Annotated in this window: 61 protein-coding genes (2 of these 61 only partly in view); 30 read left to right on the forward strand and 31 right to left on the reverse strand. The window is 66.6% G+C overall.

From position 1 onward, the window contains the following. The 3 genes from SROT_RS14770 to SROT_RS14780 all read right to left on the reverse strand — a co-directional run. Window positions 1-30, reverse strand: partial view of a hypothetical protein gene (locus tag SROT_RS14770; RefSeq protein WP_013139820.1) — the start only. It extends 1152 nt beyond the left edge of the window; 30 of the gene's 1182 nt are visible here — the first part of the coding sequence; it begins with the start codon at window positions 28-30; the stop codon falls past the left edge of the window. Next, window positions 27-668, reverse strand: coding sequence for a DUF6474 family protein (locus tag SROT_RS14775; RefSeq protein ID WP_013139821.1), 642 nt, complete (start codon window positions 666-668; stop codon window positions 27-29). Before SROT_RS14775 ends, SROT_RS14770 begins: the two co-directional genes overlap by 4 nt. A 103-nt stretch (window positions 669-771) precedes the next feature. Beyond that, window positions 772-2349: a sulfatase-like hydrolase/transferase gene (locus tag SROT_RS14780; RefSeq protein ID WP_425358188.1), complete on the reverse strand. Its 1578-nt coding sequence runs from the start codon at window positions 2347-2349 to the stop codon at window positions 772-774. A 229-nt stretch (window positions 2350-2578) separates the two neighbouring features. Here SROT_RS14780 and SROT_RS14785 point away from each other — a divergent pair, with 229 nt between their 5' ends. The 6 genes from SROT_RS14785 to SROT_RS14810 are packed head-to-tail and all read left to right on the forward strand — an operon-like array spanning window position 2579 to window position 5403. Next, window positions 2579-2878: a WXG100 family type VII secretion target gene (locus SROT_RS14785; protein WP_013139824.1), complete on the forward strand. Its 300-nt coding sequence runs from the start codon at window positions 2579-2581 to the stop codon at window positions 2876-2878. Window positions 2879-2887: 9 nt separating this feature from the next. Further along, the gene (locus SROT_RS14790; RefSeq protein WP_013139825.1) at window positions 2888-3175 is read left to right on the forward strand and encodes a WXG100 family type VII secretion target; all 288 of its coding nucleotides are present in this window, start codon (window positions 2888-2890) and stop codon (window positions 3173-3175) included. Continuing rightward, window positions 3175-4476, forward strand: coding sequence for a colicin E3/pyocin S6 family cytotoxin (locus tag SROT_RS16895; protein ID WP_013139826.1), 1302 nt, complete (start codon window positions 3175-3177; stop codon window positions 4474-4476). The genes SROT_RS14790 and SROT_RS16895 overlap by 1 nt, the downstream gene beginning before the upstream one ends. Then, the gene (locus SROT_RS14800; RefSeq protein ID WP_013139827.1) at window positions 4477-4716 is read left to right on the forward strand and encodes a DUF7683 domain-containing protein; all 240 of its coding nucleotides are present in this window, start codon (window positions 4477-4479) and stop codon (window positions 4714-4716) included. Between the two features lie 41 nt (window positions 4717-4757). Next, window positions 4758-5000: a DUF7683 domain-containing protein gene (locus SROT_RS14805; protein ID WP_013139828.1), complete on the forward strand. Its 243-nt coding sequence runs from the start codon at window positions 4758-4760 to the stop codon at window positions 4998-5000. Window positions 5001-5052: 52 nt separating this feature from the next. Then, window positions 5053-5403, forward strand: coding sequence for a YbaB/EbfC family nucleoid-associated protein (locus SROT_RS14810; protein WP_013139829.1), 351 nt, complete (start codon window positions 5053-5055; stop codon window positions 5401-5403). Between the two features lie 87 nt (window positions 5404-5490). Here SROT_RS14810 and SROT_RS14815 read toward each other — a convergent pair whose 3' ends face one another. The 5 genes from SROT_RS14815 to SROT_RS14835 all read right to left on the reverse strand — a co-directional run bounded on the left by SROT_RS14815 (window position 5491) and on the right by SROT_RS14835 (window position 8964). Beyond that, window positions 5491-6252 carry an SDR family NAD(P)-dependent oxidoreductase gene (locus SROT_RS14815; protein WP_013139830.1) on the reverse strand — a complete coding sequence of 254 codons (762 nt, stop codon included), beginning with the start codon at window positions 6250-6252 and terminating at the stop codon, window positions 5491-5493. Window positions 6253-6282: 30 nt separating this feature from the next. Then, window positions 6283-7005, reverse strand: coding sequence for a TMEM165/GDT1 family protein (locus SROT_RS14820; protein WP_013139831.1), 723 nt, complete (start codon window positions 7003-7005; stop codon window positions 6283-6285). 195 nt (window positions 7006-7200) lie between these two features. Continuing rightward, window positions 7201-7671 (reverse strand): hypothetical protein, encoded by a 471-nt coding sequence (locus tag SROT_RS14825; RefSeq protein ID WP_013139832.1) that lies wholly within the window; start codon window positions 7669-7671, stop codon window positions 7201-7203. A 25-nt stretch (window positions 7672-7696) separates the two neighbouring features. Further along, complete coding sequence (locus SROT_RS14830; protein WP_013139833.1) at window positions 7697-8248, reverse strand: hypothetical protein; 552 nt, start codon at window positions 8246-8248, stop codon at window positions 7697-7699. A gap of 104 nt (window positions 8249-8352) precedes the next feature. Next, window positions 8353-8964: a superoxide dismutase gene (locus tag SROT_RS14835; RefSeq protein ID WP_013139834.1), complete on the reverse strand. Its 612-nt coding sequence runs from the start codon at window positions 8962-8964 to the stop codon at window positions 8353-8355. A gap of 160 nt (window positions 8965-9124) precedes the next feature. Between SROT_RS14835 and msrA the strand changes: the two genes are divergently transcribed. From msrA to SROT_RS14855, 4 genes are all read left to right on the forward strand, one after another. After that, window positions 9125-9889, forward strand: a complete 765-nt coding sequence (msrA, locus tag SROT_RS14840) for a peptide-methionine (S)-S-oxide reductase MsrA (protein WP_425358189.1) — start codon at window positions 9125-9127, stop codon at window positions 9887-9889. A 109-nt stretch (window positions 9890-9998) separates the two neighbouring features. Beyond that, window positions 9999-10928 (forward strand): S49 family peptidase, encoded by a 930-nt coding sequence (locus SROT_RS14845; RefSeq protein ID WP_148223468.1) that lies wholly within the window; start codon window positions 9999-10001, stop codon window positions 10926-10928. Beyond that, the gene (locus tag SROT_RS14850) at window positions 10925-11917 is read left to right on the forward strand and encodes a DUF4328 domain-containing protein (protein WP_013139837.1); all 993 of its coding nucleotides are present in this window, start codon (window positions 10925-10927) and stop codon (window positions 11915-11917) included. Before SROT_RS14845 ends, SROT_RS14850 begins: the two co-directional genes overlap by 4 nt. A 10-nt stretch (window positions 11918-11927) precedes the next feature. Further along, window positions 11928-12689, forward strand: a complete 762-nt coding sequence (locus SROT_RS14855) for a glycerophosphodiester phosphodiesterase (protein ID WP_013139838.1) — start codon at window positions 11928-11930, stop codon at window positions 12687-12689. A gap of 141 nt (window positions 12690-12830) precedes the next feature. On the opposite strand, the gene SROT_RS14860 is transcribed toward SROT_RS14855, so the two are convergent. The 5 genes from SROT_RS14860 to SROT_RS14880 form a co-directional block, all read right to left on the reverse strand. After that, window positions 12831-13376, reverse strand: a complete 546-nt coding sequence (locus SROT_RS14860; RefSeq protein ID WP_041408132.1) for a ferritin — start codon at window positions 13374-13376, stop codon at window positions 12831-12833. A gap of 255 nt (window positions 13377-13631) precedes the next feature. Further along, complete coding sequence (locus tag SROT_RS14865) at window positions 13632-13817, reverse strand: hypothetical protein (RefSeq protein ID WP_041407407.1); 186 nt, start codon at window positions 13815-13817, stop codon at window positions 13632-13634. A gap of 15 nt (window positions 13818-13832) precedes the next feature. Then, window positions 13833-14324 carry a TIGR04338 family metallohydrolase gene (locus tag SROT_RS14870; RefSeq protein WP_013139840.1) on the reverse strand — a complete coding sequence of 164 codons (492 nt, stop codon included), beginning with the start codon at window positions 14322-14324 and terminating at the stop codon, window positions 13833-13835. Between the two features lie 10 nt (window positions 14325-14334). Then, a complete protein-coding gene (locus tag SROT_RS14875) occupies window positions 14335-15126 on the reverse strand; it encodes a DUF2786 domain-containing protein (RefSeq protein ID WP_013139841.1) in 792 nt (263 codons plus the stop codon). 39 nt (window positions 15127-15165) lie between these two features. Continuing rightward, window positions 15166-16611: a M1 family metallopeptidase gene (locus SROT_RS14880; protein WP_049773469.1), complete on the reverse strand. Its 1446-nt coding sequence runs from the start codon at window positions 16609-16611 to the stop codon at window positions 15166-15168. 73 nt (window positions 16612-16684) lie between these two features. On the opposite strand from SROT_RS14880, the gene SROT_RS14885 reads away from it, so the two are divergent. Continuing rightward, the gene (locus SROT_RS14885) at window positions 16685-17236 is read left to right on the forward strand and encodes a SixA phosphatase family protein (RefSeq protein ID WP_013139843.1); all 552 of its coding nucleotides are present in this window, start codon (window positions 16685-16687) and stop codon (window positions 17234-17236) included. Between the two features lie 12 nt (window positions 17237-17248). Here the strand turns inward: SROT_RS14885 and SROT_RS14890 are convergent, their stop codons facing one another. Beyond that, window positions 17249-18640, reverse strand: a complete 1392-nt coding sequence (locus SROT_RS14890) for an amino acid permease (RefSeq protein WP_013139844.1) — start codon at window positions 18638-18640, stop codon at window positions 17249-17251. A 7-nt stretch (window positions 18641-18647) separates the two neighbouring features. Then, window positions 18648-19808, reverse strand: a complete 1161-nt coding sequence (locus tag SROT_RS14895) for an acyl-CoA dehydrogenase family protein (RefSeq protein WP_013139845.1) — start codon at window positions 19806-19808, stop codon at window positions 18648-18650. A 119-nt stretch (window positions 19809-19927) separates the two neighbouring features. Here SROT_RS14895 and upp point away from each other — a divergent pair, with 119 nt between their 5' ends. Together upp and SROT_RS14905 are read left to right on the forward strand one after the other, a co-directional pair. Further along, window positions 19928-20551: a uracil phosphoribosyltransferase gene (gene upp / locus SROT_RS14900; protein ID WP_013139846.1), complete on the forward strand. Its 624-nt coding sequence runs from the start codon at window positions 19928-19930 to the stop codon at window positions 20549-20551. A 259-nt stretch (window positions 20552-20810) separates the two neighbouring features. Continuing rightward, entirely contained in the window at window positions 20811-22076 is a 1266-nt protein-coding gene (locus SROT_RS14905) for an NADH:flavin oxidoreductase/NADH oxidase family protein (protein ID WP_013139847.1), read from the forward strand. Here SROT_RS14905 and purE read toward each other — a convergent pair whose 3' ends face one another. Next, complete coding sequence (purE, locus tag SROT_RS14910; protein WP_013139848.1) at window positions 22077-22622, reverse strand: 5-(carboxyamino)imidazole ribonucleotide mutase; 546 nt, start codon at window positions 22620-22622, stop codon at window positions 22077-22079. Window positions 22623-22631: 9 nt separating this feature from the next. Then, entirely contained in the window at window positions 22632-23786 is a 1155-nt protein-coding gene (locus SROT_RS14915) for a 5-(carboxyamino)imidazole ribonucleotide synthase (protein ID WP_013139849.1), read from the reverse strand. Window positions 23787-23818: 32 nt separating this feature from the next. On the opposite strand from SROT_RS14915, the gene SROT_RS14920 reads away from it, so the two are divergent. Further along, window positions 23819-24397, forward strand: a complete 579-nt coding sequence (locus SROT_RS14920) for a GtrA family protein (protein WP_013139850.1) — start codon at window positions 23819-23821, stop codon at window positions 24395-24397. 57 nt (window positions 24398-24454) lie between these two features. On the opposite strand, the gene SROT_RS14925 is transcribed toward SROT_RS14920, so the two are convergent. The 4 genes from SROT_RS14925 to SROT_RS14940 are packed head-to-tail and all read right to left on the reverse strand — an operon-like array spanning window position 24455 to window position 27959. Further along, on the reverse strand, window positions 24455-25840 hold the full coding sequence (locus tag SROT_RS14925; protein ID WP_013139851.1) for a mycothione reductase: 1386 nt from the start codon (window positions 25838-25840) through the stop codon (window positions 24455-24457). A gap of 16 nt (window positions 25841-25856) precedes the next feature. Further along, complete coding sequence (locus tag SROT_RS14930) at window positions 25857-26564, reverse strand: PH domain-containing protein (RefSeq protein ID WP_013139852.1); 708 nt, start codon at window positions 26562-26564, stop codon at window positions 25857-25859. A 10-nt stretch (window positions 26565-26574) separates the two neighbouring features. After that, complete coding sequence (locus SROT_RS14935; RefSeq protein ID WP_013139853.1) at window positions 26575-27111, reverse strand: PH domain-containing protein; 537 nt, start codon at window positions 27109-27111, stop codon at window positions 26575-26577. Beyond that, entirely contained in the window at window positions 27108-27959 is an 852-nt protein-coding gene (locus SROT_RS14940) for a biotin--[acetyl-CoA-carboxylase] ligase (RefSeq protein WP_013139854.1), read from the reverse strand. The genes SROT_RS14935 and SROT_RS14940 overlap by 4 nt, the downstream gene beginning before the upstream one ends. A 29-nt stretch (window positions 27960-27988) precedes the next feature. Between SROT_RS14940 and SROT_RS14945 the strand changes: the two genes are divergently transcribed. Together SROT_RS14945 and SROT_RS14950 are read left to right on the forward strand one after the other, a co-directional pair. After that, window positions 27989-29611, forward strand: a complete 1623-nt coding sequence (locus tag SROT_RS14945) for an acyl-CoA carboxylase subunit beta (RefSeq protein ID WP_013139855.1) — start codon at window positions 27989-27991, stop codon at window positions 29609-29611. Further along, window positions 29592-30953, forward strand: coding sequence for a family 1 glycosylhydrolase (locus tag SROT_RS14950; protein WP_013139856.1), 1362 nt, complete (start codon window positions 29592-29594; stop codon window positions 30951-30953). The genes SROT_RS14945 and SROT_RS14950 overlap by 20 nt, the downstream gene beginning before the upstream one ends. Window positions 30954-30979: 26 nt before the next feature. On the opposite strand, the gene SROT_RS14955 is transcribed toward SROT_RS14950, so the two are convergent. After that, window positions 30980-32377, reverse strand: a complete 1398-nt coding sequence (locus SROT_RS14955; protein ID WP_013139857.1) for a guanine deaminase — start codon at window positions 32375-32377, stop codon at window positions 30980-30982. A 70-nt stretch (window positions 32378-32447) separates the two neighbouring features. Here SROT_RS14955 and SROT_RS14960 point away from each other — a divergent pair, with 70 nt between their 5' ends. Next, on the forward strand, window positions 32448-33710 hold the full coding sequence (locus tag SROT_RS14960; RefSeq protein ID WP_148223469.1) for an MFS transporter: 1263 nt from the start codon (window positions 32448-32450) through the stop codon (window positions 33708-33710). 30 nt (window positions 33711-33740) lie between these two features. On the opposite strand, the gene SROT_RS14965 is transcribed toward SROT_RS14960, so the two are convergent. Continuing rightward, on the reverse strand, window positions 33741-34718 hold the full coding sequence (locus SROT_RS14965; RefSeq protein ID WP_013139859.1) for a carbohydrate kinase family protein: 978 nt from the start codon (window positions 34716-34718) through the stop codon (window positions 33741-33743). Between the two features lie 100 nt (window positions 34719-34818). Here SROT_RS14965 and SROT_RS14970 point away from each other — a divergent pair, with 100 nt between their 5' ends. From SROT_RS14970 to glpK, 4 genes are all read left to right on the forward strand, one after another. Continuing rightward, window positions 34819-35790 carry an alpha/beta fold hydrolase gene (locus SROT_RS14970; RefSeq protein WP_013139860.1) on the forward strand — a complete coding sequence of 324 codons (972 nt, stop codon included), beginning with the start codon at window positions 34819-34821 and terminating at the stop codon, window positions 35788-35790. A 36-nt stretch (window positions 35791-35826) separates the two neighbouring features. Beyond that, a complete protein-coding gene (locus SROT_RS14975; protein WP_013139861.1) occupies window positions 35827-36444 on the forward strand; it encodes a hypothetical protein in 618 nt (205 codons plus the stop codon). 106 nt (window positions 36445-36550) lie between these two features. Beyond that, on the forward strand, window positions 36551-37291 hold the full coding sequence (locus SROT_RS14980; RefSeq protein ID WP_013139862.1) for an MIP/aquaporin family protein: 741 nt from the start codon (window positions 36551-36553) through the stop codon (window positions 37289-37291). A 62-nt stretch (window positions 37292-37353) separates the two neighbouring features. Further along, complete coding sequence (gene glpK, locus SROT_RS14985; RefSeq protein ID WP_013139863.1) at window positions 37354-38871, forward strand: glycerol kinase GlpK; 1518 nt, start codon at window positions 37354-37356, stop codon at window positions 38869-38871. A gap of 120 nt (window positions 38872-38991) precedes the next feature. On the opposite strand, the gene SROT_RS14990 is transcribed toward glpK, so the two are convergent. From SROT_RS14990 to SROT_RS16900, 4 genes are all read right to left on the reverse strand, one after another. Continuing rightward, window positions 38992-39357 carry a hypothetical protein gene (locus SROT_RS14990; protein ID WP_041407410.1) on the reverse strand — a complete coding sequence of 122 codons (366 nt, stop codon included), beginning with the start codon at window positions 39355-39357 and terminating at the stop codon, window positions 38992-38994. Between the two features lie 155 nt (window positions 39358-39512). Continuing rightward, complete coding sequence (locus SROT_RS16625) at window positions 39513-40094, reverse strand: hypothetical protein (protein WP_013139865.1); 582 nt, start codon at window positions 40092-40094, stop codon at window positions 39513-39515. A gap of 129 nt (window positions 40095-40223) precedes the next feature. Next, the gene (locus tag SROT_RS14995) at window positions 40224-40643 is read right to left on the reverse strand and encodes a DUF4279 domain-containing protein (RefSeq protein WP_083777894.1); all 420 of its coding nucleotides are present in this window, start codon (window positions 40641-40643) and stop codon (window positions 40224-40226) included. Further along, entirely contained in the window at window positions 40633-41763 is a 1131-nt protein-coding gene (locus SROT_RS16900; protein WP_245535319.1) for a polymorphic toxin type 33 domain-containing protein, read from the reverse strand. Before SROT_RS16900 ends, SROT_RS14995 begins: the two co-directional genes overlap by 11 nt. Window positions 41764-43048: 1285 nt before the next feature. On the opposite strand from SROT_RS16900, the gene purS reads away from it, so the two are divergent. From purS to SROT_RS15035, 8 genes are all read left to right on the forward strand, one after another. Continuing rightward, on the forward strand, window positions 43049-43291 hold the full coding sequence (gene purS, locus SROT_RS15005) for a phosphoribosylformylglycinamidine synthase subunit PurS (protein WP_013139869.1): 243 nt from the start codon (window positions 43049-43051) through the stop codon (window positions 43289-43291). Then, complete coding sequence (purQ, locus tag SROT_RS15010; protein WP_013139870.1) at window positions 43288-43965, forward strand: phosphoribosylformylglycinamidine synthase subunit PurQ; 678 nt, start codon at window positions 43288-43290, stop codon at window positions 43963-43965. The genes purS and purQ overlap by 4 nt, the downstream gene beginning before the upstream one ends. A gap of 27 nt (window positions 43966-43992) precedes the next feature. Next, complete coding sequence (locus tag SROT_RS17325) at window positions 43993-44121, forward strand: hypothetical protein (RefSeq protein ID WP_281042107.1); 129 nt, start codon at window positions 43993-43995, stop codon at window positions 44119-44121. A 17-nt stretch (window positions 44122-44138) separates the two neighbouring features. Beyond that, window positions 44139-45473, forward strand: coding sequence for a M18 family aminopeptidase (locus tag SROT_RS15015; RefSeq protein ID WP_013139871.1), 1335 nt, complete (start codon window positions 44139-44141; stop codon window positions 45471-45473). A 55-nt stretch (window positions 45474-45528) separates the two neighbouring features. Next, complete coding sequence (locus tag SROT_RS15020) at window positions 45529-46227, forward strand: LppX_LprAFG lipoprotein (RefSeq protein ID WP_013139872.1); 699 nt, start codon at window positions 45529-45531, stop codon at window positions 46225-46227. Next, window positions 46191-47846, forward strand: a complete 1656-nt coding sequence (locus SROT_RS15025; RefSeq protein ID WP_041407412.1) for an MFS transporter — start codon at window positions 46191-46193, stop codon at window positions 47844-47846. Before SROT_RS15020 ends, SROT_RS15025 begins: the two co-directional genes overlap by 37 nt. Window positions 47847-47995: 149 nt before the next feature. Further along, window positions 47996-48844: a PASTA domain-containing protein gene (locus SROT_RS15030; RefSeq protein WP_013139874.1), complete on the forward strand. Its 849-nt coding sequence runs from the start codon at window positions 47996-47998 to the stop codon at window positions 48842-48844. Window positions 48845-48857: 13 nt separating this feature from the next. After that, window positions 48858-49805 carry a phosphodiesterase gene (locus tag SROT_RS15035; protein ID WP_013139875.1) on the forward strand — a complete coding sequence of 316 codons (948 nt, stop codon included), beginning with the start codon at window positions 48858-48860 and terminating at the stop codon, window positions 49803-49805. On the opposite strand, the gene SROT_RS15040 is transcribed toward SROT_RS15035, so the two are convergent. Both SROT_RS15040 and SROT_RS15045 read right to left on the reverse strand, forming a co-directional pair. Next, entirely contained in the window at window positions 49802-51265 is a 1464-nt protein-coding gene (locus tag SROT_RS15040; protein WP_148223641.1) for a stealth conserved region 3 domain-containing protein, read from the reverse strand. The genes SROT_RS15035 and SROT_RS15040 overlap by 4 nt on opposite strands. 209 nt (window positions 51266-51474) lie before the next feature. Continuing rightward, window positions 51475-52089: a TetR/AcrR family transcriptional regulator gene (locus SROT_RS15045; protein WP_013139877.1), complete on the reverse strand. Its 615-nt coding sequence runs from the start codon at window positions 52087-52089 to the stop codon at window positions 51475-51477. A 178-nt stretch (window positions 52090-52267) separates the two neighbouring features. Between SROT_RS15045 and SROT_RS15050 the strand changes: the two genes are divergently transcribed. Beyond that, the gene (locus SROT_RS15050; protein ID WP_013139878.1) at window positions 52268-53206 is read left to right on the forward strand and encodes an oxidoreductase; all 939 of its coding nucleotides are present in this window, start codon (window positions 52268-52270) and stop codon (window positions 53204-53206) included. A gap of 325 nt (window positions 53207-53531) precedes the next feature. Here SROT_RS15050 and SROT_RS15055 read toward each other — a convergent pair whose 3' ends face one another. Beyond that, window positions 53532-54923, reverse strand: coding sequence for a purine-cytosine permease family protein (locus SROT_RS15055; protein ID WP_013139879.1), 1392 nt, complete (start codon window positions 54921-54923; stop codon window positions 53532-53534). Next, on the reverse strand, window positions 54920-55169 hold the 3' portion of the coding sequence (locus tag SROT_RS15060; protein ID WP_013139880.1) for a hypothetical protein. The gene runs 791 nt beyond the window's last position; 250 of the gene's 1041 nt are visible here — the last part of the coding sequence; its start codon lies off the right edge, out of view; the stop codon is at window positions 54920-54922. The genes SROT_RS15055 and SROT_RS15060 overlap by 4 nt, the downstream gene beginning before the upstream one ends.

Below are 55169 nucleotides of genomic sequence, written 5' to 3' on the forward strand. Positions count from 1 at the left end.
TTTTCTGCGCCGCGACACAGACGCCGTCACAACGGTACGTTCCGAAACTCCAACAGCTTCGTGTCGAGCTCGTCCAGTTCACGGACGATGTTGCGTTGCGCGCTGACCCGGCGGGGCGCGGAGAGACGACGAGCCGTCGCCACCGCCTCGGCGAGCTCCTTGAGCCGCCTTTCGGCGTGCGCTTGGAACTGCGCGAGCGCCGTGTCGTCGGAAGCCCGCGCGACGAGCGCGGCCGTGTCGGAGCGGGTCAGTTCGATGCGCTCCGAGAGCGCCGCGAGCCGGTCGGCGCGCGAGGGCTGCGGGGACGCGAGCCGGTTCGCCTTGGCCGATTGGTAATTGTCGTACAGCGACCGGGCTCCCGTCGCCGCGCGATACGCGAGCGGCACAGCGACCGGCGCGAGCAAACGCGCCACAGACAAAGCCCGTTTGACCTTTTTCGTGGACAAGAGCCTGCCTTCTCGGGCTTTGGCGAGCTCGAGCTCGGCGAGCCGGACTGCCGCCTGGTCGTGGCGCTTGGAGGTCTTCGCGCGCAACTTCGCGAGCTTCTTGCTCGCCTCCGCGTCCTCGCCCACGGCCGAAAGCGCCGAAGCGAGGAGCCGCTCCACCCGCTCCGCGCGTGATTTGGCGCGGTTCGCGGCCCGTTTGCGTTTGTCGCCGAATACCGCCACTTGGGCCGACCTCCGTTGCTTTCTTCCAGCTTGCAAACTTTCGCTGACGTGCTCAGCATAGCGCGGGAGCGGATGGCGCCGCCCATGCGGGACCGATCTTCGGTCAATAAAGCCGCGAGCCTTTCGCGGTCTGCGCCATGAGGTCGGCCATGCCTTCTTCTTGGGCCGCCTTCAGGAAAGCGGGCAGGGGTTGGCTGATCTCTTCGGCGAGGACTTTCTGCAAAAGGTCGTGATGCTGCTGCTCTTTCGGGCCCTGACCGGTTTGGGCGGTGAGCTCCAGGCGGCCGTCTTCTGTGGTGTAGTCGTAAAACTCTCGGTCCTGGGGGCCGTTCGGGTCGATCTGCGCGGCGCCGTCCTTCCAGGACGAGTACAGCCCCGCTTTTGCGTCTGGCGTGCGCACGCCGACAATGTGGCCGGGCGCGTCGCCGCTGTGGTTGCCGCCGATCTCGTCGGTCGTGTGGGCGATCCACTCCCGGCCTGGGCCGCGTCGGTCGCGGCAGATCCCTGCGAGGTCCGCGCGCCGGGCGAGGTGCTGGTAGCGGGGTTCAGAGCGCCATTCGTCGCCGCCGGTGGCGACTGTGAGCAGGAACGCTGCGACATCCACGCTCGACGTGAGCTGGCCCCTGGTGCCGCCGGGGTCCGGGGTGAGCGCCTTGCGCGGGTCGCGGACGTACAACGGGATTCGGATGTTCTCCTCGTACAGCCCGGAGCCTTTGGCGCGCATGCCGTGCGAGCCCGCGTACTCGCCGTGGTCGGCGGTGAACAATACGACCGTGTTCGCGTCGACGTCCGGGCGGGACGCGAGCGTGTCGAGGATTTTGCCGATCTGGGCGTCCACTTGTTGTTGCAGCCAGAGATACAGGTCGCGGTACTGCGCCCAGCGCGCCGCCACGTCGTCGCCCGAGTACGGCAACTCGCCGCTGTGCCGCTGCATCGCCTCGATCTGGTTCAGCTGGGCGCGGGGCTTGTTGCGCGCGCGCAACTGCTCGGGGGTCTCGAAATTCCCCGGCAGGCCGCTGAAGCGCCGGGGAGCCTGCGCCGGGGGCTGCCATTTCGGCCAGAACATGATGTCGTGCGGGTTGACGAGCGAGACCGTGGTGCACCAGGGCCCTTTGCCGGCGTTGTCGTGGAACCAGACCGCGAATTGGTCGGCGATCGCCCCGTCGTGGGCAAGGCCGTCCCCCGGGGCTCCGTCGGGCGACGGGAAGGTGCCGCCCGCGAAGCCGTAGGCGGCCAGCGCCGCCGGGTCGGTGTCGGGCGCGTGCCCGAGGTGCCATTTGCCGTACCACCATGACTCGTAGCCATGCTCGCGGAGCATGGAACCCCAGGTCGGGAACTTTGGCGACAGCGTGGACATGCCGACGAGCTGGCAACCCGTCTGATGAGAGTAGAGCCCGGTCACCAGCGCGCCCCGCGCCGCGGTGCACACGTTCGCGGCGGTGTAATGCCGCTCGAACGCGACCGCGCTCTTGCGGATTCTTGTCAGGGACGGCAGGAGCGTGTCGAGCTGGTCCTGCGTGGGAAACCACATCGGGAAACGCATCTCGTCCACAAGGACCACCAAGATGTTCGGCCTCGCAGCAACGCTCGTCGGCCTGGGGGAAGGAGCGCACGCCGCCACGCCCAAGGACGCGGCGCCGCCGACCAGGAATGTCCGTCTGTCTACTGCCACATAGGGCAACCTACACAAGAAACCTGAGCCATTGCGGGGGCGTGCCGCACGCGCGGAATTTCCCCGCCCGGAAAGCTTCTCAGCGCGGCGCCATGCGGATGGCGCCGTCCATGCGGCTCCGAGCACACTAGGCTTGACGCATAGCTCTTGACTGTTCGAATTTTCGGCACCGCTGGATATACAGTATCTTCACATATTCAAATTCAGGGCAGCTATAGATTGAAGGCGAGGAGACTCAATGGTATTGCAAGCCGAACCTGAACGGATTCGTGCGGTCGCGGGCCAGGAATCTTCCTGGGCCGATGAGCTGTGGAACGAGGTGGAGAAACTGTCCAAGAAGATGTCCGAGTTGACAGACTCGGGCTGGCTGGGGACAGCGTCACGCTCCCACGCGAGCGCCTGGGAGGAATGGACCGAAGCCGCGAAGCGGGTGGCGTCGGCGTTGAGCGAGGACTCCGCGCTGCTGCACGAAGCCGCGAATAGCTACACGAGCGAGGACCAAGACCAGGCCGACCAGCTCAGCTCGTTCAATTTCTAGGAGGAGGACATGACAAGCTACAAGGCGGATCTGCAACAGATCCTCGAGCTGGTCGAAGAGGCGGAGGCGACGGGAAAGCGGGTCGACGAGCACCTCGCGGCGGTGGATCGCGAGGTCGCCTCGCTCGACGTCCACTGGCACGGGAACGCGAAGGCCCAGCACGAGGCCAAGCACCAAGCCTGGATGAAAGCCGCGCGCGAGATGCGCGAGGCGCTGACGGAGCTGAAGACGAACGTGAACCACGCGCACCAGGTTTACTCGGACAACATCGCCCACAACGTCGGAATGTGGCCGTAATGGCGCCGATCACCGTCGACTGGACCGTGCTCTCCCGCGCCGCCGGGACATACAGCACCGCGCATGACTCCGCCGGCAAAGCGATCAGCGCCCTCGTCAGCACTTTGAACGAGAACTGGGGATGCGCGGGGAAGTGCGACATCGCCAAAAAGTTCACGAAGGATTACGACCCCGCCGCGTCGGAAGCCGTCAAAGCGGGCGCGAACATCGCCAACGCCTACGGGAAGATGCACGACCTGCTCGCGCACACCGCTGTGAACCATCAGAACGCGGAGAGCGCAGCCAAGACGCCGCCCGGCGCGAACGTCTCCGCGCCAGCGAACGTCGGCCATTACACGCCGCCAGCGTTCCGGGGCGCCTACGGGCAGGGGATCGACGCCCCGACCGGATGGTCTGTCGTCGCGCCCTTGTTGACCGGGCACGACTGGCCCGACGGCGATCCCGCCAAGCTCCGCGCTCTCGGAACGGCGTGGCGGGCCGCAGCGAGCAGCCTGCGCGCCACCAGCACAGCCACCTGCACGGCGGGCACCGAGATCACCGAACAAGAATCACCCGAGATCGACCAAGCAGCAGCGCAGGTCGAGCTGGTCTCCAACACCGTCGAAGACACCGCCTCGCTGTACGAGAAGCTCGCGAGCGGCTGCGACCGCTTCGCGCAGGATGTCGAGGACACTCAGAACAAAATCCGCAGCGCCCTCAAGACCGTCGCCATCTGCGCAGGCGTCGGCTTAGTCGTCGGCGGCATCCTCGGCGGCCTCGCAGGAACAGTCGTCGAGCCGGGAGGAGGAACCATCGCCGGAGGAGTCGGAGGCGGCGCGGAAGGAGCCTCTATAGGAGGCGGGGCGCTCGCCGCCTCAGCAGCGGCCGAGATCCTCCCGTTCCTCATCACGCTCGACACAGCCGTCATCGCGGACAGCGCAATCATCGGCAGTGTTGTCGGCGGCGCCATCGGCGGCGTCGGCCACGCGCTCGACGACCTCCTCAACTCCACCGCGACTGTCTACATGGCCACAGCCGCCGGGAGCAACCCGCGCAGCGGCCTGCATGAGCCGATACCAGCACCGAAAACACTCGAAGGCTTCCCCGATGCGAAGCCCGATAAGAAAAAAACACCCGTTCGGGGGGGCGGTTCGCTTCGCCCGCGATGGAAGGACAAGAAAGGGAAAATCTACGAATGGGACTCAAAGAAAGGCACAGTCGAGAAATACAGCAAGGACGGAAAAACTCACGAGGGCGAGTTCGATCCCAAAACTGGAGAGCAAGTGGGCAAGCCTGTTCCCGGCAGGACTGTGGAGAAATAGATGTGGTACCTCGAGGCATTTGACAAAACAACTGAGTCCCTAGCCTACGAATTCGCGCTGCCCTCCATCACTGACGAGACGGTGCGGCGGATCCTCGGACTCCCCGAAGACGATCCAGACATCTACTACGGCTACGACATTCCGAACAAGACCGCCCTTGAAGAACTCGCCTCTTATATCGACGGAGAGTTCGAGTTCGACGACTCCGTCGATTATCAGATCACATTCTACACCGAGTGAGTCAGACCCTCGACTCCTCAATCAGGAAGGTAGAGCCGTCAATGTGGCGGATAGAAGCCTACAGCAAGGCTGATGAGTTCCTCGCGTACGAACTCATGATGCCGACCATCGACGACGAGACGGTGCGGCGTGTCCTCGGAATCACAGAGGAGGGCGACGAGTTCCGCTACTACGTCTACAGAATTCCGAGCAACACCGCCACCGAAGTCTTCGCCTCCTACATAGAAGGAGAGTTCGAGTTCGACGACTCCGTCAAATACAAAATAGCGTTCGAAGACGACTAAACCACCCGTGCCCGTCCCGCCCGCGCGAAGCCTCTCGAAACTAGGAGCAGCCATGACCGACCCCGACAACTGGAACCGTCAGCAGCTGGAGCACTTAGCCGATCTGCGCCGCAAAGCCGACAAACTGCAAGCCGAGATCGCTGCCATCGATGTGCGCGCGTCCTCCGCGAAAGGCGAGGTTGGAGTCAACGTGGACGCACAAGGCCGGGTGACGGACATTCGCCTGTCGCCGCAAGCTCTCTCACTCGGCGAAGCGAGCCTCGCGTCGCTCCTGCTCCAAACGATTCGTGAGGCACGCGACACCGCCTCACGACGCGCCCAAGAGATCGCGAAGCCCTTCACCTCTGACCCCGGCATCGCCGCAGCTCTCAACGCAGTCCGAGAATTCACTCACAACGCATAAGCGCCGGGGCGAAGAAACGTCGCGCCCCAACCGGCTCCGGGGCAGACTAAACAAGCGACCCGCCCGGAGCACAGGTTTCGAGATGCCTCAGCGCGGCGCCATGCGGATGGCCCCGTCCATGCGGATCGTCTCGCCGTTGATGTAGTCGTGGGCGACGATGAACGCGGCGAGATCGGCGTACTCGCTAGGCCGGCCGAGACGCTGCGGGAAGACAACCGCGTCGGCCAGGGTCTTGCGGAACTCCTCGGTCACTCCGGCGAGCATGGGGGTCTCGATGGTGCCCGGCGCGATGGTGGCCACACGGATGCCGCTGCGCGCGAGGTCGCGGGCGGCGCTGATGGTCAGCGCGTGCACCCCGCCCTTCGAGGCGGCGTAGGCGGCCTGGCCGATCTGCCCTTCGAACGCGGCGACGGAGGCGGTGTTAATGACCACGCCGCGCTGGCCTTCCGCGTCCACCGGGTCGTTCTTCGCGATGGACTGGGCGGCGAGGCGCAGCACGTTGAAGGTGCCGACCAGGTTGATATCGATGATTTTGCGGAACAGGTCGAGCGAGTGCGGGCCCTCTTTGCCCAGAATGCGCTGCGCCCAGCCGACGCCCGCGCAGTTCACCACAGCGCGCAGCGGCGGGGCCGAGCTTTCAATCGTGGAGATCACCGCGTGGACGCCCGCCTCGTCGGTCACGTCGGCCTCCATGAGGCTGACGCCGTCGACCGGCTCGGCCTTGTCGATGGAAGCCTGGAGGTCAACGCCGAAGACTTTCGCCCCTGCCTGCGCGAATTTGCGGGCAGTTGCCGCCCCGAGGCCAGAGGCCCCGCCCGTCACCAGCACTGAAGCTCCAGCGATGTCCATGTGTCTGCTCCTTCTCGGCTCACATTCGAGTTACCGCTGCGAGCCTAGCAGTTGCCGGTTCTTGCGGTTGCGGTTCCTGGACCGCGCGATCAGGGCCGCCCCGCCGAGCAGCGCCGCCGCCGCAGCAGCCATGCCCGCCGCGGGGGCGAAGCGCCAGAAACCTTCCACCAGGAACCAGCCGCCGAGGGCGAGGAACATCGTGTTCGCCCAGGCTGTGAGCTTGCTCTGGGGGACGCGTTTGGCCAGGCCCAAGCCCAGGAGGATCGCGAGGGCGTCGGCGAGCACCATGCCCGCCGTGGAGCCGGACCACACGCCGAAGAACGAATGCCCGGCCCCCAGCGCGACGGTGGCGAACATGGTCTTGTCGCCGAGTTCGGCGAGGAGGAACGCGGAAACGACTGTGGCGACCGAGGACAGCCAACCGGCCGGGACAGCGACCGGGCCCGCGTTCTCGTGGTCCGCCGCCCGCTCCCGCAACCCCCAGAGCCCGCAGCCGACCAGGGCGGCGCCAGCGAACAGCGTCGTGAGCCGAGGGTCGACGACGTCGCCGAGGTAGCTGCCCGCGCCGACCGAGACGAGATGCACCAAGCCGGAGGCAATTGTGATGCCGAGGATGACGAGCCACGGGCCCGCTTTTCCCCGAGAGCTCATCCGGGTCGCGAAGAGCAATGCGAGCAACTGCGACTTGTCCCCCAACTCGGCGAGGAAGACCACGCCGAAGGAGAGAAGAAAAGCCTCAAGAATTTCTCGCATGCCAAAACTATAAAGAAAGGGGCGGAGAATTTCAAAGAAAAATCACGAATACGGGACGCTGATTCACGAGAATTCGGCGCGCCGAAACTCTTGTTCCACAACTCCGGAAAATGTTTTCTCCCAACACCTTTTTATTCTATCTGAACAGCTGGAACAATATCTTTTGAGCATCCCTGTGCGATAATTCGGGGCTTTTTATTTCGCGCAGATTTCCCGCGCGGCCTCTGTCATCGCCCTGCCCGCGGCGTTCTTGCGCTTGCCAGCTGCCGTGTAATTCGCCCGCACATCCGCCGGGGGCGGATTTTCTTGGGTGTGCGGCAGGATTTCTTCGACCACATCCGCGTACTGGCCGATGGCGTCGCCGTTCTCGCGCACCGCGGCGGCGAGCCGCGGGGCGTCGGTGATGTTCTTCGCCGCCTCGCCGAGCAAATCCTGCATCTGCCGCCAAAGCCCCACCTGTTGGCGGGTGTTCGCCCGCGCCTCGTCGAACGAGACCTCGGGATCGTTGAGCGCTTTGACTTTGTTGTCGAGGTCCTCGAACCGTTTCGTGGCAGCCGCCAGCACGAGACAGCCTTTCGGGCGGGCGGGGTCCGCCCCCGCGAACGGGGCAGCGAGGGCCAAACCCATCAGAACGAACACTGCCGTCGCCGTTCGCATTGTCGTCATTCGCTTCGCGCGCATCCGTCCAGTATTACGCGGCCAAGAGCATCGCGAGAACGGCGGCGTCCGGATCGTCGAGCGCTTTGTCGCCCATTTTGCTCACGAGAGAAGTGACCGCGCCGTCCCTGTCCGCCTCCACCCACGCCGCACGGTGCTCCAAACCGAGGTACGGCAGGCCCGGCAAAAGCAAGCAACCCGAAGCCGCCCCCTCGCATTCCGGCAGCGAAGGGGTGGTCTCCGAAGGCGGGTGCAGCAGCAGCAACGCTGGCGGGCGGCGTTCGGCGAGGCACCCCGGGGCGAGCGCGCCGTCGCCGAGCAGCCCGCCTTCGGCGAGCAACAAGCCCACCGCGTTCTGCGCCGGCGCCCCGTCCGAACCACTCGGGGCCTGCGCCTCTTCCGGGCGCTCCTCCCGCGCGCCGAACACAGTGGTTGTGGCGAGCAGCCCAGGCACGCTCGCGATCCTGACAGCGATGGTCAGCAAGTGCAGCCATTCTTTCGTGTTCTGCGGCCACCGGCCGGACACGAGGAAACCTTGCAACGCGCCCTCTGCTGCGAATGCGGCGATCTCGACAGGGTCTTCCATTGGGGAATGATGCGGGAAGCGTCCTTTAGCACACAAGATCCTGCGAGTGCTAAACGACGAAAGCCCTGTTCGGAGACCTCCGAACAGGGCTTTCGTGGCGTGTCTCACACTCCGGGGGAACTCAGCGCCTTGCTGAAGCGGGACTGGACGTCCTCCCAGTTGACAACGTTCCACACCGCTTTGATGTAGTCGGCCTTGACGTTCTTGTACTGCAAGTAGAACGCGTGCTCCCACACGTCGACGCCGAGCAGCGGAACGATGCCGAGCGGCACGTTGGCCTGCTGGTCGTAGAGCTGGAAAGTCAGCAGCTTCTTGCCGATCGAGTCGTAGCCGAGCCACGCCCAGCCAGAGCCCTGCAGGCCGTTCGCCGCGGCGGAGAACTGCGCCTGGAATTTGTCGAACGAGCCGAACTGGTCGTCGATCGCCGAGGCAAGCTCGCCCGTCGGCTTGTCGCCGCCGTTCGGGGAAAGGTTCTTCCACCAGATCGAGTGGTTGGTGTGGCCGCCCAAATGGAACGCGAGGTTTTTCTCGTTCAAGAAAATGGCGGCGTGGTCGCCCGATTCGCGGGCCGCCTCCAACTTCTCCAGCGCGGCGTTGGCGCCAGCGACATACGCCGCATGGTGCTTGGTGTGGTGGATCTCGTTGATCTGGCCGCTGATGTGCGGCTCAAGAGCGCTGTAGTCGTAGTCCAGGTCGGGCAAGCTGTACGTTGCCATGAGTTTTCTCCTCACTGAGTGACGTTGTTCCGACTCGAAGTCCCCACGCGCAGAACGTGGATCACCGCTTGTCTTTCTCCAACTTAGTCGCACTCGTGCGGGGCGCGAAAAACCGAGGGTCGGACGAATTTTTTTCTTCGGCTGCCCGAAAAACCGCCTCTTGGATTCGGCGTACGATATGCGTATGTCTCTTTTGTCCGGTTGGCGCGTGAACGCGAAACTGACTGTGATCTCGCCAGAAGACGCCCTCCCCGGTCGCGACCTCCCCGTCTTGCGGGGCGGGAGGAGCTTTTTCGGCGGAACGCCCCTGGACCCGCTCACGGCTTCCGATCACGGTCCGCGCAATCCCCAATGGCCGACGGACGTCGAGACCGCGGTCTTCGGCGGCGGCTGCTTCTGGGGCATGGAAAAAGCCTTCTGGCAGCTGCCCGGGGTGTTCACCACGGCGGTGGGCTACGCGGGCGGCACGACCGCCAACCCCACCTACAAGGAGGTCTGCTCCGGCCGCACCGGCCACGCCGAAGTCGTGCTCGTCGCCTTCCACCCGGATCAGATCTCCTACTCGGAGCTGTTGGCGACGTTCTGGGAGTCGCACGACCCCACCCAAGGGATGCGGCAAGGCGCCGACATAGGCACGCAGTACCGCTCTGTCGTCCTGACTGTCGCCCCGCGCCAACAGGAGCTCGCCGAACAGAGCCGGGCCGCTTACCAGCAGGAGCTCAACAAGGAGGGGTACGGCCCGATCAGCACGGAGATCCGGCCCCTGCGCGCCCCGTCCGACTCGGACTGCGGCTTCTATTTCGCAGAACAAGACCATCAGCAGTATTTGGCGAAGAACCCCTGGGGATATTGCGGGCACGGCGGCACCGGCGTTTCCTGCCCGGTCGGCCTCGGCTCCGGCGCGCGCGGCCCCGCGGCCCAATAACAGGCGGGTCCGTCCCGAACCGGGCGCCCCGCCCGGCGACGCGCGGAGCGAACGCTTCTCTCGAAAACATGTTCGAAATGTTCTCCCTGTTGTGCTGTATGCTGGCTGCATGATGCGATTGCTGGCCGTTATGGTGGGTTCTCTGCGAGAAAGGGCTGTGGGCATGGCGAAGATCTTCGAGGGCAAGCCGCGCCTCGGCGGCGGACGGATCCGCCTGCGCAAGAAGCCCGCCGGGAAAACTGTCAGCGTCGTGCGGCTCGAAGGGGTCATCCGTGCCGGCGGCGGCCCGTTCGGGCGCGGAGCCCTGAACGCGCAGAACTTGGAGGCGCCGCTCGTGGACGCGTTCAGCGCGTCCGAGGCAGTCGCCGTGGCCATCGTGATTAACTCGCCCGGAGGCTCGCCCGCCCAGTCGGCCCTCGTGGGGGACCGCATCCGCCAGCTTTCCGCCAAGCATGAGAAACCCGTCCTCGCCTTCTGCGAGGACGTGGCGGCTTCCGGCGGCTATTGGTTGGCCTGCGCGGCGGACGAGATCTTCGTGTCTCCCGGGACTGTCATCGGGTCCATCGGGGTCGTGTCCTCCTCCTTCGGGCTCACCGAAGCCATCGAAAAGCTCGGATTGGAGCGTCGCGTCCACGCCGCGGGGACGAACAAGGTCCGTTTGGACCCGTTCCTGCCGGAGAAAGAAGAGGACGTGAGCTGGCTGTCGGGGATGCAGGCCGACATCCACCAAGTGTTCATCGACTGGGTGAAAACGCGGCGCGGGGCGAAACTCGCAGGGAAGGACGACGAGCTGTTCAACGCGGACGTGTGGATCGGCAAGCGCGCGGTCGAGCTGGGCGTCGCGGACGCGGTCGGCAGTTTGCACAGCGTCCTCGCCGAGCGCTTCCCCGAGGCGAAGCCGCATGAGATCAAGCCCAAACAACAGTTGCTCCAGCGACTCGGCCTCACCGCCTCGGTCGAAGACATGACGTTGCGCGCGTTGGACGGGGTCGTGTGCGCAGTGGAGCGCCGGGCGATGTGGTCGAGGTTCGGGCTATGACTTTTCCGCAACCGGCAGGCCCGCCGAGCCCCCAACGCCCGCACCTGCCCGGATTGTCCGGGCATTGGCCCAGCCAGCCCCCGCCGATCCCACCGGACAGGACGCCGACCCAGCCCGCGCACGGGCCCAATCCCCGCATCCCCGTGATCCCTCCCGGTTACCGCTGGCAGGCGTCGCGCCCGCCGAGCGCAATACCGCCCCGAACCCGGCCGCCCCGGCCCCCCTCGCCCACGCCCCGGTACGCCTCGCCGCCCAGGTGGGGCCTGGTCCAACATTTCCCGCACACCCCGTCCGGCGTGGCAGCGCACGAGAAACCGGCCCGCACGGCCCTGATCGAGGCCGCGCTGGCGGCCCTCGCGGGGCTGCTCGGGCTGTTCGCGTTCTCCGAGGCATTGCGCTACGCCCTCGCCTTCTACGGCAGGGAGCACCTGCTGCCCGGCCCGGTCGTCGCGGCCTCCGGCGCCCTCCTCGGTTTCGCGTTCTGGGCCTCGCTCGTTCTGATCGTCGCCACTCAAGGCGCGCTTGCTTGGTGGCTGTGGCTGGAGCGCGAAATCGCCTACACCGCCAACAACCGCGTCGACCCCCGGCGTTGGTGGGAGATTCTCCTGCTCGCGGCAGCGCCCGCGGTCAATGTCGTCACGCTCGGGGTGTTGCTCAAAGAATTGCTGGCCGAGCACGAGCGCGGCGGCAGGCGCGCTTGGCAGTCCGCGTTGCAGTCGTGGTGGATCTGGTGGGCCGGGGCGCACCTGGCGGTCTTGGGCCTCGCGCTGTGGCTTTTCGACACGTCCGTCCAAGCGCGGACGGAAGCGCTCCTGCTCGGAGCCGTCGTCGGCGTCGTGCTGGTCTTCCTCGCTGTGCGCACTCGCGCGCTCGTGGTCGCGATCGACTCGAGCAGCGACCCCGCAGCCGCAGACCAAGCAGACCGGCCCGTCCGATGGGTCATCGCCGCCGGCGCGGCGAAGGCTCCCGAATCCGCTCCTGCCGAATAAGGCTCAGCGCATGCCCGAGGTTGTTGCGCACCGAGGCGCGTCCGGGGAGCTGCCCGAGCACACCTTGGCCGCGTACGAACGAGCCCTCGAACAGGGCGCGGACGGTCTTGAATGCGATATCCGGCTGACCGCGGACGGCGTCCTTGTCTGCGTGCACGACAGAACGACGGCGCGAACTGGCTCCGGAAATCTCGTGGTGAGCACGTCCGGCTTCGAACAGCTGGATCAGCTCGACTACGGCAGCTGGCACCCCAGCGGGCAGCCCGCGAAGCTTGTCACCTTGGACGCGCTCATCGAACTCGCGGTGTCGCACACGTCCCGACCAGTCACCGTGTTCATCGAGACGAAGCACCCGGTCCGTCAGGGGGGCGGGCTCGAACGTGCGTTGGCCCAGACACTCGCCAGGTTCGACCTCTTGAAAAGCTCCCCGCCGAACCGGACGCGCGTGGTGATGATGTCGTTCTCGGCGCTCGCCGTGCGTCGAATGCGCCGATTGGCGCCGAATGTGCCCCGCGCGCACTTGGCCGAATCGACCCTGCAACTGCTCGGCCCGAGCGCCGATTTCGCCGAGGGGGACATTCTGGGCCCATCCGTCCGATTATTGCGAAACGCTCCCGAACTCGTGGCGCGCGCCGCAGGACGGGGAAAAGCTGTCTATTGCTGGACGGCAGACCAACCCGAAGATGTGCTGCTGTGCCGCGAGCTCGGCGTGCGATGGGTCGCGACGAACTGGCCGCGGCGCGCCAAGGAACTCCTCGCCGGTCCACCATGACATGCTGCGGGCCGAGCGCCCTTCGCGACGCGGCGAAGGGCGCTCGGCCGCGAAGCCTTCCGCCCAGTCCGCCACCAACGGTGACAGCCTCAGCTCCGAAGGCGCCGACGCAAGCCTTGCTCCGCCAGACTCACGCTTGATTCAGAGGAGTCCGCCAGCAACAGGAGGATGGTCGTCCGAGGTTTTCGGGTCGCTCAGTTCGCGGGCGACCCACTCCTCGACGTCGAACCAGTTGTCTTTGGCGCGCTTGGCGATGCGCAGCAGCGTGGTCGCCGTGGAGACTTCCTCCACCTGCTCTTTGAGGAACCAGTGGGTGAACTGCTCGCCAAGGGAGTCGTGCTCGTCCTTGGCCGTGCGGAAGAGCCGGTCCCACTGCTCGGTGACCTCTTTCTCGTTCGCCAGGAGGAGTTCGATCGGCTCCATGAAGTTCTCGAAATCAGACTTGACCGCCTGCACGCCGCCGAGCTCCACATGCACGTCTCGGTCGATGAGGTACTTGGTCGCGGCCAACGCGTGGTTGCGCTCTTCGAGAGCTTGCCGGTAAAAGAATTTCGCAAGCTGCGGCAAATCAAGGTCGTCGTAATAAACCGCAATTGCGACATACTGGTGCGAGGACGTGAATTCGTGACGAATCTGCTCGTTCAACAAGGCGTTGAATTTTGATCGGGAGTTGCCATATTCGTTCATGTCCAACACTTTAGCGCAGGTCAGAGCGCCTGTCATCCAAGTATCGCCTTACTAAGGATAAGCTTATCCTTAATAAGTAAAACCTGATTTTGGATAGCCTTACTTATTTATTTGAGAATATTTTCCGAACCCCGCCAGAACAAAAACGCGGCAGAACGACACATGCAACACGAACAGTGCTCCCAAGAACACGGGTGCGGCACTCGAATACAACCTGCGGCACAGCGCCTGCGGCGGCCGCGCGGATCCCGTCTATCAGCGGACGAGGCTCGGCCAGTTGTCCGGCAGCGGGTCTTGGCCGGCTCTGCGCAACTGGTCGGGGGCGAGGCTCGCCGCCCACAGCGTCCTCCTCACCCCACGCCACGCGTCGGTCGTCTCGGACCCGGCGAAAGGAAACCCGAGGCGACGGGCGACACGGGCGGAAGGGATGTTGCCGGACAACGCCCGCCACCGGTCTCATCGCTTGGCCTCCCCCGCGAACGCCACCCGCAACAGGTGCGCGACCTCAACCCCCATCACCATGCCGGCCAGCTCAGCGTATGTCCCCTGGAACGTCGGGCCGTGCGCGGGGGCGCCCGAGTCGAAGTGGTGCGCGAGTTCGTGCAGGACCACCAATTCGCGCATGGCCCATGTGCTGTCAGGGACGGCGAGCACCCCGCCTTCCTCAGTGCGCTCGTAATGTGCGGCTCGGTGGCCTTTGCGCTCGCGGACCGCGACCGAGGCGCCAGCCTCCGGCCAACGCGCGCGCAGCGAAGGCAACACCAGGACGTCGCCGACATAGCGGCGCAGGGACTCGATGGATGCGAATTTCGCCTCCGGGGGAAGCGTCAACCGAGCGCCGAAGAACACCACTTCGCGTGAGCCTCCGCGTTCGGCATTGTCGAAAAGAGCATGCACCAGCCGCTGCGCGGCGTACACGCCCGCCCGCCCGTCGTCTCGCAGCGTCATCCCAACACGCTCACCTGCCAAGGGCGCGGCGCGCGCTGGCGAAAGCGGCCTGCGCCCCGATGCGCGCGCTCGACCCGGCGCGCTCGCCAGCCCGTTGCGAGCGCGCGCACCACGCGCTGCCCGAACTGACCGCCCGCCAACTGCCCCGAGCTTTCGAAGTCTGCCGATAGAAATCTGCGAGCTCCAGCTCCTTGTTGCTCAGCGCCAGCTCGGTGGAGCTGGCGCGGCGGAATCCGCGTTCGAACAGGGAGGCGCCCGCGGCCCGCTCGGCCTTGCGCGCCTGACGCTCCGCCTCCTCTCGGGCCGCCATCAGGCGCGCCCCGATCCGGTCCGCGAAAGCGAGCTGGAAATTCAGCCGCGCAGTGATCTTCGGCGTCGGGTGGTGCGCCCCAGAAGCCAGATACGACGCGCAGGACTTCGCCATCTGCACCATCAGACTGGCGTAAAGCGCCTCGGTCGCGTCAATGTCCTCGGGGAAGCCGAACGCGATCAGGTAGGTGGCATCGCGGGCGACATCGCATTGCACCCGGTTCGCCCGCCCGATGTTGCTGAACAGGGCCACATAGGTGCGCAGCCCTTTCGAGCCGCGCTCCCCGACCAGCACCGTTCGCTGTTGCGGCGCGGCGCTCTTCGCCTGTCCCGCGCTGTGCGTGCGAGCGAGGGCCAGGTCGATCGAGGCCGCTGTCGCCAAACGCTGCGCGGCGGCGAGGAAAGCCTCCGCCTCGTGCTCGTTGTCGGTGCCTTCCGCTTGGCGCAGCAGCGCGGCGACCCTCGCGAGACTGCGTTCGTCGTGGTTGGTCATGGAACTAGCCTAAAGCCTGCGGCGAGGGCGGGGGCGGGATCAGCCCGCCAGACTGCCAGGGAACAAGTACTCGTCTTTCGGCCGCTCGCCGCTGTGGAACCAGGCCTGGAAGAATCCGCCCAGATCCTTCTTGGCGGTCTGTTGCGCATACTGTTCGAACTGCGCCCACGAGGCGTTGCCGAACCTGTGGCGCGCAGGCCAGCCGCGCAGAATGTCACTGAACGCCTTTTCGCCGATCATCCTGCGCAGCGCATGCAGAGCGAGTTGGCCTTTGTCGTACACGCCTTGCCCGTTCATGATGTCGCCGGCGGTGCACTCGTCTTCCCTGCCGTCGCACATGTCGGTGAGCAGATGCCCCCAATACGCTTGGTCGTCCCACTGCTCCTGCACATGGTCGCGGTATTTCTGGTCCAGGTCCGCGCCCTCTTCCGACTCCTCCCACATCCATTGCAGGTACGAGGCGAAGCATTCGTTCAAACAGATGTCGCGCCATTGGCGCACCGAAACCGAGTCTCCGTACCACTCATGGGTGTTCTCATGGACGATCACACTGACCTCTTTGCCCGGATCTTCCCACGTCGAGACGTAGACGGGACGGGTTTGCGTCTCCAAAGCCCCGCCGAAATTCTTGTTCCCCAGCCCAGGGTCGATGAATATCCCACCAGCGGCGACATGCGGGTACGGGCCGAGCTTTTCCTGCAAGAACGCCATGATCTCCGGGTATCGCGCCGCCGCGTCGTGGACGAAGTCCGGCTGGTCCGGATTGAGGGCGATCACCACAGGCTGCCCGGTGGGCAGAACCGAGCGGCGCACGTCGAAATGGTCGACGGCGATGGGCACGAGGTAAGTCGCCACGGGGTTCGGCTCCTTCCACACCGAGGTGGCCCAACCGTCCTTGACGACAGCGGGGGCCTCCAGGCCGCCGCCGATCCCGACCCAGCCTTCCGGCACGGTGAGGGCGAGGGTGAAGGGCGCCTTGTTGTCCGGGGTGTTGTTCGACGGGAACCAGTATTCGGCCCCGTCCGGCTCGCCGAACTTGGCAACGCCGCCGCTGGAGGTCTGAACCCAGCCCGGAAGCTCCGATTTGCCCATCGCCGCCGCCTGCTCCTGCTCGTTGAAGGAGTAGGTGATGGCCGCGGTGAACGTCGTGCCGCTCGGCAGGGGGCGGTCCGGGGTGACGACCAGCTTGGCCTGCTCCGCTGGCTCGGCCGCGGCGGGTTTCCCATTGACCACGGCCTGAACTGGGCCGAGATCGGCGAAATCGAGGTCGAAGGAGCGCAGCTCTTGGGTGGCGGCGGCGGTGATCGTCATCGTTGCGTCCACCTGCTTGGAGTCCGGGTCGAGCCGCAACGCCAGATCATAATGCCCGACCCGGTAGCCGCCGTTGCCGTCCTGGGGGAAATACGGGTCCCCTGCCGTGTCCGCGCCCGGCGCGGGCGCCGCCGAGGCAACGCGGGACCCGAGCGGCAGCAACGCCCCGGACATGGCCAGGGCGCAGGACAACAAGAGGCAGCGAGCTCGGGGGGCGCGGATTCTCACACCAGCAGCCTAACGGACAATGGCCACTGTGCGTTCGCCCGAAACCCTCGTCCTGCCCAAAACCCTCATCTTGCTCCGCCACGGCAAATCCGGCTATCCCGCTGGGACCGCGGACCACGAGCGTCCGCTCGCCGATCGGGGCTGGCGGGAAGCGGGGCTGGCGGGCGCGTGGCTGCGCGGCGAGGGCTTCGACATCGACCAGGTGCTGTGCTCGACCGCCCGACGCACACGGGAGACCTTGCAAGCCACCGAAGTCAAGGCTGCGGCGCAATTCCACCCGCGCCTCTACGGGGCGAGCGATGTCGAGGTGGTGGGGCTGGTCGCGGAGCTTCCCGAGAGCGTCGCCACCGCTCTGGTGGTGGGCCACCACCCCGGCATGCCCCAGACGGCCGAGGCGTTGCACGAGCTCGCCGCGCGCCACGCCGGTTCCGCCGGGGCGGGGAACCCCGCCCTGGCGCGCCTGCTCGAAAAATACCCGACCAGCGCGCTCACCGTGATCCGCGTCGCGGGCAGTTGGGCCGAGCTGCCCGTGCGCGGCGGCGAGGTGGCGCAATTCCACATTCCGCGTTAGCCCGCGGGCGGCTCATGCCTCGCGCGGGGGGTGTTCCTCCGCTTTGCGCCGGACCAACCGGAACCCGAGGGCTGCTGCCGCCACCCATGCCACGCCCACAGCGAGCACTGCGCGACCAGCTTCGGAGCAGCCTTCCTCGAGGAGCACTGAAGCCAGCAGGAGCCCCGCGAAGGCGGTGGACCAGGGGGCGAGCGGCAATCGGAATTCGGCCGCCGCCGCTCGGCGCGCTGCCACCGCGCGCCGATAGCCCAGGTGCGAGGCGAGGATCAACCCCCACACGATGACGATGCCGATCGTGGCGAGCGAGATGAGCACGGACCACGCCGCCTGCGGCGCGAACAGGTTCGCCCCGACGGCCAGTGCCATGACGAGCGCGGAGACGGCCAGCGCCTTGGCGGGCACCCTGCGCGCGGAAAGCTCGCCCAGCGGACGCGGCCCCTCCCCGCGCAGAGCGATGGCCCGGAGCAAGCGCGCCGTCGAATACATGCTGGCATTGCAGGAGCTCGCCGCGGCGGTGAGCACCACGAAGTTCACCACGCCCGCCGCGAACGGCACGCCCGCGTCCAGGAACACGGCGACGAACGGGCTCTGCCCCGGTTGGTACGAGCGCCAGCCGCGCAGGCAGAGGAGCACGGCGAGGGCTCCGAGGTAGAACAGGGCAATGCGCAGAGGAATGCTGGTCACGGCCTTGCGCAAGGTGCGTTTCGCGTCCCGCGCCTCGCCAGCGGTCAGTCCGACCTGTTCGACCCCGGCGTACGCGAAAAGCGCCAACGGCAACGCGGCGAACACCACGGACGACCCGTTCGGGAAGATTCCGCCGTCCCGCCACAGGTTCGCGACGCTCGCGCCAGGCACCGCCAGCAGCTGCGGGACGGGCAGCAGCGCCCAGACCCCGAACACGATGAGCGCGAGAATCGTGGCCGCTTTCATACCCGCGAACCAGAACTCCGTCTCGCCGTACACTTTGGCGGAGGCGAGGTTCACCAGCGCGAGCGCGGCGATGAAACCGAACGCTGCCGCCCAGACCGGGACCGCGGGCCACCACAATTGCAGGTATTTCCCGGCAGCGGTCGCCTCGGCCGCGCACCCCACCGACACTGTGACCCAGTAGGTCCAGCCGCTGAGAAAACCGGCGAACCCGCCCAGGAATTCCCTGGGGTACTCGTACAGGCTGCCGGAGGTCGGCCGATAGTCGAGCAGTTCGCCGAGGGCGCGACTGATGACGAGGATCGCCAGCCCGGCGACGGCGAAGACCAGCAGCAGCGCGGGCCCGACATCGTGGATGGCGGTCCCAGTGCCGTAGAAAAGCCCGGTGCCGATGGCGCCGCCGACGGCCATCATCCGGATCATTCGGACTGAGAGCCCGCGCCGGTAGCCTTCGAGGGAGGGGGAGGCCCCGCTCATAGGCCGCTCAGCGCAGCAACGCCCGCGACATCACCAACCGCTGGATCTGGTTCGTGCCCTCGTAGATCTGTGTGATCTTCGCGTCGCGCATCATGCGCTCCACGGGGAAGTCGCGCGTGTACCCAGCGCCGCCGAGGACCTGGACCGCGTTCGTGGTGACTTCCATCGCGACGTCCGAGGCGAAGCATTTCGCGGCGGAGGAGAGCGCTGTGGAGCCAGCCGCGCCGCGCTCGGCCCGTTCGGCCGACGCGTAGACCATGAGCCGCGCGGCCTGGATTTTCATCGCCATGTCCGCGAGCATGAACGACACCCCTTGGAATTCCGTTGTGGCACGGCCGAACTGTTTGCGCTCCTTGGCGTACGCGACCGCGATGTCCAGCGCGCCTTGGGCGATGCCCACCGCCTGCGCGCCGATGGTCGGCCGGGTGTGGTCGAGGCTTTGCAGCGCAGTTTTGAACCCGGAGCCCGGCTCACCGATGACGCGGTCCCCTGGGATCTTGCAGTGGTCGAAGAGCAGCTCGACGGTGGGGCTGCCCTTGATGCCCATCTTCTTCTCTTTGCCGCCCACCGAGAATCCCTCGTCGTCGCGGTGCACGATGAACGCGGAAATGCCGTGCGCGCCCTTGTCCGGGTCGGTGACCGCCATGACCGTGAACCAGGTGGACTCGCTGCCGTTGGAGATCCAGCATTTGGAGCCGTCGAGGACCCAGTCGTCGCCAGCGGCGCGGGCCCGTGTGCGCATGGAGGCCGCGTCCGAGCCGGCCTCTCGTTCGGAAAGCCCGTAGGAGGCGAAAGCCTCGCCCGACGCGATGGAGGGCAGCACTTTCTTTTTGAGCTCTTCGGAGCCGTTGAGGATGAGGCCCGTCGTGCCGAGTTTGTTCACGGCGGGAATGAGGCTGGAGGACGCGCAGACGCGGGCGATCTCTTCGACGACCACGCAACAGGACACCGCGTCGGCGCCCTCGCCGCCGTACTGCTCGGGGATGTGCGGGGCGGAGAAACCGTTCTTGGCGAGGGCTTCGGCCGCTTCGCGCGGGAAACGCTCGTGTTCGTCCACGTCGGTGGCGTGAGGTTGGATTTCTCGTTCGGAGAGCGCTCGGACAGCGGCTCGCAACTCTTCCTGCTCGTCGCTCAGGGCGAATTGGAGTGGCGCGGGGGTGTGGGACACGATTGTGCATTCCTCATTTCAGCTCGGTTGCGATGCCAGCTCGGCGGGGCCGAAACCGGCTCGACGGGTGAACGCCGGTTCACATGGACACATTCTAGCCGGTGCCTTACGGTGGACGCATGTCTGTGACGGTGGTGGACCATCCGCTCGCCTTGGCGCGCCTGACCACCCTGCGCGACGAGCGGACCGGCAACGCCGCGTTCCGCGCCGCGTTGCGCGATCTGACGCTGATCCTGGTCTATGAGGCGACGCGGGCTCTGCCGAGCGAGGAGCTGCGTGTGCGCACGCCGCTCGCCCAGACCACGGGGTTCCAGCTCGCCGAATCGCCCCTGCTCGTCCCGGTGCTGCGCGCCGGGCTCGGCATGGTGGACCAAGCGCATGCGCTGATCCCTGAGGCGCAAGTCGGGTTCGTGGGCGTCGCTCGCGACGAGCGCACCGCACAACCAGTGCCGTATTTCGCTTCGCTGCCGGAGGATTTGAGCAACCGGCCTGTTTTTGTGCTCGACCCCATGCTCGCGACTGGTGGTTCGATGGCGCACACCCTCGAACTGCTCCGCGCGCGCAAGGCCGACAATCTCACCGTGGTCTGCGTGGTCTGCGCCCCGGAGGGCGTGGCGGCGCTCGAGGCGCTCGACATTCCTGTGCGGCTGGTCACCGCCGCAGTGGATGAGGGCCTGAATGCCCAGCAGTACATCGTCCCAGGGCTCGGCGACGCCGGGGATCGGCAGTTCGGCGCACGCTAGCGCAGCATGCGCTCTCTTGTCGATGTCCTCGGCAACGCGGGCACGCCGGAGCCCTTTGCCGGAGTCAGCCGATAAAAAGCATGTCGGAGAGAATATTTCCGGATTGCGACGTTCGCGCAGACGCACCCTTGCCTTGCAGGCTAACCTGGGCCTTGACGCAGGCCGTGTTGCGACGGCGAACCCGCGGAACCATCCCGGCCACCTGGCGCAACGACCGCGCCGACCAACAGCCGCACCGACTTCGGAGGAAAACAGCACTATGGCTTCTGACCCCCTCGCCCAACCGCTCACGCTGCCGTGCGGCCAGGTGCTGCCGAACCGGCTGATGAAATCAGCCCTCAGCGAGACGCTCGGGGACCGCGACGGCGCGCCCACCCCTGCGCTGCTCAGCCTGTACGAACGATGGGGCGGCGGCGGTTACGGCCTGGTGGTCACCGGCAACATCATGGTGGACTCGCGCCACCGGGGCGAGCCGGGCAATGTCGTGGTCGAGGACGACCGGCACTTGGCCGGGCTCTCCCGTTGGGCGAAGGCCTTCCAAAACCGCGCCGAAGCGCCGCTGTGGGGGCAAATCAACCACCCAGGGCGGCAGGCCATGAACTTCGCCAACAAAACCCGGCCCGTCGCGCCGAGCGCGGTGAAGGCGAACATCCCCATGATCGCTTCCACGCCGAGGGAGCTGCGCGGCGAGGAAATCGAAGACATCCTCGACCGCTATGCCACGACCGCGGCTGTGCTGGAGGCCGCCGGGTTCCACGGCGTGCAACTGCACGCGGCCCACGGCTACCTGATAACCCAGTTCCTCTCGCCGCTCGCCAACAAGCGGACGGACGAATGGGGCGGGGACCCCCAGCGGCGCCAGCGGTTCCTCATCGAAGCGGTGCGCCGGGTCCGCTCGCGGGTCAGCCCCTCGTTCGGGGTCGGGGTGAAACTCAACTCGGCCGACTTCCAACGCGGCGGCTTCTCGGAAGAGGAGTCGCGGGAAGTCGTCCGGGCGCTCTCGTCCGAATCGTTAGATCTCATCGAGATCAGCGGCGGCAACTACGAGTCGCCCGCGATGGTCGGCCAGGCGAAGACAGCGGCCGCGAGCACGGTTGCGCGCGAGGCGTACTTCCTCGAATACGCGAAGACCGTGCGGGAGCACGCTGGCTCGGTCCCGCTGGCGGTGACCGGGGGCTTCCGCAGCAAAGCCGCGATGGCGGAGGCGGTCAGCTCCGGAGCCGTCGACGTCGTCGGGCTCGGCAGACCGGCTGTCTCAGAGCCTGAGGCGGGGAACGCGTTGCTCACGGGCGGCGCGCAACGGCTCGGCTCGTACGGGGCCCGAGCCGGATTGCGCCCCCTCGTCGGCAAGGTCACGGACCTCAAACAGCTCGACAGCGTGCTCGACCTGCAATGGCACACGCAGCAATTGCGCCGCATCGGCGAGGGGAAAGAGCCGAAACTCAGTCAGAGCTGGTGGGAAACCATCGTCACCATGATGCTCACCTTGGGGCCGAAGGCGTTCCAGGTCCGACGCGGCCGTTAGTCAGCCCTCTCTGACCGGCCCTGTCTGCTCAGCCTTGTCCGGCCAACGCTGGCGCACCGTCTCTTGCAGCGCGGCGTTTTTCACCGCGACCACATCGACGAGCTCGGCGGCGAAATCCGTGAGCTTCGCGCGCAGCGAAGCGTCCGAGGCGGCCAAGATCCGCACAGCGAGCAGCCCCGCGTTGCGGCCCGCGCCGACCCCGACAGTCGCCACCGGCACCCCCGCTGGCATCTGCACGATGGACAGCAACGAGTCCAGCCCGTCGAGCTTCTGCAACGGCACCGGCACGCCGATCACTGGGAGCACGGTCGCCGAGGCGACCATGCCGGGCAAGTGCGCGGCCCCGCCAGCGCCAGCGATGATGACCCGCACACCGCGCTCCTGCGCCTCGGCCGCGTAGGCGAGCATGCCTGCCGGGGTGCGGTGCGCCGAGACCACTCGCGCCTCGAACCCGACCCCGAACTCCGCGAGCGCCTGGGCGGCGGGCTCCAACACCGGCCAATCCGAGTCGCTGCCCATAATCACACCAACGAGTGTTTGCGTCATGAGGCCACCTTATTCCCCAGCTGAGAGCCAGCGCGCCGCCCGCTCGGCTTCTTGCCGCACCGCGTCGAGGTCCGCCGCCCGGCCAGTCAGGTTGACGTGCCCGATCTTGCGCCCTGGACGTGGCTCTTTGCCGTACAAGTGGACTTTGACCCTCGGCGAGCGCCCCATCAGGTGGTGCACTCGCTCGTCCATGGACATCCCGTTCGTCGCCGAGGAGCCCACAATGTTGGCCATCACCGTCACCTCCGCGAGCGGGGACGGGTCGCCGAGGGGGTAGTCCAGCACCGCGCGCAAATGCTGCTCGAACTGGCTCGTCGTCGAACCGTCCATCGTCCAGTGCCCGCTGTTGTGCGGCCGCATCGCAAGCTCGTTGACGAGGATTCGGCCGTCGGCCGTCTCGAAAAGCTCCACCGCCATCACCCCGACCACGCCGAGCTCTGTGGCGATGTCGATCGCGAGCTTCTGCGCTTGGGCGGCCAGGCTCTCGTCGAGGTTCTGCGCGGGCGCGATCACCACCGTGCACATGCCGTTCTCCTGCACCGTCTCCACCACTGGCCAGACGCAGACCTGGCCGAGCGGGGAGCGCGCCACCATCGCGGACAGCTCGCGCTTGGCCGCCACCTTTTCCTCGGCGAGGACGTCCTGACCTGCCTCCAACAGCTGGGCGACGACCTCGCGGGCCTCCTCTTTGCTCTGCGGGAACCAGACGCCCCGCCCGTCATAGCCGCCGCTCGCCGTTTTCAGGACCAGCCCGGAGCCGGGCCACGGGCACGCTTCGGGGTCCTCCACTCGCCAAAAACCCGGCGCGGGAGCCCCGAACTCGGCAAGCCGTTCCCGCATGAGCAGCTTGTTCTGCGCGAACCGCAGGGCCGAGGCGGACGGATGCACCGCGACGCCCTGCGCCTCCAACGCCACCAACACGTCCTGCGGAACCTGCTCGTGATCGAAGGTGAGCGCGACCGCCCCCTGCGCCGCCCGGCGCAAAGCTTCCAGCTCGCTCGCCTTCCCGAGCACCACGTCCGGGCTGATTTGCGCCGCTGGATCGTCAGGGCGCTCAGCCACGACGCGCAGACCTCGGCCCAGCGCGATCGCGGCTTGATGCGTCATGCGGGCCAGCTGGCCGCCGCCCACCATCGCCACCAGGGGTTGTTCGGAGGAAGTCACCCAGACAGCATAGAGAGGTACACTCTGCCCCTATGCCCGACACCGACCACGAAACGTCAGAGCCGGCCGAGCTGATCGAGCGCGCTGTGCTGCGGCTGCTCCCGAGGCCCCTGCAAGCGCTGCTCCTGCGTCACCACGAACTGATCAAGTTCGGCGTGGTCGGGGCCACCACCATGGTGTTCGACATGGCGGTGTACTACGCGCTCATCTTCACTGTGATGCCCACGAAGCCGACGGTCGCGAAAATCTTCTCCGGGGTGCTCGCGACAGTGCTCAGTTACATTCTCAACAGCGAGTGGTCGTTCAAGCACCGCGGCGGGCGGCAACGGCACCATGAGGCGCTGCTGTTCTTCGGGATCAGTGGGATCGGCGCGCTGCTCGGGGCCGCGCCGCTGTGGGTGGCGAACAATCTCTTCCACATCCGCCACGGCGGCTCCTGGATGCACACCGTGCTTGTGGACTTCGTGCTCGCGTACATCATCGGCAATGTGATGCAGATGGCATTCCGGTTCTGGGCGTTGCGCAAATTCGCGTACCCGGTCCTTTTGGACGACCTGCCGGCCGACGAGACGGCAGAGTCGGCGGACACGGCCGCGTCCCTCGGACCCTAGGCGGCCGCTTCGGCCGCCTGATTCGCGGCGCCGATCGGCGAGACGCGGCGGCGGGCCTCACACGTCCAACCCCAACAAGGCGTTCTCCACGACCTCGGTCAGGGCGGGGTGTATCCAGTACTGCCCGCGCGCCATACTGCGCACGTCGAGCCCGAACGAGAGTGCCTGCACCAGCGGTTGGAGGAGCGTCGAGGCCTGCGGGCCGAGCACATGCGCCCCGAGCAGGCGCCCCGTGCCGCGTTCTGCGACGAGCTTGCAGAAGCCGGTCGTGTCTTCCATCGCCCAGCCGTACGCGACGTCGCCGAAATTCTGGGTCTTCACCGCGATGTCCAGGCCCTGATCCCTGGCCTCTTGCTCGGTGAACCCGACAGCGGCGATCTGCGGATGGGTGAACACGGCGGCAGGCACGAAACGATGGTCGAACGCCTCGAGCTCAGAGCTTTCCCAGCCGCGAAGCAGGTTCGCCTGGACCACCCGCGCCTCATGGTTCGCGACATGCTTGAGCTGGTGGGGCGAGCTGACGTCGCCGAGGGCCCACACGTCTTCGGCCGCGGTCCGGCCATGCTGGTCGACCACGACCCTGCCCGCGTCGTCGAGCTCGATCCCGACCGAGGCGAGGTTCAGCCGGTCCCCGTTGGGGCGGCGCCCAGTCGCCACGAGCAGCGCGTCCCCGCTCGCCCGTGTTCCGTCCGAGAAAAAGAGCGTGGTCTCGCCCGCGACGTGTTCGACTGATGCGACCTCCGCGCCGAGGCGCACGTCCCATTTCCCCTTGGCGATCTCGGTGAACCGCTGGGAGACGTCGTGGTCTTGGCGGCGAAGGAGGGCTTCGCCCCTGGTGGCGACAGTGACTCGCGACCCGAGCGCGGAGAAGACATGCGCGAACTCCGCCGCGATGTAGCCGCCGCCGAGCACGATGAGGCGTTCAGGCAGCTCGGGCAGCCGCATGATGTCCTCGTTGGTGTGGAAGGGAGCCGCGCTTTTCACCACAGCGTCGGGGACCACTGGCCGCGCCCCTGCGGCGATGACCACTCGCTTGGCGAGCACTTCGTCGCCCGCGCCGGTCGTCAGCCGGTACGCGCCGTCCTCGGCTCTGCCCGCGAACCGCACCGGGGAGGTGTGGAGGTCGATATTCGGGCAGTCCTCGGCCCGGTAGCGCTTCCCGCCGGAGGAGATCGGGTCGATCCGGCCGAAGACCCGTTCGACGATGGACGGCCAGTCGACGCGATCCATACTCGCGTGCAGCCCGTAGCGCGCGGATTCGCGGATGTCCTCCGCGACGTCTGCGGCGTAGACGAACATCTTCGTCGGTATGCAGCCGACGTTCAGGCAGGTGCCGCCGTAGACCCCGGATTCAAAGATGGCGATCCGCCAGGAGCCGAACCTCTCGTCCGGGATGGAATTGCCGCTGCCAGAACCGATGATCGCGAGGTCGATAGAGGTCACACGGCGATTGTAGCCCTCAGTCCTCGTCCTTGGCCCAAGGCGGGATCGGCGGGCCGTCGCCGCCGAAACGGCCAACCGGAGCCGCGGGGGCGGCCGGTGGCGGAGGGGTCGCGAACGGCGAGGTCGCGCCGAACGGCGGCCCCGCGTGCTGCGGCGGCGGGGAGGCGAACCTCGGCCCGACTGGCGGCAGGGGGGCGGCGCGCTGGCCCTCGTGGACCCTGAGGCGCGCCTCGTGCGGGTCGCGGACGCACCGCATCGTCAACGGCCGCAAGGAGCCGTGCCTGACCACCAGAGCGCCGAGGCCGAAGACACGGTCGCCGATCCCCTGCCGCAGCCGCAAGGCGTTGACCTTCCCGAGGGGGACGTCGACCTTGCTCCGCACGATCCAGCCGCGCTGGACGACAGCACGCTGGTCGGTGATCCAGTAGCGCGTGGCGCGCCAGCGCGCGAACCCGACGAGCAGGAAGAGGAGGAAGACGGCCGCGCCGACCACCTCCAGCACGAGGCCGTGTCTTTTGTGCCGGGCGGCCACCTTCGCCGCGGCGTGGGCGTACTGGGCGGCGTGCTCGAAGCCCAAGCCCGCCAACGCCACGCCGAGCACCAGGCCGACCACGGCGAAGCCCGCGAAAAACTTCCAATGCGGCTTGGCCTCGACCACCACGCGCTCGCCGGACGCGAGCCAATCCTCCCGCGCTCCGGCAATGAAATCTGCCTCTGAAGCCATCCGCTGCCTCCTATGCCCGTCCGCTGTGCCCGTCAAGGTCGAACACTTCCCGGTACAGCATAGCGTGGACCTGTTCGACATGAGGAATGTCTTCGAACTCGAGCGGCTCGTCCGAAGCCGACTCCACCACCAGGACGCCGGTGCGCAGGACCCGGTCGAGAAGGCCGTGGCGGAATTCCACGCTCGCGATGCGCGACAGCGGGATGTCGACGCCGGTGCGGGTGAACACCCCGTGCCGATATGCCACCCGCTTGTTCGTCACGAAGAAGTTCGTGGTGAGCCAGTCGATGAAACGCACGACGCAGAACAGGGCGACGAGGACGGCGTAGACCGCCGCCGCGGCGATGGTCGCGGCGGTGTTCGCGGACCCGCTGGTGCGCTCGTCCACGAAGTACAAGGCCACGCCGAGCGCGGCGCTGGCGAGGAGGAAGACCAGGATCGGCCGGAACAGCCATTTCCAATGCGGGCGGGTGCGGAGCTCGATCCGCTCGTCCGGGGCGAGCCACCGCGGCCCTTTCCCCCTGCTCCCTGTTCGCCGCGCGCTCATGCAGGGCCGACCGGCCGCACATGCTGGACATCGCCCGCGTCGACGACACGAGCAGTCCCGTCGGCCAAGGCGACCACGAGCCTGCCGTGGTCGTCGACCGAGCTGGCCCGGCCGAAGATCTCATTGCCGCCGGGCAACGCGACCCGCACGTCCTGCCCGAGCGTCGAGCAGTGCGCCCGGTACGCGTCCGCGAGGCCGGGGTCCTGGGCCAGCCACCGGTCCAGGCCCCGGTCGAGCTCCATGAGCAGGAGCGGCACCAACTGTTGGCGCGCGGCCGCGACCTGCTCGATCCGCAGCGAGGTGGCTGTGGGCACGGGCAGCTCGTCCTCGTGCTGGTCCACGTTCAACCCGACGCCGACGACCGCCTCGTCCGCTTTCGGGCTGAGCTGCACGAGGACCCCGGCGATTTTGCGGTCGCCGACAAGCACGTCGTTCGGCCATTTCAGACTGGGCTCGGGCACCGGTACCCCGGAGATGGACCGGTAGGAGTCGAAATACTGGGCGAGCATGGCGCCGACGGAAAGCCCGACGGCCAGCGGAAGCCACCCGAGCTCCGGGCCGCCCGCGCGCGCGGAGCGGTCGAAGGCCACGCCGAACGAGAGCGCGATCTGGGTGCGGGGCGGGGCCTCCCAGCGGCGGCCCAATCGGCCCTTGCCCTGTGTCTGGTGGTCCGCGATGAGCACACGCCGCGCGATAGGCCCTCGGGCGGCCCGTTCCAAAAGATCGGCGTTCGTCGACCCCGTCTCCTCGATCACCTCCACCGACTCCCAGCCCAACGGGGGGGAGTTTGAGAGATACTGGCGGAGCTGCGCTGCGCCGAGCGGCTCACGGGGATCTTTCTCGGTCATGCAGCCAGCCTACGATATGATGGTTCCCCATGACCACCGCTGAACATGTCGAAGCGCCGAGCATCCACACCACTGCGGGCAAGCTCCACGAGATGCGCCAGCGTCTCAGCGAATCGCTGCACCCGGTCGGCGAGGCCGCCGTCGAAGCGGTGCACGCGAAAGGCAAACTGACCGCGCGGGAGCGGGTCGACCAGCTCCTCGACCCCGGTTCGTTCGTAGAGTTCGACGCCTTGGCGAAGCACCGTTCCACGAACTTCGGCATGGCCAGCAAGAAACCGCTCGGCGACGGCGTCGTCGCGGGCTACGGCACCGTCGACGGCCGCGAGGTCTGCGTGTTCGCCCAGGACCCCACGGTGTTCGGCGGCAGCCTCGGCGAGACGCACGGCGAGAAGATCACCAAGATCATGGACCTCGCGATCAAAACCGGTCGCCCGCTCATCGGCCTCTACGACGGCGGCGGCGCGCGCATCCAGGAAGGCGTCGTGTCACTGGCGCTCGCCGGCGAGATCTTCCACCGCAACGTGCGCGCCTCGGGCGTGATCCCGCAGATCTCGGTCGTGCTGGGCGCGGCCGCGGGCGCGGCGGTCTACTCCCCCGCGCTGACCGACTTCATCGTCATGGTGGACAAGACCAGCCAGCTGTTCATCACCGGCCCGGACGTCATCAAGACGGTCACCGGCGAAGAGGTGACCATGGAGGATCTGGGCGGCGCGAACACGCACATGACCAGGACCGGCACCGCGCACCACGTCGCACCGGACGAGGACGAGGCCTTCGAGTTCGTCAAGGAGCTCTTGTCGTACTTGCCGAACAACAACCGGGCCGAGGCTCCGCGCTACCCGCACGAGCATCCGGTGACGTTCCCCATCGAGCATTCGGTGACTCATGAGGACGAAGAGCTCGACACGATCATCCCGGACTCCCCCAACCAGCCGTACGACATGCGCGACATCATCAACCGGATCGTGGACGACGGCGAGCTTCTGGAAATCCAACCGGCCCGCGCCCAGAACGTCATCGTCGGCTTCGCCCGCGTCGAGGGCCGCTCGGTCGGCGTCGTCGCCAATCAGCCTTTGTTCCTCGCCGGATGCCTGGACATCGACGCCTCGGAGAAAGCCGCTCGGTTCATCCGCACCTGTGACGCGTTCGGCATTCCGATCCTTTCGCTCGTGGACGTGCCCGGCTTCCTCCCCGGCACCGACCAGGAGCACGAAGGCATCATCCGCCGAGGCGCGAAACTCCTGTTCGCTTACGGCGAGGCGACCGTCGGCAAGATCACGGTCATCACCCGCAAAGCATACGGCGGCGCCTACCTCGTCATGGGCTCCAAGCACATGGGCGCGGACGTCAACCTCGCCTGGCCGACGGCGGAGATCGCCGTCATGGGGGCCTCGGGCGCTGTGAACATCCTGCACCGCAGGCAGATCGCTGAGGCGGCCAAGCAGGGCCAGGACGCCGAAGCGTTGCGTCAGCAACTCCAAGAGGAATATGAAAACGCCCTGCTCAACCCCTATGTGGCCGCCGAACGCGGCTACCTCGACTCGGTGATCCTTCCGTCGCACACCCGAGCCCAGGTCTCCGTGGCCCTGCGTGTGCTCGAGCGCAAGGTGGCGCCGCTCCCCCCGAAGAAACATGGCAACATCCCCCTCTAAGCGCACACTGCCCCGGTTCGTCGCGCCGCTCCTGGTGATCGTGGCGGGCGTTGTCGTGATCGGTCTCATCGCGACGCTCACCACGAAGCCGCCGCGCAGCCAAGGGCTCGGCGACGACTTCCTCTGGGGCGTCGCTTCGAGCGGATTCCAATCCGAAGGGAACCCGCCCGACAGCAACTGGACCCGCGCCGCGAACTCGCCCTTGGTCAGCGACCCGGTCGGCACGTCGGTGGACTTCCGCCACCGCTACAAAGACGACATCGCCCTCGCCAAAGACCTGGGGGTGAAGGTCTACCGGATCGGGATCGAATGGTCCCGCCTCGAACCCCGGCCCGGCCAATTGGACGAGGCCGAATGGGCGTACTACGACGACGTGGTCAAAACCATCAAAGACGCGGGCATCCGCCCAATGATCACGATCGACCACTGGGTCTATCCCGGCTGGGTCGCCGACCAGGGCGGCTGGACGAATCCGAAGACCGTCGAGGACTGGACCGTCAACGCGTCCCGTGTCATCAACCGTTTCGCCTGGGCGGACCCGCTCTGGGTCACCATCAATGAGCCTGTCGCCGTCGTTGTGGAAGAACTGTTGTTCCACCATCTGCCAGCCGGCCAGGTCGCTGGGATCGCTGACCGGCTCGTCACGGCGCACAACAACGCCTACGAACGCATCCACGCCGCGCAACCAGGCGCGATGGTCACCAGCAACGTCGCCTACCTGCCCGGTCCGGGGCTGGAGGACCAGGTCGACGTGCTGACGGTGGACAAGATGAAGCTGGACTACATCGGCGTCGACTACTACTACGCCTCCGGGCCCCCGGCAGGCGCCACCCTCGACGACTTCCTGAGCAACCCGTCGATGTTCACCGCCGCCTCCAAACCTTGGGAGCAGCAGCTCCAGCCCGAAGGCGTGTATTACGCGCTGCGCCATTACGCCAGACGCTTCCCCGGCAAGCCGCTCTACATCGTGGAGAACGGGATGCCGACCGAGGACCACAAGCCGCGCGCGGACGCCGTCACGCGGGCCCAGCAGATCCACGACACCGTGTATTGGGTTGGCCGGGCGAAAGCCGACGGCATGCCCGTGATCGGCTACAACTACTGGAGCATCACCGACAACTACGAATGGGGCAGCTACCACCCCCGCTTCGGGCTGTACACCGTCGACGTGGCGACCGACCCGACCCTGGCCCGCGTGCCCACGGACGGCGTCGCGGCGTACCGGAAGATCATCGCGGAGCACGGCGTGCCCGCTTCGAGCGAGCCGACCCTCAAACCGGTCCCCTGTTCCCAGGTGGACGCCCCGTCGAGCTGCGAAGACCCGGTCCGCCTGCGGCGCTGAGCGCGGCCGTCACGAGACGACAGCCGTCACGAGACCAGGCGGCCCCGCACATACACCTCGCTGATCGCTTCTTCCTTCATCCCCATGATGAGCGAGAACAGCAGCTGTTCGGCCTCCAAGTCGCGGTGCTCCTTCGGGACGACCTTCTCAATCAGTTCGTCCAACCAGGGCTGGTCCTGTGTGCGCACCACGAGGAAGTCCGCTTCTTTGCCCGAGTCCAGGCTGCCGATGCGCTCGTCCAGGCACAGGGCTTTGGCCCCTGCGACGGTGGCGGTGTACAGCAATTCCGCAGGGTGCAGCGCGACCTGCGCTGCGCCCTGCTCGTTCATGTGCACCTTGTAGCAATCGTTGAGCACCCTCGTCAGCAGCCATTCGTCCCCGCCGCCGATGTCGCTGCCCAAGGACACCGTCGCACCGCTGGCCACAGTCCTGCGCCACGGCATCGTGCCCGAGCCCAAGAAAAGCTGCGACGTGGGGCAGTGCGAAATCGCGGTGCCGGTCTGCGCGATCCTCGCCAGCTCCGCGTCTGTGGCGTGGACTGTGTGCGCGAGCACCGCTCGCGGACCGAGGAAGCTCAACCCGCCCGGCCTGGACCCCGGCAAAAACTTCCCGTCGTACACATCCAGATACGAATCCGTCTGGAACAGGCGTTTGGTGCTGTCCACCTCGCCCACGCCAGGGCGGTTGTCCTCGCTGAAGTGGGTTTGGAAATACACCCCGGACCCGCGCGCCTCGTGGTAGAGGTCGCCCAGCTCGGCCAACGTCTTCGGAGTGACCGACAACGCGAAACGCGGAGTGATCGCCACATGCAGCAGGGCCGTGGCCGCATTCCCGGTGTCTTTCGCGTGCCAGCGGGAGATCTCTTCCCGAGTGAGCGAAATAGCCTCGTTTTCACTGGTCAAAAGTTTTTTTGCGGTGGGCGGGCCACTCGTTTGAATCGTCCGGCCGCAAATCATGCGCAGCCCGCGGTGATGCGTCGCGGCGAACAGGGCGTTCTGCGCGGCGGGGAACGCGCTGCCGAAAACCAACGCCGTCGTCGTGCCCACCGCGATCCTGCGCGAGCAGAACGCCCACGCCGCGTCGGCGGCGACATTGGGGTCGGCGAAGCGGGATTCCGTTGGGAAAATGTGCCGGTCCAGCCAATCCAACAACTGGCCGCCGACGTAGAGACCGGTCGAATGCACCTGCGGGAAATGGATATGCGTGTCGATCAACCCCGGCAACAGGTAGCCGGGCCGATGGTCGCGAACCGCCCACGAGCGGCACTGGTGCGGCAGCGCGCTGTACGGCCCGCTGTACGCGATCCGGCCCTCGTCGTCCACGGCGAGGGCGCCGTCCTCGACGGAAATCAGGTGCTCCCTGGCCGTTTCGAGTGTGGCCCGACTCGAAACATGCAGGATATGGCCACGCCGGACAATGCTCATATGCGCAGCCGGGTCCTTCCAACGTTGGTTTTCTGGCAGAAGCATAGCAGCAGGCCGTATGATTTCGGGCATGTCCCGCTCGCTGATCTGGGTATGGGGATTGTGGGATTGGGGGGCAGCCGGGTTCTCCGTCCTCGCCTGGGCCTTCCTCTTCGGCCCGTACCTCATCAACCAGGTGGGGACAGGTTTGTCCGATACGCTGTCCCCGAACGCCTGGTTGGGGCTCGGCGTGGGGGCCTCCGGGCTCGCCCTGTTGCTCGTCGCGCCGGGCGTCGGCCCGTGGATCGGCGCGGGGCGCCGGCGCCATCGAGCGCTCGTGCTGCTCAGCGGCATGCTTGTGGCGATCCTGCTCATGATGTCGACGATCCGTCCCGAACTCGCCCAATTCTGTCCGGGGTTGTGCCTGCTCTCCGTCGGTCTCCTCGTCTACGAGCTCGCCACCATCCCGTACAACGCGATGCTCAGGGACCTGTCCGACCCGAGGGACATCGGCAACGCGTCCGGCGCCGGCATGGCCATGGGGTATTGCGGCGGCATCCTGCTGCTCGGACTGAGCTTCTTCTGCTGCATGAACGGCGACGGGCCCACGCGGGGCTTGTTGCGCGTTCCCGCGGGCGACGGGCTTCCCGTGCGGATGTCCTTGCTCCTCGGCGGCGTTTGGCTGCTGGTTTTCAGCCTCCCCCTGTTGCTCTTCGCGCCGAAACGCAAGGAAGTGGACACCGCTCGGGGTTTCTTCGACGCCTACCGGACCGTCGCGAGGGATCTGCGGGAACTCTGGCGGCTCGACCGGCGAGTGGTGCAATACCTCATGGTCAGCGCAGTCTTCCGTGACGGCGTCGTCGGGTTCGCGACCTTCGGGGCGGTGCTCGCGGTCAGCGAGTACGAGTTCAGCCAAAGCCACCTGCTCGTCTTCGGCGCGATGAGCAGCAGCGCGGCGGCATTCGGGGCGGCGGTCAGCGGACGGGCCAACAACCGCTTCGGCACAGGGCAGGTCATCCGGGCCTCGCTCGCCTCGATTCTGCTGTTCTCCGCCGGGCTCCTCGTCTCCACCGGCCCGGGGGCGTTCTGGGCTTTCGGGTTGGGGATCTCTATTTTCATCGGCCCGACGCTCGCCGCCTCACGCACCTTGCTGTTAGAGATCACCCCGCCCGGCAAAGAAGGGGAAATGTTCGGCTTGTACGCCGTGAGCGGGCGAACCGTCGCTTTTCTTTCCCCGACAATGTTCGGGATCTGCGCGCAACTGTTCCACGCAGGCCGTGGCGGCGCGGCGGGCATCATGGCTGTCCTCGCGGCAGGCCTGGCCGGCATGACGCTGATCGACACGACCGGCTGAGCCGAGGCCCGAGGCCGGGCCGCGGCCGGGTTAACCGAGGACGGCGCCGATTTCCTGCGCCGCGACCTCGCCGTACGCCTCCTTGATCCGGGCAAGGGCCGAAGCCTCGTCCCACGTCCAACGCTGCGCGCCGCCGGGCGACTCCAGCACCAGGACCGCGACCATCGAGCCGAGCTGGGCGGAACGCTCCACCGAAAGGCCCTTGGTCTGCCCCACGAGGTAACCGGCGCGGAAAGCGTCGCCGACCCCGGTCGGGTCCACCCGGCTGATCTCGTCCACCGCGCCGACATGCACGAGCGAGCCGTCGTGCAAACACACGTCGACGCCGTCGGCTCCCAACGTCGTGATGCGGGTGCCGACGACATCGTGCACCTGCGATTGCGTCCACCCCGTTTTGCTGAGCAGAAGATCCCATTCGTAATCGTTGGTGAACAGCAGACGCGCGCCTTCCACCAGTTTTTTCGCGTCCTCGCCGGACATCCGGGCAAGCTGTTGAGAAGGATCGGCCGCGAACGGGACGCCCAGTTCACGGGCCTCCTGGGTGTGCCGGAGCATCGCCGCCGGGTCGTTCGCCCCGACCAGCAGCAGGTCCGGTTTGCCTGATTTCGCGACGATGTCGGCGATGCTGATCGTGTGCGCCTCGGCCATCGCGCCCGCGTAGAAGGAGGCGATCTGCGCCATGTCCTCGTCGGTCGTGCACAAAAAGCGCGCGGTCTGCGCCGTCTGCGAAACCAACACGTGCTCGCAGTTCACCCCGTGCGCTTGCAGCCAGGCCCGGTACTCGCCGAAGTCCTCGCCCACCGAGCCGAGCAGCGCCACATCGCCGCCGAGCACCCCGATCGCGAAGGAAATGTTCGCGCCGACGCCGCCCTTTTGGATCTCCAGCTCGTCCACCAGGAAACTGAGCGAGACCTTCTGCAGATTGTCCGCGAGCAACAACTCGCTGAACTTCCCTGGGAACCGCATGAGATTGTCGGTCGCGATGGAAGCGGAGACGAGAATGGCCACGGGCTTTCCTTCCGATAGTTGCCATGAGGCACGTTGGATTCGCACCGCCATGCTACCCCAGCAGAGCCGCAGCCCACTTTCGCCGGAATAGAGTGGCCGTATGGCCGACTCTGTCGCAGAGCTCGACGCGCGGCTGCGCGAGCGTTTGGAGGACCAGACCCGTCTGGCGCGGGACGCAGTGCTCCATCACCGCCGCTCGCCCCAGCATGACGAATCCGCGTCGCTGCGCCTCATGGAATTCGAAGCGATCCGCGCCCAACTGGCCCGCAGCGAAGGCCAACGGAGCCTGCTCCTCTTCGAACCCTCAGAAGAAGGCGGGGGAAGCCTCGTCGCCATCGGGGTCGGCGACCTGGCCGCGGCCGAGCATGTCAGCGTCTACGTGCCGGGCAACCACACGACAATCCTGCGCAGCCTCGCCAGCATGGCGATGGAGACCAAAGCCCTCGTGCAGATCGGAAACGAACTCCTCTCCTGCCGCTCAGAGGCAGACCGCGGGCACGCGGGCGTGTTCTGGCTGGGCTACCGGTGCCCCCAAACAGACTCCGCAGTGCTCACCGACGTCCGGGCCAAAGAGGCTGTCCCCGCATTGCGAAGATTCTTGGCGCAGCTGGACCAGCTCAGAGCAGGGCGCACAGCCCACACCACTTTGATCGGGCACTCCTACGGCTCCCTGGTCGCCGGTTTGGCCATGTGGCAGCACAACCCGGTCGCCGACCTGGTCCTTGTCGGCTCCCCCGGCATCGGGACGACGAACCCCCTGGACGACTGGGAGTCGCAACCGAGGGTGTGGGCGCTCAAAGCCCGCGGCGACATCGTGGCCAGCTTGGAGCGGTTCGGGCCGAGCCCGGACACGCTGCCCGCCACGGCCCGCCTGGCCACCGGAGCAGCGCGATACACCGCCTGCTCGGGCGAACAGATCGAGCTCGTCAGCATCGACTCGCACAGCCGCCAGCCCTTCAACCACTCCCATTTGCGTTACAACGAACCCGGCACCACCAGCCACTTCAACCAGGCGATGGTCGCTGCGGGACTGCTCGGCGACGTCATCCTCGAAGCCGAATCGGCCGACTGAGCACACAGACGCTGAGGGGCCGTGCAGAATGACGGTATGAAGAAAACACCCGCTGTGTTCGCAACCGTGCTCGCGCTCAGCGGCTGCGGCTCGCACACTGCCCCCCAAGGCCACGACAAAACTCCCGCCAGCGCCGAACAGCCCGAAGCCGGGCAGGCGGTGAGCCCCCGGATTTCGGACCCGGAAATCGGCGCCTCCTACATCGTCCCGAAGGGCTACCACCGCGGCAAGGCGGAGCCCTCGCGGGTCGTTCTTGTGCTCGACGGGTCTCCTGAGGTGAGCATCAGCCTGCGGCGGCTGTCGAAAGACGTGCCGGACGACGCCCCGTTCGCGACGATGGACGCGAACCAGTCGGCGGAATATGTGGCGAAGATGCTCCCGAAGGACGAGCGCGACGTGGTGCTGCTGCGGGCGAGTTGGGGCGACGAGGATTTCCCGGCCGCGGCGGTGGCGGTGACCGCCCCGGTTGCCGCGCAGAGCGCGGATGCCGCGGGCGGGCCGAAACGGAGCCTGACGTATGCCGCCTTCCTCGGCAAGGGCGAGCACAAATGGATGGTGCGCACGAGCGCGGAGGAGTTCCCCGACGGGGTGACCCCAGAGTCGCTTTCCAGCATCAGCGAAGCCTTCGCGCGCTCGGTCAAACCCCTCGGCTGACCTGGCCGCCCGGTTGGCCGCGCTCAGGAGCGCCGGAACAAGAGCCCTGCGGGAAGCCCCCGCCGACGCCGTCACTATGGTGTTCACAACCAGATGAAGGAGCCTGATGCTGGACGCCTACCTCGCTGAATTCCTCGGCACCGCCGTCCTGATGTCGCTCGGCTGCGGGGTGGGGGCGAACTTCAGCCTCCCGCAGAGCAAGGCGGTCGGTTCGGGAGGCTCCTGGCTGGCGGTGACGTTCGGATGGGGCCTGGCCGTGTACTGCGCTGCGCATGTGGCTTTCAAATCCGGCGCGATGCTCAACCCCGCCCTGACCTTGGGCACCATCGCTCGGGGGACGAAAACGTTCACGCAGGGAGTGCCGGTCACCGCGGGCAATGCCATCGGCTATTTGACGGCGGAGTTCCTTGGCGCGTTCGTCGGTTCGGCCATCGCCTGGGTCGCCTACAAGCAGCACTACGACACAGCGGACGACCCGCAGACCATCCTGGCGACGTTCAGCACCACGCCCGCCATCCGGAGCCTCCCGTGGAACATGGTCACCGAGATCATCGCGACCTTCACCATGGCCTTTGTCATTTTCCATTTCGCGGGCACCCCGGCCCGGCTGGGCCCGCTGCCAGTGGCTTTCCTCATCATCGGGATCGGTCTCGCGCTCGGGGGGCCCACCGGGTATTCCCTGAACCCCGCGCGGGACCTGTCGGCCCGCGTCGCGCACGCAGTCCTGCCCATCCCCGGCAAAGGCACGTCGGACTGGGGATACGCGCCCATCGGCGTGATCGGGCCCATGATCGGCGCGGTGCTCGCGGGCTTCGCCTGCCGATGGCTGCCCTACCTGAAAATATGAGCCGCCGGAAGATGTGAGCCGCGCCCGCCCGCCCCGTGCAACCGGAAGGAAAAGAGGAGCCCATGCCTGACTTCGTCGCCGCCGTCGACCAAGGCACCACCTCGACGCGATGCATGCTCTTCGACCGGGAAGGCAAGGAACAGGGTCGCCACCAGCTCGAACACACGCAGATCCTGCCGCGACCAGGCTGGGTGGAGCACAACCCCGTGGAAATCTGGGAACGGTTCCGCACGGTCACCCAGACCTTGCTGGACGCCAAGGGGCTGCGCGCGTCGGACCTGGCCGCCGTGGGGATCACCAACCAGCGTGAGACGACGGTGGTGTGGAACAAGAAAACCGGGCGGCCCTATCACAACGCGATTGTCTGGCAGGACACCCGCACCGACCGGCTGGCAGCCGCTGTGGAGCGCTCCGGCAAAGGCGATGTGGTGCGGCAGAAAGCGGGCATACCGCCCGCGACGTACTTCTCGGGCGGCAAACTCGCCTGGCTGCTGGAAAACGTCCCCGGTCTGCGCCAAGACGCCGAACGCGGCGAAGCTCTGTTCGGCACGATCGACACCTGGCTGCTGTGGCGGCTCACCGGGGGCTTCGAGGGCGGCGCGCACCTGACCGACGTGACGAACGCGTCGCGGACCATGCTGATGGACATCGACACGCTCGACTGGGACGAGGAGCTGCTCGGAATATGGGGCGTGCCGAGGGCCATGCTGCCCGAGATCCGCCCCTCCTCGGACCCGGAGTTTTTCGGCCACACCAACAACCGGGGGCCGTTTCTCGGCGAAGTGCCGGTCGCCGGGATGCTCGGCGACCAACAAGCCGCGATGGTCGGGCAGCTGTGCCTGGAGCCCGGCGAGGCGAAAAACACGTACGGCACCGGCAACTTCCTCCTGCTCAACACCGGCGAATCGCCTGTGCGCTCGCAGAACGGTCTGCTCACCACGGTCTGCTACCAGTTCGGCCGCGACACAGCGCGCTACGCCCTCGAAGGCTCCATCGCGGTGACCGGCTCCGCGGTGCAATGGCTGCGCGACCAGCTCGGCGTCATCAGCAGAGCAGAGGAAAGCGAGGCGCTGGCCCGGTCGGTCAAAGACAACGGCGGCGTCTACTTCGTGCCCGCGTTCTCCGGGCTCTTCGCGCCGCACTGGCGCTCGGACGCGCGCGGGGCCATCGTCGGGCTCTCCCGGTTCAACACCAACGCCCACATCGCCAGGGCCGCCCTCGAAGCGATCTGCTATCAGAGCAAGGACGTGGTGGACGCCATGGAACGCGACTCCGGCGTGCGCCTGGAAGTGCTCAAAGCCGACGGCGGGATCACGGCGAACGAACTGTGCATGCAAATCCAGGCCGATGTGCTCGGCGTGGACGTGGTGCGCCCGGTGGTCGCCGAAACCACCGCGCTCGGCGCGGCGTACGCGGCCGGGCTGGCCGTCGGCTTCTGGGCCTCGACAGACGACCTGCGGCAGAACTGGCAGGAAGGGAAACGGTGGAGCCCCGCCACCACTGAAGAGGAGCGGGAAGCAGGGCACGCCCGATGGCGCAAAGCCGTCGAGCGCACCTTGGGCTGGGTGGACGTCGACTGAGCCGGACGTTGTCGGCGCGAAGACGACCTGCCACGACGGGCTGGGAGACCGCGACCGGCAGCGCGTCCTCAAACCTGGACCCCATCGGTTGCTATGTCAGAAAAGCCGGGGGGCTTGGGTTTACGCGGGTCGCCAGCAGACTTTCTCGACCCCGGTGAAGCCCCGGTCAATGTCGTCCAGAGCGTTGCGCATGCGGTCTTGCATGCCCATCGGCGCGGGGAAGTTCAGCAGGGCGCGGGAGCGGTCGTCGGCGGTGTCGATGGCGTCGGTGAGCGCGTCGCCCAGTTCCAGCAGCGCCCCTTTCAGCCCGCCGTCCTCCGCCTCCAACGCCGCGCGCTGCACGATGTCTGCCTCCCAGCGCACCAGATTCCGCAACTCCCACAACGGGTCCATTGACGTGGGCTGCTCCACCAAATCCCGCAACTCCTGCCCCAAATCCCGATCCCCAACCTCTGCGTTGAACGACGCGAACTGCGGCGAAATCACCCCGACCTGCGAACAAATCGAACGAGTAGCTGGGGCCGCAGCCGTATGAGGCGCGAAGGCAATCGTCATTGCCATTGCAGGAAGAACGACGATGTGGAGAAATTTCACAATTACGGTCCGCGTTTTCGAAGTGTAGCAATTTCTTTGCATATCCATCATTCCCAACTCAGCCATTTGGTTAGGTCACGAATTCTCGTCTCGACATCACCGCGAGTGTTCAAATTCTCCTGCCACTGCACTGCTAAAGCTTTTCCTGCATGAATACAGCCGTGATAGTCAACATCTTCTTGCAACCCCGCCCACCAGAGCATCCGCGCGGCTACGTAAGGATGGACATGATCGTCCCGCAGTCTGGCCAAAATAACACGATAATACAGCGCGACCCCGCCACGCCGACTCTCCTCGCCCCCCAACCTTGCCACGATCATCGATGCGAGATCGGGGCTCGGGGCACCTGATTGCGCTGCGGCCCGCGCCACTCTCAGCGTTTCGGAAACTTGATCATCGAGCCGGCTGGAATCAAGCGCACTCGGGAACGTATCGCCAACGAGGAGGGTCGCCACCTCCTCGTCAGCCAAACCTGCCTCGTTGAAATAACACTTAGCCAGATAGATGAGAAGCTCGTCGACTTGGTCTCGCGATGGATTTTCTTTCTTCAGCAGCTTCGTCGCTTCTATGTCAGTAATGCCTCTCTTTCGCAAAGATGAATTAATGACAGATCTTTCCGAGTTAATCATAGCTTTCTCCGAATGGAGATTCGATCCGCTGTTGTGTTAAAAACCTGCGACACATCCGGCCCAATGAGCCAGTCACTCTGATCATTGTTCTAATTGTGGAAGACAACTGCAATATGATTTCCCGTCCAGTTACATGATGTCAACGTCGAGCGACATGCCAAGCATGGCCAGGTTTTCGATCTGGTCATGGCGCAGTGATATCGATGGATACGACGTTCCTTCTTCCACTATCACTTGAAAAGCAGCTTCAACCCTAACATCCATTGCTTCTACTGTTGCTCGAAACTTATCGCAGACTGGGGTCAGCACTGCGAGCAAACGGTCGATTTCTTTTTCGAGATGTATCGACTCCCGTTCGTCGATATCCATTCTCCAGATATCTTCGTTAAAGGTTAATCCCGGTACGCGCTGTTCGCCCGCGCGAATAGTACGTGTCGGAGTCAGAGAAACTTCGTTTGAAAAAATATTTGGATCGAATTTCCCGAGCACGACAATCATAGTTTTAATAGTGGTCGACAAAAACTTCTCCAGTTCAGATTCATAGGTCATTTATATTGATATTCAATGATTCGCCTTCTCCGGACCCACCTTTTGGTTTAACGTAAATATTCCCGCCTCTATCCTTGTATAAATCTCGATTAGCCGCATTGCCATAACCTTTCAAATCATGAATATCATACCCGGCATCTTTCAGCTTTTGTATATCACCTTTGGTTAGCAATTTGTCTTGCGCCGGATTACGAATCCCGTCGCTGCCACCGCCGCCAGAGCGGCAGTTTTTGAGTGCTGCTGCGGATTTTTGCAAACGATCTTCGTTGGCTGCGGCTCTTCTGTTGAATTCTGCTGCGACTGCTGGTGAGCCGACACCGCCAGCGGCCGCGAGCTCTGCTTTGAGGGCTTGATTCTCTGCGATGGCGGCTTGGACTTCTTCTAGTTCCGCCGAGCATTCTCCGGGGTCCTTTGGCTCTTGCTTCTGCGGTGCCTGCTCCAGGTTGGCGTTTTGCCCGGCCTCCGTCTGCATGGTGGAGGGGTAGGTGGTGGGTTTGCTGGCGAGGGTGTAGGTGTCTTGGGTGGCTTGGGCGGATGCTTGTGTGGCGGTGCCGTTCTGCTGGAAGAGCCCCGGAGACTGGATTCCAGACATGAACTGCCCATCGGGTCCTATGACTTGGAAGGCTCCGGGGGGTTGGGGGAGGGGTTGGATGCTCGCGCCGTCGGGGAGGCGCATGGGGAAGTTGCAGCTCGTGGGAGCCGAGGGGTTCTTCATTGTCACCGCGAGCTTGGTGAGGCCTTCTTGGCTCTCGTCCACGAGGATGTCGAAGCTTTTGCTGGTGTACTGTTGCACGCCGTCACCAACATCGGTGGGACCGGTGAGCTGGTCGGAATGGGGTAGGACGAGGGTGATGTCTTGGTCAGGGTCGGTGGTAGGAATCTTGATCTGATGCCCTGCGGGGAGGGGTTGTTGGTTGAGGGGTGTGCCGTCGAGGCGGTTGATGGGTGCTTGTTGGGGGTTTTGGAAGGGGCCTTGGTTGGCGGGGAAGTGGGGGGCCTGGTTCGTGTCGGGGCCGTAGGCGTCGCCGTTGGTGCCGGCTTTGGCGGGGCCTTGGGGTTGCTGCTGGGCGCCGAGGTTGCCGGGGCCGGGGGTGCCGTTCATCGGGTTCGGCTTCGCCACCGAGCCTTGGGAGCCGGGGACGGGCGGGAGCGAGGCTGGGGCGCTGGGCTGGTTCGGGGGGCCTTGGGGCCCGGTCGGCCCATTGGGCATGCTGGGTCCGGTCGGGCCGGTCGGCCCCCCGCAATCCGGCGGGCACGGGTCGGCCCACGCTTTCGGGGCGGTCGGGGACGGCGCGGGCGGGGTCCCGAGCAAGACAGCAACAATAGCGGCGAGGAGGCACAACACGATCCCCGCCCGCGCTTTGACGCCGAACCATGCTCTGCCTGGTGTGGTTTTCCGTTCCACCATTGCCGGCCCTCCCATGCTTGCCCGTCCTCCGAGGTCTTTTCGCCTACTGTTTCGGGCCGCGCCGCCCCCACTGATGATCATCGGATCTGTCCGGGAGCGTAGCCCTTGCGGATTGGCCCCGTCAACAGGCCGAGAAGTTTTTCTTAGTGCGGGAGCAGCGACCCGAGCGACCCGACGACCGTGCCCGCCGCCCCCGGCCACGTCGATGGGTCCAAAAGGTTCCCCAACAGCGAGCTGGCCCGTGTTGCCCTGTTGTGATGCTGGGCCGTTTGGCGTGGTCTGCGCGACCGTCTCCTGCCGAGGCCGGGGTTGCGCCTCAGGTGCTTGCGGCGCGGACTGGGGTTGCTGCGCCGCTGGTTTCCGCGGCGGCGTTGGTTCGGGCGGGAGGTCGGGGCCGCCGTGCTCGGGCAGCTCGTCGTTCTCCGGGAACGAGGGCGGCCCGACGCGCTCTGGACATTCGGGGTCCGCGTTGCTCAACACTTGGGGAATGCCCCCGCGCGGGGAATGCTGCTCCCCGAGGTCCCCCGGCACAGCGGTGCCGTTCATCGGGTTCGCCCCGCCCGCCAGCGGCGCGGGCGCGTCGTCCGGGTCCGCCAACGCCAGAGGTCCGGGAAGCGCGAGAGCGGCGACGACAAGAACCGCCCAACGACGACACGGACTGCTGCGAGCGCTGTTGGCCCCGAGACGCATATCCCTCTCAATTCTTATCCCACACGAAACACTTCGCGTTGAAGCCTCCGGACCAAACTGGCCGGAACAAAAATGTCCCAACCACCCGTTACGTGTTTTCGTGGCGACACACGCAAACAGAAATCCGAACCGTGACCACCCCGAACCCACACCGCGAAAAACAAAGACCCATGCAGCATCTCGAAGCTTTCGGCACGCCGCCGACCATGGCGAGCAAGCGCGACTGCGCCAGCGCGCGTCAGGCAACCGCCGAAGGGCGAGGGGGTTCGGCTAATCTGAGCGCACCGAAAACGAAGGAGCGATACCTGTGGCCAAAATCGTGGTGCATGTGATGCCGAAGGCCGAGCTGCTGGACCCGCAGGGCGCGGCGGTCATCTCCGCCCTGGGCAGGCTGGGTTTCACCGGGGCCACCGACGTCCGGGTCGGCAAGCGCTTCGAGCTGGTCTTCGACCGGGAGCCGGACGAGGCGGAGATCCGCAACATCGCGTCGACGCTGCTCGCCAACGAGGTCATCGAGGACTACGACTTCCACGTCGAGGTGACCGCGTGACCCGGATCGGGGTGGTGACGTATCCGGGGACGTTGGACGACGCCGACGCGGCGCGGGCGGTGCGCCGGGCGGGGGGCGAAGCGGTCGCGCTCTGGCACGCGGAGGCGGATTTGCGCGGCGTCGCGGCGGTCATTCTGCCCGGCGGCTTCTCGTACGGCGATTATGTGCGGGCCGGGGCTATCGCGAGCCTCGCGCCGGTGACCCGCTCGGTGGTGGAGGCGGCGGCGAAGGGGCTTCCGGTGCTGGGCATCTGCAACGGCTTCCAGGTGCTCTGCGAGGCGGGCTTGCTGCCGGGGGCGCTCACCCGCAACCGGGACGGGCGGTTCGTGGCCAGGGACCAGACGCTGGAGGTTGTGAACGCGGGAACGTCTTGGACGAGCCAGTACGAGCGGGGCGAGGAGATCCTGGTGCCGCTGAAATCGGGGGAGGGGTGCTATGTGGCGCAGGAGCCGGTGCTCGACGAGCTCGAGGCCGAGGGCCGCGTGGTGTTCCGCTACACGGGGCAGGAGGGCAACCCGAACGGCTCGCTGCGCGATATCGCCGGGGTCGCCTCCGCGAACGGCAGAGTCGTCGGGCTGATGCCGCATCCCGAGCACGCCATCGACTCGCTGTGCGGGCCGAGCGTGGACGGATTGGCGATGTTCGCCGGTCTGGTCGAGAGCCTGGCCGCTTAGTCCGCGCGCCGCTGGTCCAATTCGGCGATGAGCTTTTTGGGGGGCGTTCTGCCGGTAGGAGTCCTCCAGCAGCTCGGCGACCAATGCCCGCGGCTCCCGAAGACCCAGGTCGTCATCGACGAACACGATCGGATGCGCCATGTCTGCCAGTCTTAGCCGCTAGGCTCAAGCGTATGACGCACGAGACCAGCCCCGGGGGTGCCGCCCGTCCGCTGGAGGCGCCGTCGCCCGCCGACCCCGGCCCTGAGGGCCTGTGCGCGTTCGTGGACGCCTCGCCCACCCCGTTCCACGCGCGGCAGACGGTCGCCGCGATCCTCGCCGACAACGGGTTCGCCGAGCTTCAGGGCGCCGACGCGTGGCCGAGCAGCGCCGGAAGGCACTACGTCGTGCGAGGCGCGAGCATCATCGCCTGGGCTGCGCCCGAAAGCTCCCCGCCGAGCGCGTTCCGCATCGTCGCAGGCCATGTGGACAGCCCGAACTTGCGGGTGAAACAGCATCCGGACGGTTCCGTCGCCGGGTGGCGCACGGTCGCGCTCGAACCGTACGGCGGGGCGTGGACGCACACCTGGCTCGACCGGGATCTCGGGCTCGCCGGGCGAGTCGTTTTCCGTGAGGGCGCGAGCCTTGTGGAGCGCCTCGTCACCGTCGCCGAGCCAATGCTGCGCGTGCCGCAGCTCGCGATCCACTTGGCCGAGGAACGCGACGCGGTGCGGCTGAACCCGCAGCGGCACCTGAACGCGGTGTGGGGCGTCGGCCAGAACCAGCCCGATCTTGCAGGTTTCCTCGCCGAACGGCTCGACGTCAAGGCCGACACGATCCTGGGTTTCGACCTCATGGTCTTCGACCTCGCGCCCTCCCAGGTGATCGGTTCGGCGCGCGACCTCGTCTCCGCTCCCCGGCTCGACAACCAGGCCAGCTGCCACGCCGGGGTCCAAGCCCTGCTGCGCGCGGCGCGGGATGTGTCCGAGGACAGCCCGGTCCCCGTGCTCGCCCTGTTCGACCATGAGGAGGTCGGCAGCGTCTCCGAGCGGGGGGCAGCGTCCGAGTTCTTGACGAACGTCCTGGAAAGGATCGTCCTGGCCTCCGGCGGGGGGCGCGCGGAGCTGCTGCGCGCGTTCGCGGGCTCGGCGTGCGCGAGCGCCGACATGGCGCACGCGACACACCCGAACTACCCGGAGCGGCACGAGCCCGCACACATGGTCTTCGCGGGGCAAGGGCCTGTTGTGAAGGTGAACCAGAATGTGCGCTACGCCACGGACGGTATGGGCGAGGCCCTTTTCGCCCTGGCCTGCCAACAGGCGGGGGTGCCGTTGCAGCGGTACATGCACCGAGCGGACCTGCCGTGCGGCAGCACTGTCGGCCCGGTGCTGTCCGCCCGGACCGGGATCGTCACGGTGGACGTCGGGGCTCCGCAGTTGGCGATGCACTCCGCGCGCGAACTCATGGCGGCGGCGGACGTCGTGCCGTACGCGAAGGCGCTGGGCAGGTTCTTCTCCCCCAGCTCGTGAGCTTCCCTTGCTTTTTGTCCCACCATTGGCGGGATTCCTTTGCTAGGGTTTCCATATGATTGCTCGTCGCAAGATTCTCGCCCTCGCCGCTGGCGCGGCCCTCCTCGCCGGATGCTCGAACAACGACCACAAACCCCCCGCGCCGACCGGCCCCCTGCCGTCCGCCGGGCAGTTGCAAAGCGAGTCGGCGGCATACACGAAGGCGCAGACCAGCGTGCATGTCGTGGTGACCACCACCGGGACGGTGCCGGACTTCCCGCTGCAAAAGCTCGAAGGCGATTTGGCGAACAAGCCGCAGACCGTGGCGACCGGCCACATCTCGGCGAAGATGAGCGGGCAACTGGTGGAAGGCGACTTCCGCGTGTTGGGCGACGGGCACCTTTGGGCCAACCTTTTCGGCCCTTGGCAGGATTTCGGCGAAGCGGCCAAAGCGCTCGGCGGCTACCAGATCTCGGACATCCTGAGCCCGGAAAAAGGCCTCGGGAACCTCGTCGCGGGCATCCAGAACCCGACCGCCGAAGGGCGTGAGCAGGTGGGCGGGGTGAACACGGTCAAGATCAAGGGCAAAGTCAGCCCTGAGGTCCTCAAGCCCTTGTACCCCGGGGCCAAGCAGGAGGCCGACGTGACCGCCTGGGTGCAGGAGGACGGGGACCACCAGCTGGTGCGGACCGTCGTGGAGGTGTCCCCCGGCAACACCATCGTCCTCGACCCCAGCAAATGGGGCGAGCCCGTCACGGTGGCCAAGCCGGTCTAATGCGGCACAGACATATCGCCATCCTCGCAGGCGGTCTCGCCGTCCTGCTCGGAGCGCTGGACACCTATGTCGTGGTCAGCATCATCACCGACCTGATGAACAGCGTCCATGTCCCGTTGAACCAGGTCCAAAAGGTGACCCCGGTCGTCTCGGGTTATTTGCTCGGCTACATCGCGGCGATGCCCCTGATCGGCCAGGCTTCGGACCGGTTCGGCCGCCGCCTGGTGCTGCAGTTGTGCCTGCTCGGCTTCATCGCGGGCTCCGTCCTGACCGCGACCGCGGGCAGCGCGTGGAACCCGCTCAGCGACTGGTTCGGCGGATACCTGGTGCTCCTCACCGGCCGCGTGCTGCAGGGGGTCGCGAGCGGCGCCCTGCTCCCCGTCACTTTGGCGCTGGCCGCCGACCTGTGGGAACAGCGCAACCGCGCGAAAGTGCTCGGCTGGGTGGGAGCCGCCCAGGAGCTCGGCAGCGTGCTCGGACCGCTGTACGGCATCCTTTGCCTGTGGCTGTTCGGGTCGATGGGCGAGGACTCGTGGCGCAGTATTTTCTGGGTGAACGTGCCGCTCTCGCTGCTCGCGATGGCGCTGGTGCAGGTCTCGGTCCCCCCGCAGGGCGAGCGCAGCGGGCCGCGGACCAAGGTCGACGTGGTCGGGGGCCTGCTGCTCGCGATTGCCCTGGGGCTGGTCGTCGTCGGGCTGTACAACCCTGACCTGGGGGCGAGCCAAGGGAACTCCAACCAGCCGCAGCAGGCGCTCTCGCCGTGGGGCGTGCCGGTCTTGATCGGCGCGGCTGTCGTCCTCGCCGTGTTCTTGTTGTGGGAATCGCGCGCCCGCACCACGCTGATCGAACGGTCCGGGGTGCGTTGGACCCCGTTCCTCATGGCGCTGCTCGCTTCGTTCGCCGCAGGCGCGGCGCTCATGGTGACCATGGTCAACGTGGAGTTGTTCGGCCGGGCGGTCCTGAGTTTGGACAACGCGCACGCGACCTTCCTGTTGTCGTGGTTCCTCATCGCCCTGCCGGTCGGCGCGGTGATCGGCGGGTTCGCTTCCAGCCTCTGGGACCGTCGTTCCCAAGGGCAAGGCGGCGAACGCGTCGTCGCGGTCGTCGGCCTGATCGTCGCGGCGTTCGGGTACTGGCTTTTCTCCCGTTGGCCGTTGGATGTGCTCGGCGCGAAGCACAACCTGGGCTTCGTCGCGGTGCCGATGCTGCACACCGACCTCGTCGTGGCCGGATTCGGCCTGGGCCTGGTCATCGCGCCGCTTTCGGCGGCCGCATTGCGGGCGGTGCCCGTTTCGAGCCACGGTGTGGCCTCGTCGGGCGTCGTGGTGGCCAGGATGACCGGGATGTTGATGGGCGTTTCCGGGCTCACCGCGTGGGGTTTGTACCGGCTGCACGATCTGTACGCGGTCGCGGTCAAAGAGGCTCCGCCGCTCGCGCCGGACGCGCCTTTCGCCGAGCGGGTGGCGCAATCCGGCCGCTTCCTTATCACGGCGTACCATCTCGAATACACGGAGATCTTCGAGATCACGGCGCTCATTTGCTTGTTCGGGGCGATCAGCGCCGCGTTCATCGGCTCCGCTCGCAAACAAAAGCCTGAGCTGTCGATTTCCGGCTCTTAGCTGTTCCGTTATACTCGATACGACAGGGCCTTTGCGCGATCGCGCCAGAAGCGATAACTCGCGTCAATCCACCAGGTGTGCGAGTATGCATGTGAAAGTCATGGGGCAGGCTCATGACGCGGGGCGCCGCAAGAGAACGAGGGCAGGAGATGACGAGGCCGCCGTACGGGTGGGACCACCAGCATGGGGCGCAAGGATCGCCGTATGCTGAGCCGGTTCGCCCGCCCCAATCCGGGCAACCCCCGTCACCGTACGCGTACCCTGCGGCTTCGCCCTACGCTGCGCCAGCCCAATCGCCCTACGCGCATCCCGCGGCTTCGCCCTACGCTGCGCCAGCCCAGCCCCCCTACGCGTACCCCGAGGCTTCCCCCTACGCGGAGCCGGTGAGCCGGCCGGACTATCTGCGTCCTCGCCAACGTGTTCAGATCCCGTCCGCACCGCAACCGCGGCGTTGGCCGTGGATGCTCACCGCCGCTGTCTCCGTCGTCGTCATCACGATCGCGGTCGCGGTCATGTTCAAGAATTTGAGCGACCCGACCCCGGCTGCGCCGAAAGCCGGCCAAACCAAGCCCAGCGCGACCCTGCTCCCCTCAGCCGACGCGTCCACAAGCCCGACTCCGCCGCCGACGGCCGAACAGCCGGACGGCGACGATCCGTCAGAGGACGAGGACCCGGCCCCGGACGAGGAGAGCACTGTCGAGATCACGCCCGAAATCACGAGTTCCAGCAAGGCGGCCAAACCAAAATCCACCTCAGCCGCCCCCGAACCCGACGACGGCGAAGGCAGAATCCCGAGAGTCCGAGGCCGCAACGCCGAAGACGTCCAATCGCAGCTGCAGGAGCTCGGTTTCACGAACATCCAGCTCGTGCCGGACGACCCCGCGAGCGGGATGGTGCTCTTCGCAGCCGGTTGGAAGGCAGTCTCCGTCGATCCCGGCCCTGGGGAGATCGTGGACCTGACCGACACCGTCACTGTGCGGTGCGTGCCGCTGAATTAGGTATGATGGGATCGTGGAAAGCCACAGTCCCCGCGTTGCGCGAGTCGCTGAGCACCCCCGACCCGACCATGTCATCGCGCATATCAGCGACACCCACCTGATCGCGGGCGACGGCCTGCTGTACGGCGACGTGGACGCGGACGCCAAACTCGCGGAGCTCTTCTCCAGGATCGAAGCTTCCCAGCCCGCGCTGGACGCGCTGGTCTTCACCGGCGACCTCGCCGACACTGGCCAGCCCGACGCGTACCGCAAACTCCGGGACGTCGTCGAGCCCGCCGCGGCCCGTCTCGGCGCGCAGGTGATCTGGGTGATGGGCAACCATGATGACCGAGGAGCGCTGCGCGAGCACTTGCTGCGGGAAGCCCCCTCCTTGGCCCCGCTCGACCGCACGCACGACGTCGAAGGTCTGCGGATTGTCGTGCTCGACACTTCTGTGCCCGGCAGCCACCACGGGGAAATCACCCCCGAACAGCTCGATTGGCTGAACGAGCAGCTCGCCGAGCCCGCGCCGTTCGGGACCATCCTCGCAATGCACCATCCGCCCGTCCCCAGCGTCCTCGACCTCGCGGTGTCAGTGGAATTGCGCGACCAAGCCCCGCTGGCCCAGGTGCTCCGCGGCTCCGATGTGCGTTGCGTCCTCGCGGGGCATCTGCACTACTCGACGAGCGCGACATTCGCCGGCATCCCGGTGTCCGTGGCCTCAGCCAGCTGTTACACCCAAGACCTCCTTGTGGAGGCTGGCGGAACGCGAGGCCGCGACGAGGCGCAAGCGTTCAACCTGGTGCACTGCTACCAAGAGACCGTGGTGCACAGCGTCGTGCCGCTCGCCGCTGGCCGCACGGTCGGCGAGTTCGTCGCGCCCGAAACCGCGCAACGCCGCCTGGAAGAGGCAGGGCACACGATCCTGCCCGCCGCGCGTATTCCGCACCGCGTCTCGCCCGCGCCCGCTCGCACGGCTTAAGCGGCCTCCTCGCCGGACTCCTCCCACGGCTCTTTCTCCCACGGCGCCGGCAGGGGGAAATACCGTTCCAGGAAGTCTCCGACGATTTCGGCCCGCTCCGCCGCCTCGACCTCCGGGAAGCTGCTGTCATTGAGGCAGAAGAAGTCGCGGTTGCGCTTTTTGAGCAAGCCCGGCAGTTTCCCGAGGCCCTCCCGCGAGGTCGTGTCGACATAGCGCACCTTCGCGCGCTCCTGCTGCACCGCGCGCCCAGTCAGCAAAGCGTAGTAGTGGTACAGCGAGTTGGTCACCGAGATGTCCGTCGCCGAGCGGAACCGGCTCGCCATCGTCCGCGCGAAGTCCTGCGGGAACTCTTGTTCCAACTCGAAAAGGACACTTCTGCGCAACGGGGCCGCGGTGTGCTCCAAGTGCCGGGTGATGACCTGGCCGAACCGGTCGAAAAGCAGTTGGCGGTTCATCCGTGCCGCGTTCTCGAAGCCGCTGCGCTCGGGATCGCTGCCGCCGAGCCCGATCCTCGTGCCCGCCTCGATGAATTTGCTCACCCCGCCCGGCGAGAAAAACATCGACGGAGCGAGCGGGCGGCCGAAGAACATGTCGTCGTTGGAGTACAGGAAATGTTCCGCGAGGCCGGGGATGCGATGCAACTGGCTTTCCACCGCGTGGCTGTTGAAGACCGGCAGAACGCCCAGGTCGGCGAAATGGTCCTCGGCCCGGACCACCGTGACCTTCGGATGCTCGGCGAGCCAGGCCGGGGTGCGGGAGTCCGTCGCGATGAAGATCCGGCGAATCCACGGCGCGAACGACCACACCGAACGCAGCGCGTACCGCAGCTCGTCGATCTGCCGGATCCGCGCTTCGGCAGCGTCGCCCTCGCCCGCCACGTACCCGCCCAGGAACGAGGCGCGGCGCGCGCGCAGCTCCGGGTCGGAACCGTCCACCCAGGAGAAAACAATGTCGATGTCAAAGGTCACATCGGCGGCGTGCGGGGCGAACATGCCCTGGATCGTGGGCCACACGCGGCCGTGGAGCTCGACGTCCTCGCGGACGATCTCGCGCAACGCCAGCGCCTTGCGGGTGAGCGAGTTCTCCACCGGGCAGATCGCCTGGCTGCCGTCGAACACCCAGAATTGCAGTTCGACCCCGGCCGAAGCCCCGTAGCGCAAACCGGACTTCGCGGCCTTCTGCCCGCCTTGGCCCCGTTTGCGGTAAATCCGCAGCAGCCGGGGGTCGGCGCTGACGCTCAAAAGGCCGTCCCCGAGGTAGATCGAACGCCGGTGGCTCCCATCGAGGATCTTCGCGTGCAGCGGCGCGTCCAGGCAGGCCGCCATGAGCGCATGGGCGACGCGGGCGCGGTGGCGGATGTCGACCACGAGCGCCGGGCGGCCGTCCGCGCTGCGGATGAGCAGGAACGGGATGTCGTGCGTCTCGAACTCGCGGCGCAGGAACAAAAGATCCTGCACCATGGCCTGGTGCGGCGTCAGGCGGGCCGGCCGGGGCCCGGCGGGCGGGGCGTTGTGCTGCGTGTGCCCGACAGAACGGATGTCGATCGTGTTGGCCATGGCTCCCACCTGCTTTCTGCTCTTGAGCGCGCCCTGCGAGGACGCGAACTTTCCGTGAACAGAAACTGTCGCACACATGCGGAAAACTCGCATGTGGTGGTGAAACCTGGAGTTCACAAACCGTCTGACGGGCCTGTGCGCCCGACGGCCCCGCAGGTCCTCATGCCGTCCAGCACCACAGAGGTCAGAAACGCGGCCCGTGACTGGTCCTCCAGGTAGCGTTGCGCGGCGAAACAAGCCTTCAGGAGGAACTTCACATCGTCGGGGACGAGGTCCGCGCGGAGCGTGCCCGCCCGCTGCGCCCGCTCGACCAGTTCCTTGCTGACCCCTCGGAACCTGTCCTCCACCTCGGGAAGCTCGACGCCTGAGCTCTCCAGGGCGTCGGAAAGGCCGTGGTCCACCGCCGCTTGGTCGATCACCTCGGTGAAGAACGTGAAAAACGCCTCGCCCGCAGGCTCGGTGCGGAGCACTTCTTCGGCGCGGGCGAGAATATGGTCGACCCGGTCCATCACGACAGCGAGAAAAAGCTGTTCTTTCGTCGGAAAATGCCGATAAACGGTGCCTGCGCCGACCCCGGCACGCCGGGCGATCTCGTCCACCGGTGCGCCTATCCCGAGCTCGGCGAAAGCCTCGTAGGCGACGCTGAGGAGCCGGGCCCGGTTTTGCGCGGCGTCGGCGCGCAAAGGGCGCCGCGCTGGCAAAGACCCCTCGACCGCTTGTTGTGTCATCTGGGCCTGCCTCGGTGGTGTTGCTCTCAAACAAGCGGAACTGCTGCTCCGATTTTATCCCAAGGGAAGACCGCGATCAAGGATTCGGCGGGAACGCGCCGCCGCTTGCCCCATCACAAACCGGGCGCGGCGACAGGTAGGCTGGTCCGCGAAACCACTGCCGAGAGGAGCCACAACCATGAGCAGCGGACGATGGACCGAGGCAGACGCCCCCGACCAAACCGGCCGGGTCGCCGTCATCACCGGGGCCAACACCGGCCTGGGCTACGAGAACGCGCGGGCGCTCGCCCAACGCGGCGCGAAAGTCGTGATCGCCGTCCGCGACACCGCGAAAGGCGAGTCCGCCGCGGCGAAGATCCAGCAGCTCGCGCCCGCGGCCGAGGTCACAGTCCAACCGCTCGACCTCGCCAGCATGGATTCGATCCGCCAGGCCGCCGAGGAGCTGCGCAACTCGCTGGAGAAAATCGACCTCCTCATCAACAACGCGGGCGTGATGATGCCGCCGAAACGCAAGAGCACCCGAGAGGGCTTCGAGCTGCAATTCGGCGTGAACCACCTGGGCCACTTCGCCCTCACCGGGCTCTTGCTCGACAAGATCGTGGCGACGGAAGGCTCGCGCGTGGTGACCGTGTCGAGCATCGCGCACAGCAACAACCCGCCCAAAAGCGGGATCCGCTGGGAGGACCCCCAATGGGAGCGGTCCTACTCCCCCCAGGGCGCCTACGGGCAGTCCAAACTCGCGAACCTGCTCTTCGCCCGCGGTCTCGACCGCAGGCTCACATCAGCAGGCAAAGGCACTCTTTCCACTGCGTCGCACCCTGGTGTCGCGGGGACTGACCTCGGCCGCCAATTCGGCGGCCTGGGCAAAATGCTCTACGAACGCGGTTCTGCGCTCTTCCTCAACACGGCCCAGGTGGGGGCGCTTGCGACCCTACGGGCCGCAGTGGACCCCTCGGCGAAGGGCGGGGAGTACTACGGCCCCGCCGGACCTGCGGGATTGGCCTGGCGGGGGCACCCGGTCCTGGCCCGTTCGTCGGAAAAATCCCGCGACGTCGCGCTGCAAGACCGCCTCTGGGGCCTTTCCGAAGAGCTGACCGGAGTCGCCTACTCGCTGTGACCGCGCTTTCGGGCCTGTCCGCGACCTGTCGGTCGGGGCAGGGCCGCGCTGCGTGGACGCGGCCGAGCGGACGTGCGCCGATTCCGGCCGCAAGCGCAACACCGCGCGGCTCCAGGGCGCGATTGGGGTTCTGCGGATCGCAGACCGCGAACGACGCGCTCGAGTTGGCCCGCGCATTGCGCCATTTCTGCTGTTTGGTGGTGCGCGTGAACCGAAGCCGCTCCCCGTCCCAGTCGTACCACATCACGCCCGCATGGGTTTTCCCCAAGGGGCCGCCTGTGGCGAGGCGCGGAGCCATACCCGCGCCGTTCGGCGTTCGAGGGCTTCAGGCCCGGCGTGTTCCTGATGGGCGAAACGCGAACACCCGGACGAACACCAACCCGAGGACGAACGCGGCCAGCACACCCGTGTTCGCCGCTCCCCACCCCTGCTGCCTGGCCTGATCGGTGAGCAAGTAACCGGCCAACGACCGGAACGCCGGGTCGGCGGGGTCGATCCAACCGAGGCCCGCGAAGCTCGCGCCGATCACGGCCGCGACACGCCCGAAGGCGAGGCTCGGATCCGGCGGCGCGGACCAATCCGCGGTCGAAGCGGCCGCGACGAGAAAGACCGCGCACCACGCCGCGATCGGCACCCCCAGAAGATCGAGGACCGACTCGAATGTCGCCGAAAATTTCGGGGACACAAAGACAACATGTCCGCCCGCCGCCACGGTCAATGCCCCGCTGGCGGCCATAGCGGCCGGTTGGCGCAGCGGGGCGCCGAGCGCGAGCAGATTCAGCCCGGAAGAATAGAGATTCACCGCCGCGTTGCTCGTGAACCCGACCATAGCGACCAGGAGGAAAACCGGGCCATACCAAGCCGGAGCCACATCCGCGAGGGCTCCGACCGGATTTCGTCTGACCTCTTCGCCGACATCCGGCCTGGACGCGCAGAGCAGCACCCCGTAGAGCATCAACGCGGCCGAAGGGAGCCCTCCGCCTATCGCCGTCCAGACCCGGACGGAGCGAACTTTCGACGACTCGGGCAGATAGCGGCTGTAATCCGCCCCCGCCATGACCCATGCGAGGCCGCCCGCGGCGATGACGAACACCGTTGCGCCCACGAGCTGCGCGCAACTCGGCCGAAGGATGCCCTCGGGCAACTGGACCAGGCTCCCCGTGAGGAAAACGTAGCCTGCGACCGCCGCCGCGGCGACACAAGCGAACCAGGGTTGCAGAGCCATGATGAGCCGATACCCGCAGACAGCCGCAGTGACGACCGCCGAAGCGAGGACCACGAAGCACACGAGCCGGACGTGCCCGGCCGCCCCGTGCACGAACCTGTCGTTGAACGCGACCGCCGTGAGCACCGCGAGCACCAGGTTCACCGCGCCCCACCCCAAAAGCGCCACATAGCTGATCGAACAGGGCAGGACGTTGCCCGCCGTGCCGAAGACACGACGGCTGAGCGCCATGGTCGGCTGTCCCGCTGCGGGCCCGAGCGCGGCGACGAAGCCGAGGAGGACGTACCCCGCGACGCAGCCGACGAGGACGACACACACGGCCCAAGGCCAAGACAGACCGAAATCGATGACGAAAAAGCCGTAGGACACCACGAACGGGTTCAGGCTCGCCGCCGCCCACACGCGGGTGTGGGAGAACGGCGTGCCCGATCGTTCATAAGCAGGGACCTGCGCGGTTCCTTGGCGTTCGACCGAGGGCCGCAGCTGCGTCATGCGGATTTCGGCAGGTGCTGCAACAATTCTATGGCGGACCTCTTCGCCGCCAGGGTGGTGATCTCGCTGGAGCGCTCCCGCACCGCGTCACGCACTTCTCCTGCTTGCAGCCCCAGGGTCGGATCGCTGCGCAGCATCGACGGCACTGCGGCGCCGACCAGGTAGAGGAAGTACGCCTCGTTCTCCGTGCGCAGGTCCACCAGGAGCTCTGACGCCGTGTTGCGCAGAAGAACCGAACCGGGCAGG

The organism is Segniliparus rotundus DSM 44985, from assembly GCF_000092825.1.
GTDB classification, from domain to species: domain Bacteria; phylum Actinomycetota; class Actinomycetes; order Mycobacteriales; family Mycobacteriaceae; genus Segniliparus; species Segniliparus rotundus.

Coding starts and splice junctions, on each gene's coding strand:
- SROT_RS14785 (WP_013139824.1), top strand. CDS start 2,579: ATGGTATTGCAAGCCGAACCTGAACGGATTCGTGCGGTCGCGGGCCAG.
- SROT_RS14790 (WP_013139825.1), top strand. CDS start 2,888: ATGACAAGCTACAAGGCGGATCTGCAACAGATCCTCGAGCTGGTCGAA.
- SROT_RS16895 (WP_013139826.1), top strand. CDS start 3,175: ATGGCGCCGATCACCGTCGACTGGACCGTGCTCTCCCGCGCCGCCGGG.
- SROT_RS14800 (WP_013139827.1), top strand. CDS start 4,477: ATGTGGTACCTCGAGGCATTTGACAAAACAACTGAGTCCCTAGCCTAC.
- SROT_RS14805 (WP_013139828.1), top strand. CDS start 4,758: ATGTGGCGGATAGAAGCCTACAGCAAGGCTGATGAGTTCCTCGCGTAC.
- SROT_RS14810 (WP_013139829.1), top strand. CDS start 5,053: ATGACCGACCCCGACAACTGGAACCGTCAGCAGCTGGAGCACTTAGCC.
- SROT_RS14815 (WP_013139830.1), bottom strand. CDS start 6,252: ATGGACATCGCTGGAGCTTCAGTGCTGGTGACGGGCGGGGCCTCTGGC.
- SROT_RS14820 (WP_013139831.1), bottom strand. CDS start 7,005: ATGCGAGAAATTCTTGAGGCTTTTCTTCTCTCCTTCGGCGTGGTCTTC.
- SROT_RS14825 (WP_013139832.1), bottom strand. CDS start 7,671: ATGACGACAATGCGAACGGCGACGGCAGTGTTCGTTCTGATGGGTTTG.
- SROT_RS14830 (WP_013139833.1), bottom strand. CDS start 8,248: ATGGAAGACCCTGTCGAGATCGCCGCATTCGCAGCAGAGGGCGCGTTG.
- SROT_RS14835 (WP_013139834.1), bottom strand. CDS start 8,964: ATGGCAACGTACAGCTTGCCCGACCTGGACTACGACTACAGCGCTCTT.
- SROT_RS14845 (WP_148223468.1), top strand. CDS start 9,999: ATGATGCGATTGCTGGCCGTTATGGTGGGTTCTCTGCGAGAAAGGGCT.
- SROT_RS14850 (WP_013139837.1), top strand. CDS start 10,925: ATGACTTTTCCGCAACCGGCAGGCCCGCCGAGCCCCCAACGCCCGCAC.
- SROT_RS14855 (WP_013139838.1), top strand. CDS start 11,928: ATGCCCGAGGTTGTTGCGCACCGAGGCGCGTCCGGGGAGCTGCCCGAG.
- SROT_RS14860 (WP_041408132.1), bottom strand. CDS start 13,376: ATGAACGAATATGGCAACTCCCGATCAAAATTCAACGCCTTGTTGAAC.
- SROT_RS14870 (WP_013139840.1), bottom strand. CDS start 14,324: ATGACGCTGCGAGACGACGGGCGGGCGGGCGTGTACGCCGCGCAGCGG.
- SROT_RS14875 (WP_013139841.1), bottom strand. CDS start 15,126: ATGACCAACCACGACGAACGCAGTCTCGCGAGGGTCGCCGCGCTGCTG.
- SROT_RS14880 (WP_049773469.1), bottom strand. CDS start 16,611: ATGTCCGGGGCGTTGCTGCCGCTCGGGTCCCGCGTTGCCTCGGCGGCG.
- SROT_RS14885 (WP_013139843.1), top strand. CDS start 16,685: ATGGCCACTGTGCGTTCGCCCGAAACCCTCGTCCTGCCCAAAACCCTC.
- SROT_RS14890 (WP_013139844.1), bottom strand. CDS start 18,640: ATGAGCGGGGCCTCCCCCTCCCTCGAAGGCTACCGGCGCGGGCTCTCA.
- upp (WP_013139846.1), top strand. CDS start 19,928: ATGTCTGTGACGGTGGTGGACCATCCGCTCGCCTTGGCGCGCCTGACC.
- SROT_RS14905 (WP_013139847.1), top strand. CDS start 20,811: ATGGCTTCTGACCCCCTCGCCCAACCGCTCACGCTGCCGTGCGGCCAG.
- purE (WP_013139848.1), bottom strand. CDS start 22,622: ATGACGCAAACACTCGTTGGTGTGATTATGGGCAGCGACTCGGATTGG.
- SROT_RS14920 (WP_013139850.1), top strand. CDS start 23,819: ATGCCCGACACCGACCACGAAACGTCAGAGCCGGCCGAGCTGATCGAG.
- SROT_RS14930 (WP_013139852.1), bottom strand. CDS start 26,564: ATGGCTTCAGAGGCAGATTTCATTGCCGGAGCGCGGGAGGATTGGCTC.
- SROT_RS14935 (WP_013139853.1), bottom strand. CDS start 27,111: ATGAGCGCGCGGCGAACAGGGAGCAGGGGGAAAGGGCCGCGGTGGCTC.
- SROT_RS14940 (WP_013139854.1), bottom strand. CDS start 27,959: ATGACCGAGAAAGATCCCCGTGAGCCGCTCGGCGCAGCGCAGCTCCGC.
- SROT_RS14945 (WP_013139855.1), top strand. CDS start 27,989: ATGACCACCGCTGAACATGTCGAAGCGCCGAGCATCCACACCACTGCG.
- SROT_RS14950 (WP_013139856.1), top strand. CDS start 29,592: ATGGCAACATCCCCCTCTAAGCGCACACTGCCCCGGTTCGTCGCGCCG.
- SROT_RS14955 (WP_013139857.1), bottom strand. CDS start 32,377: ATGAGCATTGTCCGGCGTGGCCATATCCTGCATGTTTCGAGTCGGGCC.
- SROT_RS14960 (WP_148223469.1), top strand. CDS start 32,448: ATGTCCCGCTCGCTGATCTGGGTATGGGGATTGTGGGATTGGGGGGCA.
- SROT_RS14970 (WP_013139860.1), top strand. CDS start 34,819: ATGGCCGACTCTGTCGCAGAGCTCGACGCGCGGCTGCGCGAGCGTTTG.
- SROT_RS14975 (WP_013139861.1), top strand. CDS start 35,827: ATGAAGAAAACACCCGCTGTGTTCGCAACCGTGCTCGCGCTCAGCGGC.
- SROT_RS14980 (WP_013139862.1), top strand. CDS start 36,551: ATGCTGGACGCCTACCTCGCTGAATTCCTCGGCACCGCCGTCCTGATG.
- glpK (WP_013139863.1), top strand. CDS start 37,354: ATGCCTGACTTCGTCGCCGCCGTCGACCAAGGCACCACCTCGACGCGA.
- SROT_RS16625 (WP_013139865.1), bottom strand. CDS start 40,094: ATGATTAACTCGGAAAGATCTGTCATTAATTCATCTTTGCGAAAGAGA.
- SROT_RS14995 (WP_083777894.1), bottom strand. CDS start 40,643: ATGACCTATGAATCTGAACTGGAGAAGTTTTTGTCGACCACTATTAAA.
- SROT_RS17325 (WP_281042107.1), top strand. CDS start 43,993: ATGAGCTTTTTGGGGGGCGTTCTGCCGGTAGGAGTCCTCCAGCAGCTC.
- SROT_RS15015 (WP_013139871.1), top strand. CDS start 44,139: ATGACGCACGAGACCAGCCCCGGGGGTGCCGCCCGTCCGCTGGAGGCG.
- SROT_RS15020 (WP_013139872.1), top strand. CDS start 45,529: ATGATTGCTCGTCGCAAGATTCTCGCCCTCGCCGCTGGCGCGGCCCTC.
- SROT_RS15025 (WP_041407412.1), top strand. CDS start 46,191: ATGGGGCGAGCCCGTCACGGTGGCCAAGCCGGTCTAATGCGGCACAGA.
- SROT_RS15030 (WP_013139874.1), top strand. CDS start 47,996: ATGACGAGGCCGCCGTACGGGTGGGACCACCAGCATGGGGCGCAAGGA.
- SROT_RS15040 (WP_148223641.1), bottom strand. CDS start 51,265: ATGGTGCAGGATCTTTTGTTCCTGCGCCGCGAGTTCGAGACGCACGAC.
- SROT_RS15045 (WP_013139877.1), bottom strand. CDS start 52,089: ATGACACAACAAGCGGTCGAGGGGTCTTTGCCAGCGCGGCGCCCTTTG.
- SROT_RS15050 (WP_013139878.1), top strand. CDS start 52,268: ATGAGCAGCGGACGATGGACCGAGGCAGACGCCCCCGACCAAACCGGC.
- SROT_RS15055 (WP_013139879.1), bottom strand. CDS start 54,923: ATGACGCAGCTGCGGCCCTCGGTCGAACGCCAAGGAACCGCGCAGGTC.